The organism is Streptomyces aurantiacus (genome assembly GCF_027107535.1).
GTDB lineage: Bacteria > Actinomycetota > Actinomycetes > Streptomycetales > Streptomycetaceae > Streptomyces.
This window is the reverse complement of the sequence record NZ_CP114283.1, coordinates 910,864-968,534: the sequence shown is the minus strand read 5'-3', so window position 1 is coordinate 968,534 and position 57,671 is coordinate 910,864. Positions and strand designations below refer to the sequence as shown.

The window sequence follows — 57,671 nt, the reverse complement described above, 5'->3', positions numbered from 1 at the left end:
CTGGAGGTGGCTCAGCTTGCTGGTGATCTTCTGCGCTGCTTCGGGGTCGTCCCACAGGGACGGTGCCGCCGCCTGCTCCTCGAGCGCGGCGATGTCTGCCCTCAGCTTGTCGAGGTCCAGGACGGCCTCGATCGACTCCATGGTCGAGGAGAGGGACTTGAGCTCTTCGGATACATCGACGACTGCCACGCCCCCCAGCGTAACGGCTCCGCCAAGTGAGGTCGGCCGGAGAGCGGGGAGGCCTCTCGTACCGGCCGGTCTCCGGGGTGCCGCCCCCGGATTCCGGCTTCGCACCGGCCGACCCCGTCCTCGGACACCGGACGGGCCGCCCCTCAGGCGCTCAGGCGCTCGAGGAGCGGAAGCGCGGGGGCGGCGCCCCGAGTGTGTGACGGGAACGGGCAGGGGCGGCGGGGACGGCCCGTTCGCTCACGGTGCGGACGGTGCCGAGGTCTCCGTGTCCTGGGGGGTCGCGCCGGAGTCGTCCCCCGACGTGGCGAGCCAGGCGCCACCCCCTATGGCGGCGACGAGGGCGACCCCGGCCACCCCCAGCGTGATCCGCCTGCGCCGGGCGGAGGCCCGGTGCCGCGCGGACCCCGGGCGCGGCGCACCCGCGGCCCGCGGAGCCCGGGCCGTGCCCCGGGCTCCGCCCGCGAGCTCGTCCGGCCCCGGGACCCTCATCGACGTGTGCGTGTCACGGTTCGAGTCGGGCTTGGCGCCCGGCACCAGGGGAACGGCACCGCGCCGCACCCGCTCCCGCGGGGCCTCCGGCTCGGCCGGCGCGTCCTCGTAGGCGGCGTCCCCCTCGCCCTCCGGCTCGTCCACGTCCAGCGGCGGCATGCCCGTGAGCAGCGGCAGCTGCTCACGCAGCCGCTCGCCCAGCTCGGACGCCCGCAGCCGGGAGGCCGGTGCCTTGGCCAGACACTGCACGAGCAGCGCCCACAGTTCTTCGGGGATCCCGGGCAGCGGGACGACGGTCTCGGTGACGTGCCGGCGAAGGACCGCGCCGGGATGCCCGCCGCCGAACGGCGTGAATCCCGCGAGGAGTTCGTACAGCACCGTCGCCAGCGCGTAGATGTCGACGGCCGCCCGGGGAGGCAGCCCCTCGATGATCTCCGGCGCCAGGTAGTCCGGCGTACCGATGATCTTCGTCGCCCGGGTCCGCCGCGGTGAGTCGATGAGCTTGGCGACCCCGAAGTCCGTGAGCAGCGCGGGGTGCGCACCGCCGGGCCCGAGCGGCCCCTGCATGTCGAGGAGCACGTTCTCGGGTTTCACGTCCCGGTGCACGACGCCTGCCGCGTGCGCCGCGGCGAGGCCGTCCGCCACGTCCGCGACGATGGCGACGGCCGCCTCGGGCGCGAGCCGCCGCTCCCGGTCGAGCCGGGTCCGCAGGTCCGTGCCGCGGACGAGGTCCATGACGAGTGCGAGATCGGTGCCGTCGACCACGAGGTCCCGCACCGAGACGACGTGCGGATGGTCGAGGCCCAGCAGGGCCGTCCGCTCCTGCACGAAACGTCCCACCAGCTCCTGGTCGGACGCGAGGTCCTCACGCAGCAGCTTGATGGCGACGGGGCCCTCGGGTCCCTCGCCCAGCCACACCGTGCCGGCGCTGCCCCGCCCCAGGATCTGGTGCGCGGTGTACCGGCTGCCGATCTTCCGTACCAAGACTGCTCCTACGGGCGCGTGTTGGCGACAAAACTACGCGCCCGTAGCGCCAACCTTCACTTCGGCGACGGAAATCACCCCCCAGGTGTCGACAAATCCCCAGAACCGCAGTGCGGTTCTGGGGATTTCAGGGGATCAAAGTCCCAAAACACCTGGAACGGCCCGTCGCCGTCGAAGGGGCTACGCCCCGGAGCCTCCGCCCAGCTTCTCGACCCATCCGGAGACCGTGCCGAACCAGTCCGACAGCTGGGCCCAGTACCCCTTGGTCGTCCCGATCCAGCCCTGGAGCGGGCTCAGCTCCCAGACCAGCCATCCGGCGACGAACAGGATGACGATGCTGAACAGGCAACCCTTGAGGCAGCCGAGCCCGGGGATCCTCATCGGACTGCCGCCGCGCTGCCGGGGCGGCCGGGGCTCGCGCGGCGGACGCGGCGCGGGCTGCTGGGGCTGCTGCGGCGCCGGGGCGTACCGCTGCTGCTGGGGCTGGGGCGGCTGCGGGGCGTACCCCTGCGGCTGCTGTCCCTGGCCCTGGGGATAGCCGTATCCGGGCTGGTTCTGCGGCGGCCGCTGCTGAGGGCGCTGCTGCTGGGGCCGCTGGCGCGGCTGGGGCTGCTGCTGCGGCCGGGCGACCTGCCGCTGCGGGCGCCGCCTCAGCGGATCCTCGTTCGGGTCGACGTACGACTGCACCTGCGTCGCCTCGTTGCGGTCGCGGGCCGCGCGCAGCTGGTTCTGCCAGGGGTGCGGGTCCTCGGGGCCGCCGCCCGGCTGGTTCGGCGGCACCGGCGGCATCACCGCGGTCGGGTCGGCGGCGCCGCGGTGGGGCAGTACGGCGGTCGGGTCGGCGGCGCCCGCGCCCGTGTGGGGCAGGACGCTGGTCGCGCCGTTCGGGTCGTAGCCGGCGGCGCCCTGCGGAAGCACCTGGGTGGGGTCGGCGGCCCCGGGGATGCCCGGCACGGCGGCGGGCGCCGGATCGGGGGCGAGGAGAACACCCACGGCCTCGGCGGCGGCGATCTGCGCGGAGTTCGCGTGCACCCCGATGCCCTCGGCGACCGTACGGAGGCCGCGGGCGAGGTTCTCCGCGCTGGGCCGTTCGTCGGGGTTCTTGCGCAGACAGCGCTCGATGACGGTCCACAGCGGGTCCGGAACCGTGGAGGGCCTGCGCGGCTCGGCGCTCAGGTGCTGGTGGAGGACCTCCAGAGCGGACCCGCCACCGAACGGCGGACGCCCGGTGACCAGCTCGTACATCATGATTCCGGCGCCGTAGATGTCGACGGCGGAGGTCTGCGGGCGGCCCTCGGCGGACTCCGGCGCGACGTACGCGGGCGTGCCGACGAACTCGTGGGTGCGGGTCAGGCCCGGCGAATCGGCGAGACGGGCGATGCCGAAGTCCGTCAGCATCGGGTGCATCTGGCCGCCGTTCTGCTGGAGCAGGACGTTCGCCGGCTTCAGGTCGCGGTGCACGACACCGTCGGCGTGACTGGCGGCGAGCGCGTCGGCGACCTGGGCGGTGAGGAGGGCGGCGGCCACCGGCGAGAACGGGCCGTTCTCGCGCAGGTAGCGGTGCAGGTCGGGACCGTCGATCAGGTCCATGACCAGGGCCAGCAGATCACCCTCGACCACGAGGTCCCGTACGCGCACGATGTTCGGGTGGGTCAGGCGCAGCAGCACCGAGCGTTCCCGGAGGAACCGCATCACGATGTCCGCGTCGTTGGCGAGCTCCTCCTTGAGGACCTTGATCGCCACGGTCTCGCCGGGCTGACCGGCCACCGCCGCTTCCGCACCTGCGGTCTCCCGCTGGCGGGCCCGCCAGACGGTGCCCGTGGCGCCGCGCCCGAGTGGCTCCTCGAGCAGGTACTTGCTGCCTACCGGCCGCACGTCATGCGCTCCCTGCTGCTTGCTTGCCTGGTCCGTCCACCGTGGTACCGGTGGTTCCGCCCCACTCTAATGCCGCCGAACACGGCACCGGGCTGTCGTCGTGCTGCGGTTTCCTCCGCCTCGCCCACCCATGCATTACGTGGCGCTTTCCCGTATGTGTTCGATGAAAAGACGCTCGCTTCGGGTGGTTTGGTTGCCGGATCTTGACGTGACCGATCTCAACCGGGCATTGGTCAGGCACTTTTGCGGGCAGAGCCGACCAATCAAGATCACTTGCCTGCGGAGGACGGGCGTGTTGTCAGTAGCAGGTGCGAGGATGCTTTCCGTACTGGCCGACGTGCCCGTGCGCGGTGGGGGGATCTGCGGTGGGGGACCGTGGGACAGCTCCGTCGCGGGCACCCGCGACAGAAGGGACCGCTGACGGCGATGCAGATCCGGCTGACCGTCGTAGACCCGCTGGGCACACGCCCCGACGGGCGCCCCGCGTCCTGCGACGTGCTGGTCACAGCACCCGCCGGGACCGCGCTCGCGGCGGTGGCCTCCGGCCTCGCCTCGGCGGTCGGAGGCGAGGGCGCCGGGGTGTTGTACGCGGAGGCGGAGCGGCTCGACGCACAGCGCTGCACGCTGGGTGAGCCACCTCTCATGGACGGCGCCGTGCTGTCCCTGGGCTCCCCCGCGCAGCCAGGTCCCGATGTCGATCCCGCCGCCGCGCAGCTGCGCGTGGTCGCCGGGCCCGACGCCGGGGGCGTCCATCTGCTGCACGGCGGCCGGATCGACATCGGCCGCTCCGCCGACGCCGACGTGCCTCTGGACGACCCGGACGTCTCCCGTCTGCACTGCGCCGTGACCGTCGCGGCGGACGGCCACGTCTCGGTCGCGGACCTGGGCTCCACGAACGGCACGGTGCTGGACGGCAGGCGCGTGGGCGAGCGCCCGGTGCGGTTCGCGCCGGGGGCGCTGCTGAGGGTGGGCGAGTCGGCCCTGCGCCTCGCCCCGCCGGGCGAACCGGCCGACATCCGGGAGACCGCTCCGGACGGCGAGGGACACGTACGGGTGGTGGCGGCGCCGGAGGCCCCCGGGCGGGACCGGCCGACTCCGCAGCCCGCGCCCGGCCGACCGGGGACGGGAACAGGAACGGGAGAGCGTCAGGGGCAGGGCCGAGCGCCCGCCGCCTCCGGCGACACCGGGGCCGAGGCCTCCGCCGCGAGGGTGCCCCGCGCTCGGGACGGGGGCTCCTCCGGGGACTCCCGCTCCCCGGTCGCCCCACCTGCCGGGGAGACCCATCACGGATACGGCACGGCCGGGTGGGGCGCCGCCGAGGGCGGTGCCACCGAGGCCCAGGGGCACCTGCCCCCGGGGCCGCACATGGTGCCCGGCCAGAGCGGGGCACCCAGGATCGAGCGCGCCGACGACCCCAGAAGGCCGTCCGAGCGGACCACGGACGCCCGGCATCCCGTGGAGGGTCAGGGACTCGGCGAAGGCCAGGGACCCGGTGAGGGCAAGCGGAAGGGCACCCCTTTGCGAGGCACGCCCGTGACCCGCAGGCGCGGGCTCTCCGCGTGGGCCCGCCGGCTGGCGGGCGGCCGGAGCGAGGAGCCGGACCCCGAGGACGAGACGTACGAGGTGTACGAGGCACCGTCCGCCGAGCCCGTCGACCCCGGCGCACCCGAGCCCGAGCGGTGGCCCGATCCCGCCGCGCTGCTGCTGGCGGCGCTCGGTCCGGGGCCGCGGCTGTGGGAGCGCGGACCGGGACACCAGGAAACGCTCACCGTCCGGCTGGGCACGGCGGACCGGAGCGCGCCCGACGGCTCCGGGCTGCTGCCCGCCGTCCCGGTGACCACCGGACTGCGGGAGGTCGGGGCGCTCGGTCTGGCCGGGCCGCGCGAGCGCCTCTCGGGGCTCTCGCGCGCGGTGGTGGCCCAGCTCGCCGCGCTGCACTCCCCCGACTCGCTGGAGATCACCCTCCTCAGCACGGACCGCTCGCGCTCCCTGGAGGAGCGCACCGCCGAGTGGTCATGGCTCGGCTGGCTGCCCCACCTGCGCCCCACGCACGGCCAGGACTGCCGCCTCCTCCTCGCCTACGACCGCGAACAGGCGACGGCGCGTACGGAGGAGCTGATCCGCCGTCTGGAGGACCACCTGACGGAGACGGGACGCGCCGCCGAGCGGGGGCACGCCCGGCTCGGCGCCGGCTCACCGGACGACAGCGGGGCCTTCGCGTCCCGCCCGGGCAATCCGGACGGCGCCGACGCGGCCGCCCCCACCGACCCGTACGCCACCGGCCGGAGCGGCCGGGACGCCTCCGGCGCGCACGACCCCGGCACCCTCGCGCCCGCCGACGGAAGCCATCCCGCCGTACGCGACAGCAACGTCACCCACCTGGGGCTCCCCCGCAGCGGCACCCAGACCGGTGATCCGCGAGGCAGGAGCCGGCGGCCCTCCTGGGCGCGGTCGGACGACCCGGCGGACACCGAGTGGCCCGGTCCCCACACCGTCGTCGTGGTGGACGGCGACCCCGGCTCGGCCGGCGTGCGGGAAGCCGTGTCACGGCTCGCGTCCGAAGGTCCCCAGGTCGGCATCCATGTCATCTGTCTCGCCGAGACACCGGCCGCCTCACCCGCCTCGCCCGTGGCCGACACGTACGAGGCGGCCTGCGCGGTGTCGCCCGCGTTCCGGGACTGCGGAGCGGTCGCGCTGCTCAGCGGTGACGTGGCGACGGCCCTGCGCCTGCTGCGCGTGGCTCCCGGCCCCCAGACGCCCGGCGGGCCGGGCGGGCCCGTCGGCCACGGGACGGTCGCCGCGGTGGACGCCGTTTCCATGGCGTGGGCAGAGCGCTTCGCACGGGCCCTCGCGCCCTTGCGCACGGAGGCCTCGGCCGGCGAGCGGCACACACGCGTGTCCGCGCCGCTGCCCCAGTCCGCTCGGCTGCTGGACGAGCTGGGCCTGGCGAGGGCCACCCCCGCGTCGCTGATGGCGCGCTGGGCGGACGCGGCCGACGACGCGGAGGCGCTCGGCGGCCGGGCCACGGCCGTGCTCGGCGCCGGGCCGCGCGGCCCCGTCTGCGTGAACCTCACGGACGAGGGCCCGCACCTGCTGATCGAGGGCCCGTCCGGCAGCGGGCGTACGGAACTGCTGCGTTCCGTCGCCGCGTCGCTGGCCGCCGCGGAGCGGCCCGACCGGCTCGGCATCGTGCTGGTCGACGGCCGGGACGGCACGGGCACCGGCGGCGCCGCCGCACGCGGGGACGGGCTCCAGGTCTGCACGGACCTGCCGCACGTCACGACACACCTGGGCGCCCACGATCCCGTACGGATGCGGGAGTTCGCGCAGTCCCTGTCCGCCGAGCTGAAGCGGCGGGCCGAGCTGCTCGGACGTCTCGACTTCGCCGAGTGGCACGCGCGTCCGGAGAGGTCGGGCCGGGTCGTCGCCCAGCGTTCGGCGGGCTCCGCGGCCAGACAGGCCACGGGCACGGTCTCCGGCTCCGCCTCCGGCGCCGGAGATCTCGACACACCTCCCAGCTCCACCCTGCGGCTGCGGCCCGCCGCGGCCCGTTCCCGGCCGGACGCGGGCCCCCCGCTCCCCCGGCTCGTCGTGGTCGTCGACGATCTGGACGCCCTGCTCTCCCCCGCGCTGGGCTCCCCCGGGCGCCCGGCCGCCGGTTCCGTCGTACGGGCCCTCGAATCGGTCGCCCGGGACGGTGAGCGGCTCGGGGTCCACCTGGTTGCGGCGACCGGCGGCGGAGCCCGTACGGACGAGACGGAGCTGGCCCGGCGGGCCGGCCTCCGGGTCGTCCTGGAAACCCCCGGGTCCGGTCCGGAGGAGCCGTCGCCCGGGCGGGGCAGGCTCAGCGGACCGGCCAGTCGGTCGACGCCCTTCCAGGGCGGCCGCGTCACGGGCCGTATCCCGCGCACGGCGACGCTGCGTCCCACGGTCGTGCCGCTGGAGTGGGCCCGTATGGGTGATCCGCCCGCGCGGCGGCCCGTCCGCGAGCTGGGCAACGGGCCCACCGACCTGGCGCTGCTGGCCAGTGCCCTGGAGCGGGCCGCCCGCTCCGTCTCGGCGACGGAGGTGCCGTCGCTCCTGTGACCGCCGGGCCCTGTGCCCCCGCCGGCCGTCCAGGCTGGGAAGCAGGGGCGGGGCCCCGCTTCTCCGGGGCGCGGGGAACCGCGCGGCCGGCCCCACCCGCCGACAGCCGACAACTCGCCCCGTCGGCCCCAGCCCCACGTCACGACGCGGTTACGATCACGCCCTTGACACCGCAGGCGCCCTTGCCGCGTGCAAGCGCACGGGCGTAGACCAAGAGCGCACGGGACAGCGCCGAATCGTTCGACGAAGAACGGGGCAAGTCATGCGCAGCAGCACACTCCGTATCAACAGGCCTTACAGGAAGAGCGCAACCGCGAAGGCCGCGGCCGCCGTCGTCGCGGGGGCGATGGCGCTCACGCTCACGGCGTGCGGCGGTGACGACGACAAGGGCGACGAGGGAGGCGGGGGAAGCGAGACCGGCGCCGCCGCCAGTGTCGAGCTCCCCAAGCTCGACGGCCAGAAGCTGGAGGTCGCGGCCGTCTGGACCGGACCCGAGCAGGAGAACTTCACCAAGGTCCTGGACGAGTTCGAGAAGCGGACGGGCGCGGAGGTCAGCTTCGTACCGACCGGCAACAACACCTCCACCTTCCTGGGCACGAAGATCCAGGGCGGCAAGCCGCCGAACGTGGCGTTCCTGCCGCAGGTCGGCGTCCTCCAGCAGTTCGCCGACAAGGGCTGGGTCAAGCCCCTGGGCACCGAGGCACAGGCGCAGCTCGACAAGAACTTCTCCACGGGCTGGAAGGACCTGGGCGCCGTCGGGGGCAAGCAGTACGGCGTCTACGCGAAGGCCGCCAACAAGTCGCTGGTCTGGTACAACACGGCGGCGTTCGAGGCGGCGGGCATCACGGCCGAGCCCAAGACGTGGGACGAGTTCGTGCAGACCGCGCAGACCCTGTCGGACGCGGGTTCGCCCGCGGTCTCCATCGGCGGGCAGGACGGCTGGACCCTCACCGACTGGTTCGAGAACATCTACCTCTCGCAGGCGGGCCCGGAGAAGTACGACCAGCTGGCCAAGCACGAGATCAAGTGGACCGACCCCTCCGTGAAGGAGGCCCTGACCACGCTGGCGCAGCTGTGGGGCAAGGACGACCTGATCGCGGGCGGCAAGGCCGGCGCCCTGCGCACCGAGTTCCCCAAGTCGGTGACGAACACCTTCTCCGGTGACACCCCGGCCGCGATGGTCTACGAGGGCGACTTCGTCGCGGCGAACATCAACGCCGACACGAAGGCGAAGATCGGCACGGACGCCAAGGTCTTCCCGTTCCCGGCGGTCGGCGACGAGTCGCCGGTGGTCAGCGGTGGCGACGTGGCGGTGGCGCTGAAGGACGACAAGGGCTCGCAGGCCCTGCTGACGTTCCTGGCGTCGACCGACGCGGCCGAGATCTGGGCGGCGCAGGGCGGCTTCATCTCCCCCAACAAGGAGATGAACGCGGAGCGTTACAAGGACGACGTGACCCGGGACATCGCCAAGGCGCTGCTCGCCGCGGGTGACGACTTCCGCTTCGACATGTCCGACCAGGCCCCGGCCGCCTTCGGTGGCACCCAGGGCGCGGGCGAGTGGAAGGCGCTGCAGGACTTCCTGAAGACCCCCTCGGACGTCGAAGGCGCGCAGCAGGCTCTCGAGGCGGCTGCCGCCAAGGCGTACAAGAGCTGACGGCCGTTGATGTCGTCGCAGGTGGCGACGGCGGGGGGCGCGGCAGGTCCGGTGCCCCCCGCCGGCAAACGCAAGAGCGTGATCGGTACGCGGTGGTGGGTGGCGGGGCTGTTCCTGCTGCCCGCGGTCGTGCTGCTCGGCGCGCTCGTGGTCTACCCGATCGGGTACTCGGTCTGGCGCAGTCTGTACGACGCCGACGGCTCGGGCTTCGTGGGTCTCGGCAACTACGGTGACATCTTCTCGGACGACGCCACGTTCACCGCGGTCAAGAACACCGCGATCTGGGTCGCGGTGGCGCCCGCCCTGGTCACCGGGCTCGGCCTGATCTTCGCCGTGCTGACCGAACGGGTGCGCTGGTCGACGGCGTTCAAGCTCGTCATCTTCATGCCGATGGCGATCTCCATGCTCGCCGCGGGCATCATCTTCCGGCTCGTGTACGAGGCGGACCCCGACCAGGGCGTGGCGAACGCCGTGGTGGTGGGCGTGCACGACACCTTCGCCGAGTCGTCCGTGTATCCGAAGGCGCGCCCGTCCACCGAGAGCGGTCTCAAGGCGTCCGGCGAGGGCTCGTTCACCTCGACGGGCACGGTGAGCGCGGGCTCCCCGGCCCTGATCCCGCTGGTCGGCATCGCCCCGAACAAGGTGCCGGGCGACCCCGGGGACGCCCAGGCCGCCGAGGCCTCGGGCGACGGGGTGTCCGGCACGGTCTGGCTGGACTTCAAGCTGGGCGGCGGGGGCGAGAAGGGCGCCGTCGACGCGGGCGAGAAGGCCCTTCCCGGGATCAAGGTCGAGGCGGTCAAGGACGGCAAGGTCGTGGCCTCGGCGAAGGCGGGCGACGACGGTACGTTCACGCTGCCGGCGTCGGCGGACGGTGCCCGGCTCCGGTTGCCCTCCTCGAACTTCGCGGCGGCCTACAACGGCGTCGACTGGCTCGGCCCGTCCCTGGTCACTCCGGCCATCATCGGCGCGTACGCCTGGATGTGGGCCGGTTTCGCGATGGTGCTCATCGCGGCGGGCCTCGCCGGGGTGGACCGCAACCTGCTGGAGGCGGCCCGGGTCGACGGGGCCAACGAGTGGCAGGTGTTCCGCAGGGTCACGGTTCCCCTGCTCGCTCCGGTCCTCGTGGTCGTGCTGATCACGCTGATGATCAACGTGATGAAGATCTTCGACCTGATCTACATCATCGCCCCGCAGCCCACCCAGGACGAGGCCAACGTCCTTGCGCTGCAGCTCTACAACGCGTCCTTCGGCGGTGGCGGCGACCTGGGCCTCGGCAGCGCGATCGGCGTCGTACTGCTGCTGCTCGTCCTGCCCGTGATGATCGTCAACATCCGCCGACTGCGAAGGGAGCGCCGACGGTGACCGCACCCTCCGTACCTCTGAAGGAACCCCCCGTGGCAGTGGAGGAGTCCGGTCGGCCGCCGCGCTCGCTCGGCTCCAGGCTCGCGAGCGGCGCGGCCGGCGGCGTCATGCGGGTCTTCCTCATCCTGGTCGCGCTGCTCTGGGTCACACCGACGGTCGGACTGCTCGCCTCGTCGTTCCGTGACCCGACCGACATCGCCGCCTCCGGCTGGTGGGACGTCTTCAGCAAGCCGTCCCAGCTCACCACCGAGAGCTACTCGACGCTGCTCGGCAAGGAGGAGATCACCGACTCCCTGCTCAACACGATCTGGATCACTGTGCCGGCCACCACCCTGGTCATCGTGATCGGGGCCATGGCCGGATACGCCTTCGCCTGGATGGACTTCAAGGGCCGCGACTGGTGGTTCCTGGCCGTGGTGGCGCTGCTGGTGGTTCCGGTGCAGGTCGCCCTGATCCCGCTGTCCGATCTCTTCGGCGACATCGGGATCTTCGGCAGCATCGTCGGCGTCATCCTCTTCCACGTGGGCTTCGGCCTGCCGTTCGCGATCTTCCTGCTGCGCAACTTCTTCGCGGAGATCCCCCGTGAACTCCTGGAGGCGGCACGGCTCGACGGCGCGGGCGAGACCCGTCTGTTCATGACCGTGATCCTGCCGCTCGGCGGGCCGGCGATCGCCTCGCTGGGCATCTTCCAGTTCCTGTGGGTGTGGAACGACATGCTGGTGGCGCTGGTCTTCTCGGACTCCGGATCACGGCCGCTGACGGTCGCGCTGACCGAGCAGACCCGGCAGTTCTCCGGCAACATCGAGACGCTCGCACCCGGTGCGTTCATCTCGATGGTGATCCCACTGGCCGTGTTCTTCGCGTTCCAGCGGCAGTTCGTGTCCGGCGTGATGGCGGGGTCCGTGAAGTGACGTCCTGAGTGCACGCGTTGGGGGGCGGGCCGACACGGTCCCGCCCCCCTTCGCGTCGCTCCGGGGTCCCCCACATGCCGCATCCGGCGTAACCACGTAACCCCTTCGGCCGTTTCCGGGCAATATGGCCGCGCCGACCCATGGATGTCCCTTGCCCCGGTTCAGTGTCATTGTCCCCGCGTACCAGGTGCAGGCGTATCTGCACGAGTGCATGGCGTCGGTCCTCGAACAGTCCTTCACCGATCTCGAGTTGATCGCTGTCGACGACTGCTCACCGGATGCCTGCGGTGCGATCATCGACGAGTTCGCGGCCCGCGACGCGCGCGTGCGGGCCGTCCACCTCAAGGAGAACGTGGGTCTCGGCCGGGCCCGCAACGCAGGCATGCGGTACGCGACCGGCGACTATCTGATCTTCCTGGACGGCGACGACAGCCTCACCCCGCACGCGCTGCGGGAGATCGCCGACCGCGTCAAGGAGACCGGTGATCCGGACGTCCTGGTCTACGACTACGCGCGCACCTTCTGGTCGGGCGAGACGGTCCGCAACGTCCGGGCGGGCCAGCTCACCGAGGAGGGCCCGGCGCCGTTCCGTCTCGACGACAGGCCGGGACTGCTGAACGTCCTCATGGTCGTGTGGAACAAGGCGTACCGCCGGGAGTTCGTCGAGCGGGAGCGGTTCGCGTTCCCGCCCGGCTACTACGAGGACACTCCCTGGACGTTCCCGGTCCTGATGGCCGCCGAGACCATCGCGACGCTCGACCGCGTCTGTGTCCACTACCGGCAGCGGCGTCAGGGGAGCATTTTGGGCACGACCAGCAGCAGGCACTTCGACATCTTCGACCAGTACGACCGGGTCTTCGCCCATCTCGACGCGCACCCCGAACTGGCCCAGTGGCGTCCTGTCCTGTTCCGTCGCATGGTCGACCACCTGTCGGCCGTCTTCCTCAAGCGCGACCGGCTGCCGCGCGGCACCCGTGCCGCGTTCCTGCGCAAGGCCCGTGCGCACCACCGCCGTTACCGCGTGGGTGACGCGGGCCTCCCGTCCGGCAACCGGCTGCGGCACGCGCTGGTACGCCTCGGCAGTCATCGCGCGTTCCGCGCGCTGTGGACGGCGACGCGGCTCAAGCGGCGGGTCGCGCGGCTCACCGGGGCGCTGGCCCGCGGTGTCCGGACGGCCGCGCTCCGGCTGCACTACGGCGTCCAGCGCCGACTGCCCGTGCGGACCGACCACGCCGTGTTCGCCGGCTACGGGGGGCGGGGTCACGGCTGCAACCCGGGGGCGCTGGAGGCCGCGTTCCGTACGCTCGCGCCGGGGATGCGCACCGCGTGGATCGCGGACCCCGAGTTCCACCACACGATCCCGACGGGCACGCGCAGGCTGACGCCGGGCTCCGCCGCGTACTGGACGGCGCTCGCCCGGTCCAGGTACCTCGTCGACAACGTCGGCTTCGACCGCCGGCTGGTGAAGCGGCCCGGCCAGGTCATGATCCAGACGCAGCACGGCACGCCGCTCAAGCACATGGGCCTGGACCTCCAGGACCGCCCGGCGGCGGCGCGCGGCACGGACTTCGCCGAGGTGCTGCGCGGCGCCGACCAGTGGGACTACTGCCTGTCGGCCAACCGCCACTCCACGCTCGTCTGGGAGCGCGTCTTCCCGTCCGGCTACACGACGCTGGAGTACGGCCAGCCGCGCAACGACGTGTTCCAGAAGGCGACGCCGACGGACGTGGCCCGGCTGCGTGAGTCCCTCGGCATCCCCGAGGGCTCGGTGGCGGTCCTGTACGCGCCGACGCACCGCGACTACCTCCGCACCCAGCGCGCGGCGCTCGACCTGGAGCGGGTGCTGCGCCGGCTCGGCCCGCGCTTCGTCCTGCTGACCCGCGCCCACCCCGCGTACCGGGCCCCGCTGGCCCGCGGCGGCGGCCGGCTGATCGACGTGTCGGACCATCCGAGCGTCGAGTCGCTGTGCCTCGCCTCGGACGCACTGGTCACCGACTACTCGTCGCTGATGTTCGACTACGCCAATCTCGACCGGCCCATCGTGATCCACGCGGACGACTGGGAGGCGTACGAGGCGGCCCGGGGCACCTACTTCGATCTGCGCGCCTTCCCGCCCGGCGCGGTCGCGCGCAGCGAGGACGAGCTGATCGACATCTTCGCGACGGGCCACTGGCGCGGTTCGCGCTCCGCGCAGCTGCGAGCGGCGTTCCGGGAGCGCTTCTGCCCCTACGACGACGGGCGGGCCGCGGAGCGCGTCGTACGCCATGTCGTGCTCGGTGAGACGGCCGGACTGCCCGCGGTGGTGCCGCTGGAGGAGCGTCGTCCGGTGCCGTCGGCCGCGGACCGGAACACGCTCTCACCTCTCACCACCGTCCCGACATCCGGCGTTTCCGTTCCCGTCGTTGACAGACCCTGAAGCACTCCGGTCCCATCCCCAGGCACAGGAAATCCACAGACCCCGTTTTACGGAGTACTCATGACTTCCAGCACCACCGAACTGCCCCGTCCCAAGGCCCTGTCGGAGGTCAAGGGCTGGTTCCGTGCCGTCGACCAGCAGTTGTTCGACTGGTTTCTCTCCGGGCAGCTGGACCGCGCGCAGCAGGGCGACCTGCTCGAACTCGGCGCGTACATGGGCAAGAGCGCGATCTTCATGGCCTCGTACCGGCGCGACGAGGACGCCTTCACGGTGTGCGACCTCTTCGACTCGGAGGCTCAGGACGCGGCCAACCTGAAGGAGATGAACAAGTCGTACTCGACGCTCACCCGGCGTGCCTTCGAGGCCAACTTCTCGGCGTTCCACGAGAGGCTGCCCGAGGTCGTCCAGGCTCCGACGTCGGTGGTCGCCGACCGGGTCGCGGACAACAGCTGCCGTTTCGCGCACATCGACGCCTCGCACCTGTACGAGCACGTGCACGGGGACATCGAGGCCGTGCGGGACATCCTCCTGCCCGACGGCGTGGTCGTGCTGGACGACTACCGCGCCGAGCACTGCCCGGGTGTCGCCTGCGCCACCTGGGGGGCGGTGGCCACGCTCGGCCTGCACCCCATATGCGTGACCGGCACGAAGTTCTACGGCACCTGGGGCGATCCGGAGCCGCTGCGCGACGCGCTGCTGGAGTGGCTGGCGGCCCGTGACGACATGTGGCACGAGGTGCAGCAGGTCGCGGGGCACGGAATGATCCGCATCGACGGCAGGAAGGCGACCGAGCCGAAGCATCCGGTCTCCCGGTACGCGGCCGAGGAACCGCCCGCGTCCGCCGCGTCCGCCCGGCCGGCCGTGCCGGTCCAGCGTGCGGCGTCGTCCCGGCCCGCTCCCGCCCGTCCCGCCGCCCGCCCCCGCCGTGCCCGCAAGCTCGCCAAGGACCTGCTCCCGCCGATCGTCACGAGGGCGCTGGTGAGGCGCCGCCGCAAGGACTGACGCCGCCGGCGGCAGGAGCGTTCCTCCGGGGACGCGGGGCTTCGGCACACGCAGGTTCGCCGCGTGCGCGACCAGTCCGCTCCAAGCCGCACGTGCTGTCGTCCCGGCGGGGCCGGTCGCCCCGCCGGGACGGCAGCACCACCCAGCACAGACAGAAAGAGCACCACACCACATGCCCCGCTTCAGCATCATCGTCACCGTCCAGGACGTCGCGGGGCGGCTCCCCACGGCTCTCGACGCGGTCCTCGCCCAGTCCTTCACCGACTTCGAGCTGATCGCGGCCTGCGGGACCCCCGGTTCCCCGGCGGGCACGGTCGCCGCCGAGTACGCCGGGCGGGACCCCCGGGTCGTCCTCGTCACCGGTTCACGCGACGCGGGGCTGCGGGCGGCCGCGGGAACGTACCTGCTGTTTCTGGAGGCGGGGGACGCGCTGACGCCGGGGGCGCTCGCCGTGACGGACGCGCGGCTGCGGGAGGCCCGCGAGGCCGGGGGCGAGGCCGACGTACTGCGCCTCGGCCACGAACGCGTCCCGTGGTGGGAGGGCGAGCCCGAGCCGGAGCTGTTCGAGGACGCGGACCCCACCGACGTACGGCTGCCGGTGTGGGCCACGGCCTACCGCCGCGCCTTCCTCCGCGAGCACGGGCTCGCCTTCCCCGAGGGACGCCGAACGGACCTCGGCTGGGCCGGGCTGGTGGCGCTCGCGGCCGGGCGGACCGAGGTGCTGGACACGGTCTGCGTACGGCGTACCGAGCGCAGGCGGAGCGGTGGTACGCCGCCCCGCCTGCAGGCGGAGCTCCTCGACCAGGTCGAGCTGGTCCTGGACCGGGCCGCCGCACAGGGACTCCCCGAGGACCGGCTGCGCGCCCTCTTCGGGCAGCTCTTCGCCGAGGTCCTCGACTGCGCGGCCGGCAACCCCCGCGACAGGGCCTTCTTCCGCCGTACGGGCAGGCTCCACCGGCGCCACCGCCCGGCGGGTCACCGCACCCCGGGTGTGCGGAACCGGTTGCTCCGGCGCGGTGCGTCCACGGCGTTCCGCACGCTCGTGGCTCTCGGCGGACAGACGGCGCGGGCGCGGGCGTACGCGGCCCGCACCACGTCGCGGTGGCGCCGGGCCCTCACCTACGCGTGGCACCTGCGCAGGCCGCTGGACGAGAACCTCGCCGTCTTCGCCGCCTACTGGGGCCGCGGCTACGCCTGCAACCCGGCGGCCGTCCACCGCACGGCACGTGAACTCGCCCCGCACATCCGGTCGGTGTTCCTGGTGAAGGAGAGGGAACTGCCGCACATGCCCGAGGACGTGGAGAGCGTGGTGATCGGCAGCAGGCGGTACTGGCAGGTGATGGCCCGGGCGAAGTACACGTTCAACAACGTCAACTTCGAGACGGCCGTGCGCAAGCGGCCCGGCACCGTGCACGTCCAGACGCATCACGGGACGCCGCTGAAGCGGATGGGCGTCGACCAGATCGAGTACCGGGCCGTCGCGGCGGCCACGGGGAGCTTCGGCCGGCTGATGCAGCGCGTGGACCGCTGGGACCACTCCCTGTCCTCCAACGCGCACTCCACGGAGGTCTGGTCGGGTGCCTACCCCAGCGCCTTCACGCACCTGGAGTACGGCTATCCGCGCAACGACCGCTTCTACACGGCGGAACCCGGTGAGGTCGCCGCGATCCGCGAGCGGCTCGGCATCCCCGCGGACCGGGTGGCGCTGCTGTACGCGCCGACCTACCGGGACTATCCGCGTGACATCTCCGCGCAGTTCGACCTGGCGCGGTTCTGCGCGGAGCTCGGGGAGGAGTTCGTGGTGCTGTTGCGGGCGCACTACTTCCTCGACGGCAACGCCGATCTGCGACAGGCCGTGGCGGACGGGCGGTTGATCGACGTGACGTCGCTGCGGGAGACCGAGGACGTCTGTCTGGCCTCGGACGCGCTGATCACGGACTACTCGTCCATCATGTTCGACTACGCCAACCTCGACCGGCCGATCGTCACGTACGCCGACGACTGGGACGTCTACCGGGACACCCGGGGCGTCTACTTCGACCTGCTCGCCGAGCCTCCGGGCCATGTCGCCCGTACCCAGGACGAGTTGCTCCGGGTCCTCACGTCGGGAGAGTGGGCGGACGAGCGGTCCGCCGGGCTGCGGGCCCGCTTCCGTGAGCGGTTCTGCGCGTTCGACGACGGGCGGGCCGCCGAACGGGTCGTACGGCGGGTGCTGCTCGGGCAGCCCGAGGAGGAGCTGCCGCCGCTGATCCCGCTGCGGGAGCGCCTGCCCGTGCCGGCCGCGGCCGTGTCGCGCCCCCGTACGCCGGCGCACTGATGCCGTCACGTCCTCCGACAGCCACAGACCAGCAAGTTCCCGGACCTGGAAGTGCCATGCCCCGCTTCAGCATCGTCGTGCCCGTCCACAACGTGCAGGGCTACCTGCGCACCTGTCTGGAGTCGGTCCTCGGCCAGTCGTACGGCGACCTCGAGCTGATCGTCGTCGACGACCGCTCCCCGGACGGGAGTCCGGCGATCATCGACGAGTTCGCGGCCCGCGACGAGCGGGTCGTGCCGGTCCATCTCCCCGTCAACGGCGGTATCGGCCCGGCCCGCAACCACGGCGCGAAGCTGGCGCGGGGCGAGTACCTGCTGTTCCTCGACAGCGACGACAGCTACACACCGGGCACGCTGCGGGCGATCGCCGAGCGCATCGACGCGACCTCCCGGCCGGACATCGTCCTGTTCGACTACGCGCGCACGCACTGGTACGGCGCGGTGAAGCGCAACCGGGACGCGGCGGTGTTCGAGGCGCCGGGACCGGAGGTGTTCACGGTCGCCGAACGCCCCGACCTGCTCGACCTGTTCACGGTCGTCTGGAACAAGGCGTACCGCCTCGACTTCTTCCGCGAGGGCGGCTTCGCCTTCCCCACCGGCTTCTACGAGGACGCGGTGATCGTCTACCAGACGCTGTGGACGGCCCGCACGATCACGCTCGTCGACCGGGTCTGCGTGTACTACCGGCAGCGCCGCCAGGGCAACGCGATGCGCACGCCGAGCCGGGAGCACTTCGAGGTGTTCGCCCAGTACGAGCGGCTGTTCCGGTTCGTCGAGGAACGGCCGGAGCTGGAGCGGTGGCGTGGTTTCCTCTACGACCACATGGCGGACCACTACCTGTTCATCCTCCGCCAGCAGGACCGCGTACCGCCGGCGTCCCGGCCCGAGTTCCACCGGCGGGCGGCGCAGGACCTGCGGGTGTACCGCCCGAGCGGTCACCGGCTCGGCGCGCACATCCCGCGGACGTCCTTCACGCTCCTCGCCCGGGCCCCCTACGCCCTCTACGGGCTGCACCGCGCCGCCGCCGTGAAGCGTGCCGGACTGCGCAGGCGTTACCGGGTGTGGCGCCGACGGCTGCGCAGGGTGCTGCTCGCGCTGCACCGGCGCCTGGTCCTGCGGCGGGGGCTCGACCCGAACCTGGCGGTGTACTCGGCCTTCTCGCACCGGGGTGTCCTCGGCGACCCGGCGGCGATCCACCGCAAGGCCCGGGAGATCGCCCCGCACATCCGGGGCGTGTGGGTGGTCGGGAAGGAGTACGTGGACACGCTGCCGCCGGATGTCGAGCACGTCCTGCCGGGCAGCCGGGCGTACCGCAGGGTGACGGCGCGCGCCACGTACCTGGTCAACAACGTCAACTGGGCGAACGACCTGGTGAAACGCGAGGGCGCCGTCCACATCCAGACCCACCAGGGCACCCCGCTGAAGTCGATGGGCGCGGATCTGCTGAAGTACCCCGGTGCGCGGCGCGGTTTCAGTGTCCCGAAGATGCTGCTGCGGGCCGACCGCTGGGACTACAGCCTGGCCGCCGACGCGTACTCGGAGCAGGTCTGGGACCGCGCCTACCCCTGCGACTTCACGTCCCTGCCCTCGGGCAGCCCGCGCAACGACTGCCTGGTCGTGCCGGAGCAGGGCCGGCGGGAGTCCGTACGCGGGCGGCTGGGCGTCCCGGACGACAGCACCCTGATCCTGTACGCGCCGACCAACCGCGACCACCGCCAGGGCGGTTACGCGCCGACCTGCGACCTGGAGCGGCTGGTGGCCGGCCTGCCCGGCGACCACGTCCTGGCGGTCCGGCTGCATCCGTCGCTGGCCCAGCACCACGAACGCGGTCTCGGGCTGCGGGACCTGGCCGGGCGCGGTCTCGTGCTGGACGTCACGGACGAGCCGCGGGTGGAGGATCTGCTGCTCGCCTCCGACGCGCTCATCACCGACTACTCGTCGCTGGTGTTCGACTACGCGCACCTCGACCGGCCGATCGTCCTGCACACCTACGACCTGGACACGTATCTCGCCGGGCGCGGCACGTACTTCGACGTCACCGAGCGGCCGCCGGGCCATGTCACCCGTGACGAGGACGAGCTGGCGCGGCTGTTCGCGTCGGGCGCGTGGCGGGACGAGGAGTCGGCACGGCTGCGGGCGGACTTCCGTTCGCGGTTCGGCGGGTACGACGACGGGCGGGCCGCGGAGCGGGTCGTACGGACGTTGATGCTGGGCGAGGACATGGCGCTGCCCAGGGTTCCCGCGCCCGGCGCCCCGAGCGACGCCCTGACCCGCTCATGAGGGCTCGCCCCGCCGCGTGGGTGCTGTTCCTCGCCGCGCTGTTCGGCTGCCTCCAGCTCGCCAACGTCACCGGGCGCGACTCGCCCGACAGCCGCAACTACCTGTCGTACGCGCTGAGTCTGGGCGGCGCGGACAAGACGGAGGCGGCGGGGCGGAGCATCGCGTACCTGTGCGCGAGCCGGGGCGAGACGGCCTCCCGGAACCACAGTGTGGACGTCCGGCGCTTCCGTGCTCCCGATCCGGGGCCGAAGGTGCGGGCGCAGTGCCGGGGCTACTACGAGTGGAAGGTGGGGCGGCGCCTCGACGCGGGGCAGACGTCCGGCTGGACCGCGCCGTTCATGAGCGAGCGGTTCATGCGGATCTTCGAGGTGCGGCCCGGGTACCCGCTGCTGCTCATGCCGTTCGTGACCCTGCTCGGGGTGACGTGGGGGCTGTGGGCGGCGGGGGTGTGCGTCGCGGCGGCCGGCGGCGTGCTGGTGTTCCTCGTCCTGCGGACGGTGGGCGCTCCGGTGGGTGCCGCGCTGACCGGGCAGGCGCTGTACTACGTGCTGCCGACGGGTGCGACCGCGATGCGGCCCATGGCCGAGGGCACCATGATGGCGCTGACCCTGGCGGTGCTGTGGGGGTGCGCGCTGGTGCTGCGCGGGCGGTCCGGCGGGGCTCCGGTGGCGGTGTCGCTGGCGCTGCTCTTCACGGTGAAGCACTCGCAGGCGCTGTTCCTGTCGGTGTGTCTCGCCGGGGCGCTCTGCCTGGTCGGCCTCCACCGCAGGAGGGCGGGACGGCCGGCGGGGGACGCCGTGCGGACGCTGCTCAAGGTGACTCTGGGGGCGGCCGTGGGGACGGTCCTGCTCGCCCGGCTGCTGCGCTATCCGTCGGAGTCGGACAGTCTCCAGGACCTTCTGACCGATCACTTCGTCCGGCCCGACCGGGAGCGCCCCTGGCGGGAGTTCCTCCATCTGGAGGTCAACTTCTGGACGGAGTGGCTGCGGCGGCAGCTGGCCGAACCGCTGTTCCTGGTACTGGTCGCGGCCGGCGGGTGGGGCGCGCTTCGGCAGCGGCCCGCCTTCGGGGTGCTGCTTCTCGGCGCCGCGGGGACCGGGGTGCTGAGCATCGCCGCGCATCCCGACATCGCCATCGACCGGCTGATGGTGATGGTGTGGCTGGTGCCGGTGGTGGGGCTGCCGCTGCTCCTGGCGGAGCACGTCGGCGGGCGGACGCCGGAGCGGGCCCCTGCCCTCGCCCTTCCCGCCCCCACCGGGGGCTCCGCCCTCGCAGCCCCGCTCCTCAGGCGGCGCCGAGGCTGAGCATCCGCGGACGGGCCGACACCTTCCGGCCCGTCCGGCGCCCGAGGGCGAGAAGAACTACTCGACGACGATCTCGACCGGGATGTTGCCGCGGGTCGCGTTGGAGTAGGGGCACACCTGGTGTGCCTGGTCGACCAGCTTGCGACCGGTCTCGACGTCCACCGACTCGGGCAGCTCCACCCGCAGCGTGACGGCGAGGGCGAAGCCCTCCCCCTGCTTGCCGATGCCGACCTCGGCGGTCACGGCGGCCTCGCTGACGTCGACCTTCGCCGCACGCCCCACCAGTCCGAGCGCACTGGCGAAACAGGCGGAGTAACCGGCGGCGAACAGCTGCTCGGGGTTCGTGCCCTGACCGTTGCCGCCCATCTCCGCCGGTATGCCCAGCTGCAGGTCGAGCCGCCCGTCGGAGCTGTAGGCCCGGCCCTCGCGGCCGTGGGTGGCGGTGGCGACTGCGGTGTAGAGCGCGTCCATGGAAACCATCCCTCTCAAAGTCGAAGTCGTGTCGGCGGGCCTTGGTCCGGCCCCCCGCACGACCCCAAGTAGAGCACACAATTAAATTGTGCACAACTAAATGGCGCGCTGGAGGTACTCTGGAGACATGACCACGACGCCCGCATCCGACCCCGCCGTCTGCGGCCCGGCGACCGCATCCTCCGGCCCCGCCGCGAGCGGCTCCGTACGCGATGAGGACTTCCTCCGCCTCGACCAGCAGATCTGCTTCTCCCTGAACGCCGCCTCGCGCGCCTTCGGCGGTGTGTACCGCGTCGTCCTCAAGGACCTGGGGCTCACCTACCCCCAGTACCTGGTCATGCTCGTGCTGTGGGAGCACGGCGAATTGCCCGTGAAGCAGGTGGGCGAGCACCTGCGGCTCGACTCCGGGACGCTGTCGCCCCTGCTGAAGCGGCTGGAGGCGGCCGGTCTCGTACGGCGCGAGCGCAGCGCCCGGGACGAGCGGTCCGTGGTGGTCGGCCTCACGGACGAGGGCGCGGCCCTGCGCGAGCAGGCCCTGCGCGTGCCGCGCCGGATCGCCGCCGCGACCGGCTTCGACCTGGCCGAGATCCTCGAACTGCGGACCCGCCTCGACAAGCTCACGGGCGCGCTGGACTCGGCGGACCTGGAGGAGACGCCGGGCTGCGGGTGATCACGTCGCCGGGTGGCCGTGACCTCGCCCGCGCGTCTCACGTGGCCGGGGGCCGGCGCACGTACAGCCGCAGGACCGACCCCTTGCGCACGAACTCCGCGCGCGGCACGAACTCCTCGCCCACCACGGCGAGTTTGACCTGCTCGGCCGGCTCCGCCGGATGCCAGGACGGCCTCAGGGCGTAGGGCTCGGCGACCACCCACAGGCGGTCGAGCCCGTCGAGTCTGCGGCGCAGTTCGCCGGGGCCGGTCTCGCGCCCGTAGAGGGTTCCGGAGACGGGCCCGGGCTCCCGCAGCGCGACGTCCCGCGTGCCCTGGAAGCCCTTCGGGTACGCCACCGCCGCGCGCCTGCCGATCGCCGGGAGGAAGAGCACGGGGTCGCCGGGGCTCATCCGCTGGGCGGCCGCGGCGGAGACGGCGGCGAGGTTGTCGGGGCGACGGTCGGGGTCCCGGTCCTCACGCAGGACGGAAACCTGCGACACGAAGGCGAGAACGACGGCCACCACACCGAGGAGCGCGGCGCCGTACCGCGCCCGGAAGGCCCGCGGGAGGGCCGGGGCCGCGTCTCGTGCGGGGGCCGTGCGGTCGTCTCGTGCGGGGCCCGGGGCGGCACCCTCGGCGTCGGCCGGGGCCCGCAGGTGCCGTGCCGGGAGGCGCAGGCGGGCAGCCGCGCCGAGCAGGCGGTCCGCTCCCGCCGCCGCCAGGAGTGGCGCCCCCGCGAGCGCGTACAGCACGTACCGGTCGTCGTAGAGCGGCCAGTGGCGCGACACCGCGAGGAGGGTCGCGGGCGGGAGGAGCAGCAGCGGGAGGGCGACCGCGGGGAGGGAGAGTTCGCCGCGGCGGGTGAGCGGGGCGCGCAGGGCGAGGGCGAGGGCGATCAGCAGCAGGTACGGGCCGAGGACCGGCTGGGTCGGCCCCGTGAAGGCGCGCAGGAGGCTCTCGACCGTGTCGCCGCCGGGCGGTCTGAGCCAGGCGACCTGACCCGCCTGGCCGCTGGAGACCAGCGCGAGCGGGAGCAGCACGAGGAGCACGGCCCCGGCGGCGCGTGCCCAGCCCCGCCACACGCGGCGGGGCATCCGCGCGAGGGCCAGCGTGGCGGCGTGCGCGAGCAGGATCAGGACGGCCAGCTCGTGGAGCAGGACGGTGACGGCGACGGCCCCTCCGTACGCGCACCAGGCGGGCACGCGCGCGCGTGGCCCGCCGCTGCCGGCAGCGTGCACCGCCCGCACGAGCAGCAGGGTCGACCCCGCGGCCCCGGCGGCGACCAGGGCGTACGACCGGCCCTCCTGCGCGAAGTGCCCGACCATGGGTGTCACCGCGTACAGCAGACCCGCCCACAGTCCGACCCTCGGGCGGGCGAGCCGTGTCCCCAGGGCCGCGACGAGACCCGCCGTCACGGCGGCCGCGCAGAGCGACGGGAGGCGCAGGGCGATTTCGTCGGCGTGGACGGCGAGCACGGGGTGCATGAGGAGGTAGTAGAGGCCGTGCACCGCGTCCACGGAGTGCAGCAGATGCCAGATCTGCGGCAGCGAGCGCCGCGCCACCTGGAAGGTGACCGCCTCGTCGCGCCACATCCCCCCGCGGTCGATCCCCCACAGACCGATCCCGAACATGACGAGCACGGGCACGAGCACGGCGACGGCGGAGGCGGAGGCGACCGTGAAGGGAGCGGACGGACCGGAGGAAGCGGAGGAGGCGGAGGAGGCGGGCGCGGGGGCGGAGGCTGGAACGACGACCTGCGGACACTTGACGGCCATGCACCCGATTTTGTGCTATTAGCAAACCTTTGTTAGTGATTGACTCGTCATCAGACGCTATAGGCATCAGTGCGGCTTACGATCCCCTCGATGAAGCCCTGGATGAAGCTCCGGACCGCCTCCCGGACGATGCCCCGCCTGCTCCCCCTCGCCGCCGCCTGGACGGCCACCCGCGTCCTGATGCTGTGGCTGCTCCTCCAGGACGGCCGAGCCCCTCTCGGCGTCGGCGGCGTCGCGCGCGAGGTGCACGACCTGTACGCCCGCTGGTACGGCGTCCTCGCCGACGGCACGTTCCCGGCGGGCGACCGGCTGTGGCAGTACCCGCCGGGCGCGGGCCCCGTCCTGCTGTCCCCGGGGCTGCTGCCGGGGCTGACGTACTTCCAGGCGTTCGTGGTCCTCACCCTGGCCACCGACCTCCTGGTCACCGTCGCCCTCACGCGCGCGGGGACCCGCACGGGCCGCAGCCTGCGCGGCGCGGCGCTGTGGACCGCGGTCCTGCCGCTCCTTCTGCACATCCCCCTCGCCCGCTACGACGTACAGGTCACCGCCCTCGCGGTCATCTCCCTGTTGACGCTGTCGCGCTCCACGCGCGCGTGCGGGGTGTTCGCCGCGCTGGGCGCCCTCGTGAAGGTGTGGCCCGCGCTGGCCCTGATCGGCACCCCCAGGGGGCGTACGACGAAGGAGGCCTGGACGTCGGCCGCGGTGACCGCGGGCGTGCTGCTGCTCGCTCTCGCCACCCTCTTCCGCGACCCCTTCGACTTCCTGCGCCAGCAGGGCGGCCGGGGCGTGCAGATCGAGTCGCTCGGCGGCACGGTCCTGTCCTTCGCGCGCCACGCGGGCTGGCCGGGGCGCGTGGGCTACCGGTACGGCGCGATGGAGTTCACCGGACCGTACGTCACCTCGATCGCCGCGGCCTCGCTCGCGCTCACCGTCGTCGCCTTCGGCGGCCTGCTGCTGTGGCGGCTGCGCGCGCGGCGCTGGACGCCGGCGACCCCGTACGACGCCGCGCTCAGCGCCGTGCTCCTGTTCACCGTGACGAGCCGGGTGATCAGCCCCCAGTACATGGTGTGGCTGATCGGCCTGGCCGCCGTGTGCCTGACCTCCCGGCACACCACCCAGCGTCCGGTGGCCGCGCTGATCACGGCCGCCACCGCGGTCAGCGCCCTCGCGTACCCCGTCCTGTACGACGACGTCGTGGCCTGCACCTGGACGGGCTCCACGCTGATGCTCGTCCGCAACGGCCTGCTGGTGACGGCCGCCGCGCTCTCCTTCCACCGCCTGTGGACGGCCGCGGCCCCGCCCGCCGCCATTCGGCCCGAGGGCACGGAACCCTCGCACAATTCCCACCATCTTCCCCATGAGACAGTAAGCGCCTCTTAACGGAAAATTACTCTCAGTACCTACTATTCCGCCCCATGGAAGCCATGCGAGCCGTGCCAGCCGGACCCTCCCGCCAGTCGCAGGTGTGCGTCGTCGTCATCGGGTACGACGACGCCGCCCACGTGACGGAGGCGGTGCGCTCGGCGCTCGCGCAGGGAGCCTCGGTCCGCGAGGTGATCGCCGTGGACGACTGCTCGGCCGACGGGAGCGCGGACCTCCTGGACCGCCTCGCGCTCGACGAGCCGCGCCTCAGGGTCGTCCGCCGCAAGGTCAACAGCGGCGGCTGCGGCAGCCCGCGCAACGACGGGATCGACGCCACCACCGCTCCGTACGTGATGTTCCTGGACAGCGACGACGTGCTGCCGCCCGGCGCGGTGGACGCGCTTCTGGACGCGGCCGCCGGGCGGGGAGCCGAGGTCGCGGCCGGCCTGTGCGTGCGCCGCGAACTGCCGTCCGGCCGTGAGGTCCCCTGGCAGCCCGAGCTGTACGCCAGGACCGCCCTGGTGACCGTCCCGTCGCGGCGCACCCGTCTCGTCCACGACACGCTGTGCGTCAACAAGCTGTACCGCACCGCCTTCCTGCGCGAGCACGGCATCCGCTTCCCCGAGGGGCGCTTCCCGTACGAGGACTTCGTCTTCACCGCGCGCGTGCTCGCCGCCGGTCCGCGCATGGCGCTGATTCCGGACAGGGTGTACGTCTGGCACGTGCGCCGCAGCGCCGAGCGGCTGTCGATCTCGCTGGACAGGTCGGGCGTGGACAACTGGCGGGCCAGGATCACCGCGCACGCCCTGGCGTACGACACCCTCCTGGGCGCCGGTGAGAAGCGGCTGGCCCGGGCGTCGCGGGCGAGGTTCCTCGACCATGCGCTGCGGATGTACGCGCGCGAGCTGGATCTGCGCGGCCCCGGGTACCGGCGTGAGTGGTGGGCCCTCACACGCGCCTACCTGGCGACGTTCGACGCGGGTGACTTCGCGCTCGCCCCGGCGCCCGGGAGGGTGATCGCGCAGGTGGTGCTGGCCTCCGAGAAGCCGTGCGACCTGACCCGGGTGAAGGAGGTCGCGGCCCGCCCGGCCCGGCTGCGGCCGCCGTACGCGCGGGCCGCGGACGGGACGCCGGTCTGGTCGGCCGGTCTGCCGCGCGTCACGCTGGAACACCTGCTGTTCCGGCCTGTGCACCTCCTTCCTGTGGCGGTCGACGCGGAACTGCGGCCACGCGCGCGTGGCACCCGGCTGCGACTGCGTCTGCACGAGCTGTACGGGCGGATGGCGGACGCGGCGCCCGCGTCCGTCGAAGCCGAGTTCGTGAGCCGGCGGGACGGGACGGCCGGGCTCGCCCTCACCGCGGAGTTCCTGCCGGACGCCACCGGTCCCGCCGACGAAGGCTCCGGTCCCGGTCCCGGTTCCTGGACGGCCGAGACGCCGGTCGACCTCGCGGCGCTCGGCTCCGGCACCTGGGACCTGCGGCTGCGCCTGCGCTTCCACGACGGCACGGTCCGTGAGACCACCGCGCACGCGAGCGCGGGCCCGGGGCTGCTGCGCCGGTCGGTCGTGCCGAGCGGCCGGCACGGCGTGCTGCTCCTCCAGCCGTACGCGACCCGTGCGGGCTCGCTCGCCCTGCGGATCGCGCCGGGCCTGCGGGGCGTGGCGGCCGTGCTGGGCCGCAGGGTGAGGCGTTTGCTTCACTGATACGACCACCGGCACGCGCACGCGTGCCGGGCGCCTTCCGGGACGCGCCCGCGTACACGAACCGGTACGCGACCACCGATCCGCAATCCGCATCCACATCCGCATCACGAGGACATACGAGGGGACGGGCGTAGATGACCTGGCTGATCACCGGCGGCGCCGGATACATCGGGGCGCACGTCGTCCGCGCGATGACCGAGGCGGGCGAACGGGCCGTGGTGTACGACGACCTGTCCACCGGGATCGCCGAGCGCGTCCCGGACGGGGTGCCGCTCGTCGTCGGTTCGACCCTGGACGGGGAGCGGGTGGCCCGGGCGATCGGGGACCACGCAGTCACCGGTGTCGTGCACCTGGCGGCGAAGAAGCAGGTGGGCGAGTCGGTGGAACTGCCGCTGCACTACTACCGCGAGAACGTCGAGGGGCTGCGGGTGCTGCTCCGGGCGGTCACGGCCGCTGCGGTGCCGTCCTTCGTGTTCTCGTCCTCCGCGGCGGTGTACGGCATGCCGTCCGCCGCGCGAGAAGGGGCCCTCGTGACCGAGGAGACGCCCTGTGTGCCGATGAGCCCGTACGGCGAGACCAAGCTCGCCGGCGAGTGGCTGGTCCGTGCCACGGGCCGCGCGCACGGCCTGTCGACGGCCTCCCTGCGCTACTTCAACGTGGCGGGGGCGGCGGCCCCGGAACTGGCCGACGTGGGCGTCTTCAACCTCGTGCCGATGGTCTTCGAGAAGCTCACGGCGGGCGAGCCCCCGCGGATCTTCGGCGACGACTACGCGACCCCGGACGGCACGTGCGTGCGCGACTACATCCACGTCGTCGACCTGGCGGAGGCCCATGTGGCGGCCGCCCGCCGTCTCGCCGCGGCCCCCGGCACCGACCTGACCCTGAACATCGGCCGTGGCGAGGGAGTCTCGGTCCGCCGGATGATCGACCGGATCAACGAGATCACCGGCCACACCCTCGCGCCGATGGTCGCTCCCCGCCGGCCCGGTGACCCCGCCCGGGTGGTCGCGGGCGCCGACCGCATCGCCGCGGAGCTCGCCTGGAAGGCGAAGTACGGCCTCGACGACATGATCACGTCGGCCTGGGAGGGCTGGGTGCGGCTGCATCCGCAGGCCCGGCGGCAGGACTAGTCAGGAGCCCGTACAGGCTCCCGAAAACGCACTCGCCGCGGGCCGGACGTGGTCCTGGGCCGCGGCGAGAGTGCTCGGACGGGTCCCGTCAGAGCTTGTCCATACGGGTGTAGGGGCTGACGATACGGGCCTGGCGGGAGCCGAAGTCGACGAGCATCGCGATGCCCTCCTCGACGCCGACAATCCTGCCCAGGCCGAACTGGTCGTGCGTCACACGGTCGCCGAGGGCGAAGTGCTTGGCGACCGGGACAACCGGAGCTTTGAAGGGACTGGTGGACAGGTGGCGCCGGGGCGCGGATGGCTTCGTCATCGTGATTCCAGTATGCGCCCCCGAAGGCCCTGAGGGTGAGGCGTGGATGACAACGATCCGGACGCTACAGGGGCACGGCGCCCTCCGAGAGGTGCCCGGAGCTGGGCGCCGACCCCGTCGCCCGCACGTGGAGCACCGGTCCGCGCCCGCCTACAAAGCCTTGAGCGCCGCCACCGTGGCCCGCGTCAGACTCTCCAGATGTCCCTTGGGCAGCTTCGGTCCGCGGATCACCACCGCACGCCAGTAGAGCGGTCCGGAGATCACGTCGAGGGCCAGTTCACCGTCGATCCCCGGCCGGACCTCGCCGCGGGCCTGAGCGGCGGCGACGATGCCGCTCGCGACGCTTTCCTGGCCCTCCCGCAGCGCCTTCCGCATGGCCTCCGCGATCTCCGGGTTACGGGCGGCCTCGGCCTGGAGATCGGGGATGACCTGCGAGGCGACAGGGTGACGCAGGGCGCGTGAGGTGACCTCGTACAGCAGCCGCAGGTCGCCCTCCAGGGTGCCGGTGTCGGGCGCGGGCAGTCCCTGTACGGCGACGGCGGAGACCAGGTCGAGCACCAGGTGCAGCTTGGACCGCCACCGGCGGTAGACCGCGGTCTTGCCGACACCCGCGCGGCGCGCGATCCCCTCGATGGACATCCGCGCGTACCCGACGGACGCGAGCTCCTCGAAGACGGCCGTCCTGATGGCCTCCGTGACGTCCTCCCGGAGCACCGCCGCCCCGGCGGGCGCCCTGCGGCGCGGCTGCTGCGGGTTCTCGGCGGCTCCGTCGGCGTTCGTCATGCGGAACAGCATAGGGGCGTCACGACGAGACGGTTGCGTTCCGACGTGAAACCGGCCTACGCTCACGTTGCGACGATACGGTCCCGTCCCGACGTAAAGTCGAGCCCATCCCCAGGTAAAGACACTCCCTCCTCCCTCCCGCCCCCGAGCGAAAGCAGCGGATGTGAGTCAGGTCCTCGACACACCTCCCCCGGCTCCGGCCCCGCCCGACGACCCCGCGGTACTCGCCGCCCGGTACGGCCTCACGATCAGCGGCGCCCGGCCCTCCCTGCCCGCCTACGTCCGCAGCCTGTGGGCACACCGGCACTTCATCACCGCGTTCGCGACGGCCAAGCTCACCGCCCAGTACAGCCAGGCGAAGCTCGGCCAGGTCTGGCAGGTGGCCACTCCCCTGCTGAACGCGGCGGTCTACTACTTCATCTTCGGCGTCCTCATGGGCACGAGCCGGGGCGTGCCGGACTACGTCCCGTTCCTGGTCACGGGCGTCTTCGTGTGGACGTTCACCCAGAGCTCGATCATGGCGGGCACCCGGGCGATCTCCGGCAGCCTCGGCCTCGTCCGCGCCCTGCACTTCCCGCGCGCCGCGCTTCCGGTGTCGTACGCGCTGCAGCAGCTTCAGCAGCTGCTGTTCTCGATGGCCGCGCTGATCGTGATCCTGCTCTGCTTCGGCGTGCCCCTCAGTGCCTCCTGGCTGCTGGCCCTGCCGACGCTGGCACTTCAGTTCGTGTTCAACGCGGGCGTGGCGATGGTCATGGCCCGACTGGGCTCGAAGACCCCGGACATCGCCCAGCTGATGCCGTTCGTGCTGCGGACCTGGATGTACGTCTCGGGCGTGATGTGGAGCATCGACCGGGTGCTCAGCGGCCACCAGGGCATGCCGCACGTCGTGCTGCTGGCCCTGGAGTGCAACCCGGCCGCCGTCTACATCGACCTCATGCGGTTCGCGCTGATCGACACGTTCCACGCGGGCCAGCTGCCCCACCACGTGTGGGCGCTCGCGGTCGGCTGGGCGCTGCTCGCCGGCGTCGGCGGGTTCATCTACTTCTGGAAGGCTGAGGAGACGTACGGCCGTGGCTGAGCAGAGCGTGTTCACCGAGATCAGGGGTTCCGGCGAGACCGACGGGCCCGGCAGGACCCCCGGGAACCCCAGGACCCCCGGGGCCGCCGGAAGCACCGAGCGACCGGCAGGGGCCGATCGGCCGACGGTGAGCGACAGGATTCCCACCGTCGTCGCCGACCGCGTCGACATCGTCTACCGCGTCAACGGCACCGGGGCGGGGCGCGGCAGCGCCACCGCCGCGCTCAACCGCATCCTGCGCGGGAAGAAGACCGAACAGGCCGCGGGGGTGCGCAAGGTGCACGCCGTGCGATCCGTTTCGTTCACCGCGTACCGGGGCGAGGCGATCGGGCTGATCGGTACGAACGGATCGGGCAAGTCCACCCTGCTCAAGGCCGTCGCCGGGCTGCTGCCCGTCGAGCGCGGCCGGATCTTCACCGACGGGCAGCCCTCGCTGCTCGGGGTCAACGCGGCGCTGATGAACGACCTGACCGGCGAGCGCAACGTCCTGCTCGGCGGGCTCGCGATGGGAATGTCCCGGGAGCAGGTGCGGGAGCGGTACCAGGAGATCGTCGACTTCTCCGGCATCAACGAGAAGGGCGACTTCATCACCCTGCCCATGCGGACGTACTCGTCCGGCATGGCCGCACGGCTCCGGTTCTCCATCGCCGCCGCCAAGGACCATGACGTGCTGATGATCGACGAGGCCCTCGCCACCGGGGACCGCTCCTTCCAGAAGCGCTCCGAGGCCCGGATCCGGGAGCTGCGCAAGCACGCGGGCACGGTGTTCCTCGTGAGCCACAACAACAAGTCGATCCGGGACACGTGCGACCGGGTGCTGTGGCTGGAGCGGGGGGAGCTGCGGATGGACGGGGACACGGAGGACGTCCTGAAGGAGTACGAGGCCTTCACCGGGGGTGGGGGGAAGAAGGGGTAGGAGTCGGAAGGGCGCTTGTCGGCTGCGGGCGGGTGAGGGCCGGGCGCGCGGTTCCCCGCGCCTCTTCGGCGCGGCGCCGGTCTCAGCGTTCCAGGAACGCGAACAGGTCCTCCCACCTGCGCACGATCTCGGTCGTCGTGTAGCGCTGGATGTTGACGCGGGCCGCCTCGCCCATCCTGTCCCGCAGTTCCTTGTCGGACATCAACGTGTCGAGGCGGCGGGCCAGTTCGCCGGTGTTGCCGAGGGTGGCGAGCAGGCCGTCCTCGCCGTCCCGGACGATCTCGTGGACACCCGGCGCGCAGTCGAAGGCGGCGCAGGGCACGGCGGTCGCCATGGCCTCCATCAGCGCGAGGGGGAAGCCCTCACCGCGGGAGGACTGGACGAAGACGGAGCCGCCGCGCAGCGCGCCCGGGACGTCGCCCGTACGGCCCATCCAGTCGACGGAGTCGTCCAGGCCCAGAGCCGTGCACTGCTTCTTCAGGATCTCCTCGTCCTCGCCGGAGCCGTAGATCCGCAGGCGCCAGTCGGGGTGGCGCGGCGCGACCTCCGCCCAGGTGTCGAGGAGCATGTCGATGCCCTTCTGGTCGTGCAGCCGGCCGATGCTGACGACCACCTTCCCGGTGCGCGGCGACGGCACCTCGGGCATGAAGGGCAGCGGGTTCGGCAGGTACGAGGCGTTGTTCATGCCCTGCCCGATCCACAGGTCGGCGTCCTCGCGGGTGAGCGCCAGCATGCGGTCGACGTCCGCGTAGTACCTGCGCACCCGCCCGAAGCGCGAGGACGCCCTGGAGTACACGAAGGACTCGTGGCTCATCCCGATCACGGTCAGCCCGTGCGTGTCGGCCCGGGCGACCCACTCCATGGCCCACACCTGCGTGACGATCACGACCGCGCCGGGCCGTGCCGTCCGGAACAGTGCCGTCAGCTTCGCGGCCTCCGCACGGATGCTCGCCTCACGTGCCCGGCCCGCCCGCGGCGGCTGTCCGGCGTACAGCGTCGTCGTCGGGTACGGCACCTCGCCGAGTTCCTGTGCGACGCCGGGCGGGGTGATGCCGACGACATGGACGCGGTGCCCGCGTCCGGTGAGGAGCCGGGCCATCTGGTGCGACCAGCTGGTCACTCCGCCGAGCTCGTCGACGCTGTTGGAGACGAAGAAGACGTCCCGCTGCGGATCCGCGTTCACGAGTGTCATCCACGCCTCCACCGGAAGAAGAACTGGTCGACGATGCTCTGGGCGGCCGTCCCCTTGTCGTACTCGCCGAACTCCGCCACGAAGCCCTCCCGGGCCTCCGCGTACTTGGCGGTCTGCTCGTCGAGGGAGGCGAGGGCGGTACGCAGTTCCCCCTCGGTGCGCACGACCGGTCCCGGCGCCCGTTCGAGCAGGTCGAAGTAGGTTCCGCGGCCCTCGTGCACGTACTCCTCGTAGTCGTACGCGAAGAAGAACATCGGCCGGCCGAGGAGCGCGTAGTCGAACATCACGGACGAGTAGTCGGTGATGAGCCCGTCGGCGAGCGCGAGCAGCGGGGTCACGTCGTGGTGGGCCGACACGTCGACGACGCGCCCGCGCACGGACGGCGGGAGCACCACGTGGTTGAGGTAGTGCGAGCGCACCAGCAGGACGTACCGGTCGCCGAACTCGTCGGCGAACCGCTCCACATCGAAGGGCAGTTCGAACCGCCGTTGTCCCCTCCCCTGCCGGCGGAAGGTGGGCGCGTACAGCAGGACCTCCCGGTCGTCGGGGATCCCCAGCTCGGCGGCGAGCGGGCCTCGTTCGCGACGGCCCGTCTCCCTCTCCCTGACCCTGGCCCGCACGAGCGCGTCGTTGCGGGGGTAGCCCACCCGCAGCAGTGTTCTCTCCTTCAGGCGGAACGCCCGGGCGAGGGTGCGCACATCGTGCTCGGAGCGGATCAGGAACCGGTCGAAGCGGTCGAGGGTGCGCTGCTGTTCCGCCTGCTCGGGCCGGGGCCTGAGCTTCCACTCCGGCTCGTCGAAGCCCATCCGCTTGAGCGCCGAACCGTGCCAGGTCTGGATGTACGTGGTCTCCGGGCGCTTGGTGAGCTTCAGCGGATAGCTCTGGTTGTCGACCCAGAACTCGGCCCGCGCCAGCGCCTTCAGATAGGGCAGCGACCAGCGGCGTACGAGCGTGGCGTCGGGCGGAAAGCCCTCGGGGCTGCCCGTGTACGACCACACGGCCTCGAAGTCGAGACCCTGGCGCCGCATCTCCTCGTAGACGGCCTTCGGGCTGTCGCTGTACTGCCGGCCCAGGTGGCTCTCGAAGACGACCAGGCCCTTCTTCACGGGGAGGCGGCTGAAGACCTCGTGGTAGAGCCGGATCTTGGTGTCACCGGAGGTGAGCCTCGCGCGCGCCTTCCTGGCCTTCCGGTACCCGGACTTGGCGAGCCTGCCGGGCGCCCCCCGCACCCCCCGCCCGACGAGCGCGTCCACCTTCTCGCGGGTGACGACCCGGAAGGAGAGGTGGCCGCGGGAGGAGACCTCGGGTGCGATGCGGTCGGCGACCAGCCGGGTGAGCCGGGGCCTGACGGGCGACGCCCCGACGGCCAGGCCGGGCTCCGAGGCGGTGAGGCGGGTGGTGGTGCGCACGCCGTCGACGTCGAGGTGCAGCCGTACGTCCCACACGGCGTCCACGACGCCCACCGGCCGCAGCCCTCGCGCGAGGCCGGCCGACGCCTCCCAGGCGACGAACTCGCCCTCGTGCCGCAGTACGGCCACGGGAAAGCGGAAGGTCTGGAAGCGCACACCCCTGCGGCGGGCGCCGAACTCCAGCTCGCCGGTGAGCCGGGCGCCGGGCGCGATGACGCCGAGAGGGTTGGTGATGCGCCCTGCCAGCCGGACCGTGCCCGCGGCCTCCTCGTATCCGGTCAGGACGTTGCGCAGGAACATCCTCTCGACGGGCCTGGTGTGATGGCCGAGGTCGGTGACGTCGAGCACGTGCCGGGCGAAGTCGTCGTCGAGGTGCTCGGCACACCAGTAGACGCGGCCGTCCCGCTCGACGAGGGGGGACGAGATCTTGTCGCGGTTGGTGAGCGTGTCCACGGCCGGCAGGAGGTTGTCCCAGTCGCTCTCCTGCAACAGGTAGGCGCAGATGGCGTGGATGGGCTCCACCTCGTCGAACGCGGCACGGTCGACGGACTCCAGATAGCCGCGGGCGACGGCGGCGAACTCCTCCCGGTAGGAGGCGTCCCGGAAGGGCAGGTCACGCAGGTGCAGCACCAGGTCGTGCTTCAGGAACTTGACGTCCTTGTGGAACTTGAGCTCCGGCAGTCCCTTGTCGGCGAGGAGCTGGTCGACCCGCCGGTGGATCTCCATCCGGTGCGTGAAGTTCGCGATCTCGGCGCGCCGGTTGCTGATCGACTTGGTCGTGGCCCTGTCGGTGACGTTCCAGTCGTAGACGCGGTTCGGGATGAGGGTGATCCGGCGGGCGGCGGCGTAGGCCTGCGCGGAGAACAACAGGTCCTCGTAGTGGATGCCGACCGGGAACGTGAGCTTCTGCTCGACCAGGAACTCCCTGCGATAGCACTTGTTCGTCGACAGGGTGTCGAAGACCAGCAGGTCGGGCAGCTCGGAGACCGACTCCAGGGTGCGGGTGCGCGTGTAGAGCCAGGGGTACCACTTGACCTCCTTGCGGCTCCGCGAGTCCACGTGGACCCGCACACACAGACCGGAGACGAGGTCGGCGCCGGTCGTCTCGGCCGCTTCCAGCATGTTCCGGCAGGCGTTGCGCTCCAGTACGTCGTCGCTGTCGAGGAAGAGGACGTACCTCCCCCGGGCCCGGCCGATCCCGTGGTTGCGGGGCGCGCCGCAGCCTCCGCTGTTCTCGTCCAGCCGGAAGGCCCGCACACGCCCGGGATTCCGAGCGGCCAGCCCTCGCGCCACCTCGTACGAGCCGTCCGTGCTCCGGTCGTCCACGATCACGATCTCGACGTTCCGCAGGGTCTGCGCCAGCACGGAGCTCACGGCAGCGGGGAGCCGTGCCTCGTCGTTGTAGACGATCACGACGACGGATACGTCCGGTACCTGAACCAGATCCTCGTTCACCCTGTTTATCCTAAGTGCCCATTGTCGGACCCTGTACGGGATGTAGGCCGGTTGGGTGCCACTCAGGTAGATGTCGGACGAGCTGCGCAGGTTGCCGCGCTTTCAGCCCGAAAGGGCGTCGGGGCGGCGAAAAGGGGCGCCCCGACCCACAGGACGCCCCTTCTCACATCGCGGCAGGCTACGAGTGCGTCCGCAGCATCGTCCGCATGGTCCTCATCGCCACGGACAGGTTCGCCAGGTCGAAGGACTCGGACCCCCGGATCTCCTCCAGCGTCGTCCGCGCACGCGCGAGGATCGCCACGTTGCGCTCCTCCCACGCCTTGAACCGCTGCTCGGGCGTGGACGTCCCGTTGCCCACGGCCAGTACGTCCGCGGTGAGCGCCGCGTGCGCCGCGTAGAGGTCCTCCCGGATGGACGCCCGGGCCATGGACTGCCAGCGGTCCGCCCGCGGCAGCTCGATGATCCGGTCCATGAGCTGGGTGATCCGCAGCCGGTCACCGAGGTCGTAGTAGACCTCCGCGACGTCCATCGGCTCCCTGCCCATCCGGTCACCGACCGCGACGATGTCGAGCGTCGGGAAGGCGGACGAGAACCCGGCCACCCGCTGCGCCAGCGCGTCGGGCACCCCGGCCCCGGACAGCTCGTCGTAGATCTGCTGGTACCACTCCAGGTCCGCGCCCCGCAGCAGGTTGGGCAGCTCGCCCCAGACCTGCGTGACCCGGTCACGGAAGAAGTCGATCGTCTCGGCGAGCTGGACCGGCTGCGGCCGGTTGTTGAGCAGCCACCGCGTACCGCGCTCGACGAGCCGGCGCGAGTGCAGCCGGATCCGGGTCTGGACACCCGCGTCGACCGTGTTGTCCAGCGCCTCGACCGCGTCCCACACGGAGCTGAAGTTGAAGATCGCGCGGGCCGCGGTCTGCGCCCTGACGATCTCCTCCAGCGACGCCCCGGTCTCCTCGCGCAACCGGTGCAGGAAGCTCGTACCACCGGCGTTGACCGTGTCGTTGACCAGCACGGTCGTGACGATCTCGCGGCGCAGCGGGTGGTTGTCGATCTGCTCGGCGAACTGCCGGCCCAGCGCGGTCGGGAAGTACGCGTGGAGCAGGCTCCGCAGATACGCGTCGTCGGGCAGCGACGTGTGCAGCAGCTCGTCGGCGACCGTGATCTTCGTGTACGCGAGGAGGACGGCCGTCTCCGGCTGGGTCAGGCCGTGCCCGTTGCTCAGCCGCTCCCGGATCTGCCGCTCGGTGGGCATGAACTCCAGCGCCCGGTCGAGGTGGCCCGCGCGCACCAGGTGCCTCAGGTAGCGGTGCTGGGCGTGGAGCATGCTCGGCGACTGGGCCAGCGCGTTGGCGAGCGCCGTGTTCTGCGCGTAGTTGTTGCGCAGGACCAGTGAGCCGACCTCGTCGGTCATCTCGGCGAGCAGCTTGTTGCGCTGCTTGACGGTCATGTCGCCGTCCGCCACCACCGCGTTGAGCAGGATCTTGATGTTCACCTCGTGGTCGGAGGTGTCCACGCCCGCGCTGTTGTCGATGGCGTCGGTGTTGACCTTGCCGCCGGCCTGCGCGAACTCGATGCGGCCGAGCTGGGTGAGGCCGAGGTTGCCGCCCTCACCGACGACCTTGGCCCGCAGGTCCGCTCCGTCCACGCGGATGGCGTCGTTGGCCTTGTCGCCGACATCCGCGTGCGTCTCGGTGGAGGCCTTCACGTACGTACCGATGCCGCCGTTCCACAGCAGGTCCACCGGTGCCCCGAGGATGGCCCGCATCAGGTCGGCGGGGGTCATCTTGGCGATGTTCCCCTCGATGCCCAGGGCCTCGCGGATGTGGCTGTTGAGCTGAATGGCCTTCGCCGTACGGGGGAAGATGCCGCCGCCCTGCGACAGCAGCTCCTTGTCGTAGTCGGCCCAGGAGGAACGCGGCAGCTCGAAGAGCCGGCGGCGCTCGGCGTACGACGTCTCCGCGTCCGGGCGCGGGTCGATGAAGATGTGCCGGTGGTCGAAGGCGGCGACCAGGCGGATGTGCTCGGAGAGCAGCATTCCGTTGCCGAACACGTCACCGCTCATGTCGCCCACGCCGACGACCGTGAAGTCCTGGGTCTGCGTGTTGACGCCCAGCTCCCGGAAGTGCCGCTCGACGGACTCCCAGGCGCCGCGGGCGGTGATGCCCATCTTCTTGTGGTCGTAGCCGGCCGAGCCGCCCGAGGCGAAGGCGTCCCCGAGCCAGAAGTTGTACGACTCGGCGACCCCGTTGGCGATGTCCGAGAACGTCGCCGTGCCCTTGTCGGCGGCGACCACCAGGTAGGTGTCGTCCTCGTCGTGCCGTACGACGTCGGCGGGCGGCACGACCTCGCCGGCCACCATGTTGTCGGTGATGTCGAGCAGCGCCGAGATGAAGGTCTTGTAGCTGCGCACGCCCTCGGTCATCCAGGCATCGCGGTCCACGGCCGGGTCCGGCAGCTGCTTGGCGACGAAGCCGCCCTTGGCGCCGACGGGCACGATGACGGTGTTCTTGACCATCTGCGCCTTGACGAGCCCGAGGATCTCCGTGCGGAAGTCCTCACGCCGGTCGGACCAGCGCAGACCACCGCGCGCGACCTTGCCGAAGCGCAGGTGCACGCCCTCGACCCGCGGCGAGTACACCCAGATCTCGAACGCCGGACGCGGCGCCGGAAGGTCCGGGATGGCCTGGGGGTCGAACTTCATGGAGACGTAGTCGTGCGGCACACCGCCGCCCGCCTCCTGGAAGAAGTTCGTGCGCAGGGTCGCCTTGATGACGGTGAGGAAGGAACGGAGGATCCGGTCCTCGTCGAGGCTGGCCACCTGGTCGAGAGCGGCGTCCAGCTCCTCCAGGAGGGCGTCGGTCAGTTCCGTGCCCGCCCGCTGCCGGTCCGGCGACATGCGGGCCTCGAAGAGCGAGACGAGCAGCCGGGTGGTGTGGACGTTGCTGCGGAGGGTGTCCTCCATGTAGTCCTGGCTGAACGTCGAGCCTGCCTGGCGCAGGTACTTGGCGTAGGCGCGCAGCACCATCGCCTGCCGCCAGTTCAGCCCGGCGCTCAGGACGAGGGAGTTGAAGCCGTCGTTCTCCGCGTGCCCGGTCCAGGTCGCCGCGAAGGCCTCCTGGAACCGCTCGCGTCCGTCGTCTCCGAGGTGGTCGCCGGCGCCGCTGCCCGACTTGGGCAGCCGCAGACCGAAGTCGTAGATCCACGCGGACGCACGGTCCGAGCAGCGCAGCTCGTACGGACGCTCGTCGGTGACCTCGACGCCCAGGCGGGTGAGGACCGGCAGGACGGCGGAGAGGGAGACCGACTCCCCGGTGCGGTAGATCTTGAAGCGGCGCTCGCCGGGGGCGGCGCCGACCGGCTCGTACAGGCTGAGGTCGAAGTTCTTGCCGTCGCCGAGCTGTTCCAGACGGACCAGGTCGGCGACCGCGGTGCGCGGGTTGTGGTCGGCCTTGTAGCCCTCGGGGATGACGTGCCCGTACCGGCGCATCAGCTCGGCGGCGCGCTCCTCACCGCACTCCGCGTTCAGTGCCTCGGCGAAGCCGTCGGCCCAGGAGCGGGCGGCCTCGACGAGCCGCGCCTCGATGCGCTCCTTGTCGGTGTCGCTGAGCTGCGGCAGCTCGGTGCCCTGCGGGACCCGGACCACGAAGTGCAGCCGGGAGAGGATCGACTCGGTGTTCCAGGCGGTGAAGTCGACGCTGATGCCGCCCAGTTCCTCCTTGAGGATGTCGATGATCCGCAGGCGCACACCGGTGGTGTAGCGGTCGCGCGGCAGGTAGACGAGCGCCGAGTAGTAGCGCCCGTACTCGTCCTGGCGCAGGTAGAGGCGCAGCCGCCGCCGCTCCTGGAGGTAGAGCACGGAGGTGACGATCGACCGCAGCTCGTCGGGCGGGGTCTGGAAGAGCTCGTCGCGCGGGTACGTCTCCAGGATCTGGAGGAGGTCACGGCCGTCGTGGCTGTTGGGCAGGAACCCCGCGCCGCGCAGCACCTCGGCCACCTTGCGGCGCACGACGGGCACCCGGCGGACGGACTCGGTGTAGGCGGCGGAGGAGAACAGACCGAGGAAGCGCCGCTCCCCGACGACGTTGCCGTCGGCGTCGAACTTCTTCACGCCGACGTAGTCGAGGTAGGACGGCCGGTGCACGGTGGCGCGGCTGTTCGCCTTGGTCAGGACGAGGAGCTTGTGCTCGCGGGCCTTCGCGCGGGCGTCGGCGGGCAGCCGCTCGAAGGACGGGCTGACCGGGTGGCTCTCGTCGTCGCCGTGCTGCGGGTCGGAGCGCAGGATGCCGAGCCCGGTCCCGGGGACGGCGCCGAGCGAGTCGTCGTCGTGCAGCTCGTACTCGCGGTACCCCAGGAAGGTGAAGTGGTCGTCCGCGAGCCAGCGCAGCAGTTCGCGGGCCTCCTCCACCTCCTGGTCGCGCATGTCGTCGGCGGTGGGCTCCTTGGGCAGTTCCTCGGCGATGCGCAGCGCCGAGTCGCGCATCTTCTCCCAGTCCTCGACGGCCTCGCGGACGTCGGACAGGACGCGCAGCAGGTCCGCGGTGATCTGCTTCAGGTCGGCGCGGTCGGTCTCCCGGTCGATCTCTACGTGGATCCAGGACTCGACGAAGGCGTCGTGGGGGAGGTCGCCGGCGGGCCGGTCCCCGAGAACCTCGATGAGCTTGCCGGTGAGATCGCGCCTCACCACGACCTGCGGGTGGATGACGACGTGGATCCCGCGCCCCTGTCGGGACAGCTCGTTGGTGACGGAGTCGACGAGGAAGGGCATGTCGTCGGTCACCACCTCGACGACGGAATGGCTGCAGGTCCAGCCGTTCTCCTCGACGGTCGGGGTGTGGACTCTCACGTTGGCCGTGCCCTGTGGGCGGTTCTCGGCCAGCCGGTAGTGGGAGAAGGCGGCTCCGAAGACGTCGACCGGGTCGCGGTCGGTGAGGTCCTCCGGGGCGGTGTGCAGGTAGTAGCGCTGGAGGAACGCGAGCAGTGTGTCCCGGTCCGGGGTGCTCTCGTCCGTCTTCCCGGTCGGTAGGTGCCCCCCGACCGGGCTGTTCTCAGCTACCCGGGCGGCCCTTTCGAGCAGCTCGGCCTTTGCTTCGTCCAGCTTGGTCTGCATTGTCCTCTGGCTCCTGTCGCGCGCCGTTGCGTGACGTCGTAGAACGTGAAGTGACGTAGCGCCGCGACGCGGGGTGTCCGGTCTGATCCGACGCTATGCCGCGATGAGAGATGAGCGGGGCGTTATCGGCCATTCTCGGCGGCTCCGGAGGCTGTGACGCTGCTCTCGGTGCGCGTACCGCGGCTGCCCGCTCGGGAAGACCAGCGACCGCCCGGTCACGGATGTCGTCCGTGCGGTCCGGGCGCAGGGCAGGGGCGACGATGCCCCCGCGACGTATCGCGCTGATCACGGGACAAGGCTATCGCCCCCGAAGGGGGCCCCGTCATGAGCCGTATGTGTACAAAAGAGGGGTCACCTTTTTGACACTCTGCACAGTTCGCTCCGGCGGAGGCTGTGCAGGGTACGGCTCCGCACACGAATCCGCGGCTGCCCGCGACGGCCGGCCACGTGCATCGGCAAGGGGCCGCGAACCGCCGGCTCGGAAAATCGACTCAGGCGCCGTCCACCCAGGGGCGCGGGGAACTGCGCGACCAGCCACCGCCGACCCTCACCCGAGTCCTCCGCGTCCTGTTCCCCCTGGAAGCGTGCGCTTCCGTGCGCCCGGGGCTGCGCGCCGTCGGGGCGATGCAGGGACGGCGGGGGCACGGGCTCACGCTCGGTCCGTGCTGGGCCCGGCCAGGGCCTCGCTCACGCCGCCAGCCACTCGGCCACCGTCACGGCTTCCTCCAGGGTGTCCACCACGGGCACGCCGACCCCTTCGAGACTGGCCCGGCTGTGCGACCCGCCGGTGTAGAGCACGGCCTTCGCTCCCACGTGCCGCGCCGCGATCGCGTCGTCCGCCGCGTCCCCGATCACCACCGTGCGGGCCGGCTCCACTCCCGTCAGCGCTCTCACATGGCGCACCATGTGCTCGGCCTTGCTGCCGCCGGACGGCCCGGTCCGCCCGTCGACCCGCAGGAAATGCGGCTCGATACCGAACCCGCGCACCAGCGGGACGAGTTCGTCGTGCCCGTACATGCTCAGGATCGACTGGCTCCGGCCGGCCGATGCCCACTCGGCGAGCAGTCCCGGCACCCCGTCGGTGAGCCCGCACGCCACCCGGTGCTCCGCGTAGTACCGGTGGAAGATCACGTCCATGGCCTCCCACTCCTCGTCCGACGGCAGCCGCCCGGTCAGCCGCTCGTAGAACTTCGGTACGGGTACGCAGTACAGCTCCCGGTACCTCTCCAGCGTGATCGGCGGCATGCCCATCTCGGCGAACGCCGCGTTTGTCGCGCCGATGATTGCCGTGTTGTCGTGGAACAGCGTCCCGTTCCAGTCCCAGACGATGTGTGTCGCTCCGTGCATCCCCATATCCAAAAAGTACCCGGCCCCACCGACAACACCTCCGGGAAGCCCCGAGCCCGCCGTCCGTGCGCCTGCCTCGCGAAACGCGCCCCCTGAACGCGTCAGCCGCCGAGCCCCAGCAGGTTCGGGATCTCCTGCGTGGCGAACCACAGCAGCTCGTGGTCCTCGGCCCCGTCCACGACGAACTGCCCGTCGTCGTCACCGCGGTCCGCGGCGCCCAGCGCGTCGGCGGCCGCCGTCACGTCCGTCTCCGCGTCGTCCGCGTCGACGTGCACGGCCGCGGCCCTGGCGAGCGCCACGGCTCCGCCGACCCGCACCTCACCGAGCGACGCGGGGTCGAGCCCCCGGTCGGGATCGGCGACCGCGGCCCCGTCCGGCACGTCGACGGCGACGACGACCCGCCGGCGCGGGGCCCCGGGATCGAGAGCGACCAGCCGCAGGGAGGCGAGCGCGGCCCGGCTCAGCGCCGCGTACTCCAGTTCCTCGATATCGTCGGAGAGATACCACTCGCGCAACGCGGGCGTGACGGCGTACGCGTCGAAGGGTCCCGAGCCGAGCTCACCCGTCTTGTACGCCTCGGCGAGACCGGAGAGGGTCAGAGGGACGTAGACGCGCATGGCTGGCCGCTTTCGTTAGGGGAATCCGCGGTCGTTCTGCTGAGCGGATCCCGGGGACGAAGGATTCCGGCGGGGCAGGTTTCGCGCCGCCCGGGAAGGTCTTCAGGATACGTGCGGGCGTCCTCTTTCGAGTCCGCGCCCACCCTCCCGCGGCGTCCACCACGGACCCCGCCCGTCACCCGGTGGTCCCCGGTCCCGCCATGCCTCCCGACCTTCCCCGTCACCCTGATAGGTGAACATTTCAGGTCCCCCGACGCGGGCTCGGCTTTCTTGCGGCTGCCCGCCCCGGCCTCGTACAAGATCCCCAACGGAAAGTTACCGACCGGTATCAGCCGGTCCGACCGAATGGGGCTCCGTCGTGAACAAGGTGATGACCAGGACCAGGCGCACCCCGGGCTCCCGGCCGCCCGTCCGCCACGACACCCGCCGCCCCGGCGGAACCACACCGCGCACGACGCCGGGCACAGGCGCACCCGGCACGACACGGAGCCGCACCGGCTCCGCCGCGGGCCCGGACGGCACCGATCTGACGGGCACTGCCGGGAGCGGCCCCGCTTCCGGCGCCACGGGGCCCGCGTACGCGCCCCGTACGGCACGGTCCGGCGCCCGCTCGCAGACCACGTCACCACCAGCCCTGGGCACGTCCCGGACAGCACAGGGCGACGACTCGTCGCGGCCCGCGCCGGTCGGAGGCGGCACGCGGACCGTACGGGGCGGCGGTTCCCCACGGACCGCACCGCGTGACGGATCCCCGCGGACCTCCCCTGGCAGCGGCGCCGGACGGCCCGCCCCGGGCGGCGTCGTCTCGCGGACCGCGTCGGGCAGGGTGCCCCGGACCTCGCCGGTCGGCGGCCCGCCGTCGGCCGTCCCGGCCGCAAGCCCGTCGCCGGCGGCGGCTTCCCCCGCCCTCACCGACTGTCCGCCCAGGACGCCGCCCCCGCAGCCCCGTCCCACCGACCTCTTCGCCGACCGCCTCGTCGCCGTGCTGAGCGGCCGGCGCCCGGTCCACTGCATGCTGCGGCACACGGTGGGCCGTGCCTACGACGAACTGGCCTGGCTCGCCGAACGCGGTCCCCTCCGCACCCGCGGCACGCGTCCGGTCGTCCGGGACATCGGCTACTACGTGCCCCGCGCGGGCGCCGTCGAGGCCTTCGCCCGGATCGGCGCCGGCGACCAGGTCCGCGCCATGGCGTTCCGTCTGGAGCAGGGTGCGGACCTCCGCTGGCGCTGTACGGCGGTGGAGCTGGGCGGCGCCCGCATGCCCCGCCCGGACGAGGACTGACCTTCACACCCCGCCCCGGCGGGCGCCCTGTCAGGAGCGCGGGGAACCGCGCGCCCAGCCCTCACCGGCCCGCAGCCGACAACATCGCCTCTTCCTGCCGCGCATTCCCTCGGACTGCAGCCCGCGCATTCCGCAGCAGGGGCCGGGAGCCCCGCGGGCGGGCGGCGACAGGGCGCGGGCGGGGCCAACGCGAAGGGCCGGGCACAGAAGTGCCCGGCCCTTCAAGCGTTCGCCCCGAGGAGCGAACCGTCACTTCTTGCGGCGACGGCCGCCCTTCTGCTGCTTACGGCGCTCCGCGCGCGTGAGGCCGTCGGACTCGGACCGCACGGGCTCGTCGTCGTTGGTGAAGTCGCCCTCGACGATGCCGCCCTCACCGTCCACCGTCGGCGCGGAGAAGTGCAGCCGGTCCGGCCGCTGCGGAGCGTCGAGCCCCTTGGCCCGGATCTCCGGACGCCCGCCACCGGCGGGTACGGAGTCCTCCTTGGTGAGCGACGGCTTCGAGTCCTCGACCGGGACCTCCTCGACCTGCTGCTCGACCTGGACCTCCAGGTTGAACAGGTAGCCGACGGACTCCTCCTTGATGCCGTCCATCATGGCGGTGAACATGTCGAAGCCCTCACGCTGGTACTCGACCAGCGGGTCCTTCTGGGCCATCGCGCGCAGGCCGATGCCCTCCTGGAGGTAGTCCATCTCGTAGAGGTGCTCGCGCCACTTGCGGTCCAGGACCGACAGGACGACCCGGCGCTCCAGCTCACGCATGATCTCGGAGCCGAGCTGCTCCTCACGGGCCGCGTACTGCTCGTGGATGTCGTCCTTGACGGACTCGGAGATGAACTCGGCGGTGAGGCCCGCGCGGTCGCCCGCGGCCTCCTCCAGCTCCTCGATGGTGACCTTCACCGGGTAGAGCTGCTTGAAGGCGCCCCACAGCCGGTCGACGTCCCACTCCTCGGCGAAGCCCTCGGCGGTCTCCGCGTCGATGTACGCGTCGATCGTGTCGTCCATGAAGTGCTGGATCTGCTCCTGCAGGTCCTCGCCCTCGAGGACGCGGCGGCGCTCGCCGTAGATGACCTCGCGCTGCCGGTTGAGGACCTCGTCGTACTTGAGGACGTTCTTGCGGGTCTCGAAGTTCTGCGTCTCGACCTGCGACTGGGCGGAGGCGATGGCACGGGTGACCATCTTGTTCTCGATCGGCACGTCGTCCGGGACGTTCGCCATCGACATGACGCGCTCGACCATCTGGGCCTTGAACAGCCGCATCAGGTCGTCGCCCAGGGAGAGGTAGAAGCGGGACTCGCCCGGGTCGCCCTGACGGCCGGAGCGGCCGCGCAGCTGGTTGTCGATGCGGCGCGACTCGTGCCGCTCGGTGCCCAGCACGTAGAGCCCGCCGAGGTCCTTGACCTCCTCGAACTCCGCCTGCACCGCCTTCGCGGCCCTCTCCAGGGCGGCGGGCAGCGCCGCGGCCCACTCCTCGATGTGCTCCTCGGGGTCGAGGCCGCGCTGGCGCAGCTCGGCCTCGGCGAGGTCGTCGGGGTTGCCGCCGAGCTTGATGTCCGTACCTCGGCCGGCCATGTTCGTGGCGACGGTGACGGCGCCCCTGCGGCCGGCCTGGGCGATGATCGGTGCCTCACGGTCGTGCTGCTTGGCGTTCAGCACCTCGTGCTGGATGCCGCGCTTGCTGAGCTGCTGCGAGAGGTACTCGGACTTCTCGACCGAGGTGGTGCCGACCAGGATCGGCTGGCCCTTCTCGTGCTTCTCGGCGATGTCGTCGACGACCGCCTCGAACTTCGCGACCTCGGTGCGGTAGATCAGGTCGGACTGGTCCTTGCGGACCATCGGCCGGTTGGTCGGGATCGGGACGACGCCGAGCTTGTAGATCTGGTGGAACTCGGCCGCCTCGGTCATCGCCGTACCGGTCATGCCGGAGAGGCCGGGGACTTCCTTGCCGCTCTGGTCGTGGCGCTTGTAGAGGCGGAAGAAGTTCTGGAGGGTGATCGTGGCGAGCGTCTGGTTCTCGTCCTTGATGTCCACCCCTTCCTTCGCCTCGATCGCCTGGTGCATGCCCTCGTTGTAACGGCGGCCGGCGAGGATACGGCCGGTGTGCTCGTCGACGATCATGACTTCGCCGTCGATGACGACGTAGTCCTTGTCCTTCTTGAAGAGCTCCTTGGCCTTGATGGCGTTGTTCAAGTAGCCCACCAGAGGCGTGTTCACCGACTCGTAGAGGTTGTCGATGCCCAGCCAGTCCTCGACCTTGGCGACACCGGACTCGTGGATGGCGACGGTGCGCTTCTTCTCGTCGACCTCGTAGTCGCCGGTCTCCTCGATGCCCTTGAGGGTGTTGCCCGCCTCGCCCTTCTTCAGGCGCGTGACGAGCTTCGCGAAGTCGCCGTACCACTTGGTGGCCTGGTCGGCGGGGCCGGAGATGATCAGCGGCGTACGGGCCTCGTCGACGAGGATCGAGTCGACCTCGTCGACGATCGCGAAGTTGTGGCCGCGCTGCACCAACTCGTCCTGGGACCACGCCATGTTGTCGCGCAGGTAGTCGAAGCCGAATTCGTTGTTCGTGCCGTACGTGATGTCGCAGGCGTACTGCTCGCGGCGCTGGGCCGGCGTCATGTTGGCGAGGATGCAGCCGACACTCAGGCCCAGGAACTTGTGGACGCGGCCCATCATCTCGGAGTCGCGATCGGCCAGGTAGTCGTTGACCGTGATGAGGTGGACGCCCTGTCCGGAGAGGGCGTTCAGATACGCGGGCAGCGTGCCGACCAGGGTCTTGCCCTCACCGGTCTTCATCTCCGCGACGTAGCCGAGGTGGAGGGCGGCGCCGCCCATCATCTGCACGTCGTAGTGACGCTGGCCGAGGACGCGCTTGGCGGCTTCGCGGACGGTCGCGAACGCCTCGGGCAGGAGGTCGTCGAGGCTTTCGCCATCGGTGTAGCGCTGCTTGTACTCATCGGTCAGGGCTCGCAGCTCGGCGTCGGAGAGGTCAACGAAGTCCTCTTCGATGGAGTTGACCTGGTCCGCGATGCGGTGCAGCTTGCGCAGGATCTTTCCTTCGCCTGCACGCATGATCTTCGAGAGGACGGACACGGGGGTTTGTCTCCTTGCCGGTCGGGCCTGGGACGGTCGGTTTCAATGACGGATTCAAATCACAGCTTGAGCAACGGCCATCGTAAGCGAGGACCCCACTGCACAGGGAGGTCTGCATGTGACAGCCATCAGGACAACGGGCGGGGGCTGCGGAAGGTGCCGCGCTGTCGCTACGAAAGGTAATGACGGCCTCACTCAGAGCGAAAGTGATGGCTTCCTTGTCGATGCCCGAGCAGAATCGGCCGATGGACCCCGTCACACTGACCTCCGAACGGCTCCTGCTGCGCACGGTGGGACCGCACGACACCGACGCAGTGTTCGACGCCGTCCAGGATCCGGACATCCAGCGCTGGACCACGATCCCGTCGCCCTATCTGCGCGAGCACGCCACGGCCTTCACCGAGCAGATGGCGCCCGACGGTTGGGCGGACTGCTCGATGTTCACCTTCGGTGTCTTCCGGCCCGTCGGCGGTGAACTCGCCGGCATGCTCGCCATCACGATGCGCTCCCTGGGAGTCGGCGAGATCGGCTTCTGGGCGACGAAGGAGCACCGGGGCCACGGCTACATCACCGAGGCCGCGCTCACGGCCTCCCGCTGGGCGTTCACACAGCGGGCCGTCGACCGCGTCGAGTGGCGTGCCGAGGTGGGCAACCGGGGTTCCCGCGCGGTCGCCGAGCGCGCGGGCTTCACCGTCGAGGGGATCCTGCGCTCCGGCGTCAACAACAAGGGCGTACGCCGTGACTGCTGGGTCGGTTCCCTGCTCCCGTCGGATCTGGGGCTGCCCTCGTCGGCGCCGTACCTTCCCGTTCCGCGGGAGACCTGATCATCCGTCCTGACGTGACGGCCCAGGTCCGGGCCGGCTGTCAGTGGCACCGCCTATCGTGCGGACCATGACGAGTCTGCCGCGCCCGACCACCGAACTCACCGCCGACGAGGCCCGTCGGATCGCCCTGCGCGCCCAGGGTTTCCTGGGTGCCCCCGACCGCAGGGGCGGCGTCCGTGGCGTTCTGCGGCATCTGGGCGCGGTCCAGCTCGACACCATCTCCGTCCTGGCCCGCTCGCACGAACTCGTCCCGTACGCGCGGCTCGGCGCCGTGGGCCGCAGGACGGTCGACGAGGCGTACTGGACCCCGGCGCCCGACGGCACGGCCCCGGCGCGGCCCCACGCCTTCGAGTACTGGTCGCACGCGGCCTGCATCCTCCCCGTCGAGGAGTGGCCTCACTTCGCCTTCCGGCGCCGTGCCTACCGCGCCCGCCCGCATTGGCACCACGCGCTGCCGGACGGCACGTACGACCAGGTCATCAAGCAGCTGCGGACCGAAGGACCGCTCACCGCAACCGACTTGGGCGGCGCGAAGAGGACCAGCGACTGGTGGGACTGGTCAGGCACCAAGGTCGCCGTCGAGCGCGCGCTGATGTACGGCGAGGTGGTGTGCACGGAGCGCCGCGGCTGGAAGCGGGTGTACGACCTCGCCGAGCGGGCGATCCCGGACGCGCTGCTCCACGACGAGCTGGACGACACGGAGTGCCTGCGCCGCCTCGTCCGGCTCGCGGGCCGCTCCCTCGGTGTCGGTACGCGCGCGGACATCGCCGACTACCACCGCCTCAAGGGCGAGCAGGTCGACGCGGTGATCGCGGAGTCGGGCCTGGTCCCGGTCACGGTGGAGGGCTGGGCCAAGCCGGCCTGGGCGGATCCCGAGGCACTGGAGACGGCCCCGCGCGGCCGCCACCGCACCACGCTCCTGTCGCCGTTCGACTCGCTGATCTGGGAGCGGGCGCGCACGGAGCGCATCTTCGGCTTCACCCACCGCCTGGAGGCCTACGTCCCCAAACCCAAGCGGGTGTATGGCTACTTCGCCATGCCGGTGCTGGCGGGCGGCCGTCTGGTCGGCCGGGTGGACCCGGCTCGCGAGGGCGCCACCCTGGTGGCCAAGCAGGTCACCGTCGACAGCCCCAGGTCGGTACCGGCCGTGGCCCAGGCCCTGACCGAGGCGGCAAGCTGGGTGGACTGCACGAACGTGCGGGTGGAGCGTGCGAACACTCCGGAACTGCGCGACGCCCTGACTGCGGAGCTCAAGCGGACGCTCGGCTGATCCGCGTAGCGCTTCGGGGGCGCGGGGCCGTGACCTCGCGCGGCTCCGCCGCTCGGGCGCCGTCGGCCGCATCCGGCCCGCAGCCTCGCACCGGCCGGTTTCGCGGAGCGCCCCTCACCGGATCTCGAGGATCTTCTCCCGCATCGCGTACACCACGGCCTCCATCCTGGAGTGCAGCTGCAGTTTCTCCAGGATGTTCCGTACGTGGTTCTTCACGGTGTTCTCGGAGATGAACAACTCCTTGGCGATGTCCCGGTTGTTCATCCCGGTCGCGACGAGCTTGAGAACCTCCAGCTCGCGCTCCGTCAGCCGGGGTGCCGGCACCAGGCGCCGCTCGTCCGTGCGCTGGATCATCGACTTGAACTCGGTGAGCAGCTTCGACGCCATGGACGGGCTGATCTGCGACTGCCCGTCGGCCACGGCGCGAATGGCCGTGGCCACCTCGTCCGTGGAGATCTCCTTGAGGAGATAGCCGGTGGCCCCCGCCTTGATCGCGTCGTAGAGGTCGGCTTCCTCGTCGCTGATCGTCAGCATGATGATCTTCGCGCTGGGTGCGACCTCCTTGATGGAGGTGCACGCCTCGATCCCGCCGCGCTTCGGCATGCGTACGTCCATGAGGACGATGTCCGGCAGCAGGTCGGCGGCCTTGTCGACGGCCTCCGCGCCGTCGCCCGCCTCCCCTACGACCTGGATGTCCTCCTCTGCGGCGAGCACGATCTCCAGGCCGCGGCGGAAGAGGGCGTGGTCATCCACGACAAGGACCCGGATGGGCTCCTTGCGTGGCGAGCCCGAGTCCGGGCCCATGCCGACGACGCCGTCGCCGGCATCTTCGTCACGCATCGGTCCGAAGCTGTCCGCCATGGTTCCTCCCCCTGAAGGCCGTGGCCTGCGTTCCTGTGCCGTCGCCAACCCGGGGCGACAGCGCACCGGTTGAGGCCGGTACGGCCATGATTTCATGCCCGGACGACAACGGGACGACAGAGCGGGGCGCGAAGGGGTCGCACACCGGTGCCCCTGGGGGCGCACAGGCGCTCCAGGGGCACCGGTGGGGGTCCTCCCGGCCGAAGGGCCGGGGGAGCTCGCCGGGCGCGGTCAGCCGCCCAGCACCCCGCCCGCCGGGGAATGCTCCGCCTGAGCGACCATCGGGTCCGTGCTGAGGTGGATGACGCCGTAGTCGTACGCGTGCCGCCGGTAGACGACACTCGGTTCCTTGGTCTCGGAGTCGATGAACAAGTAGAAGTCGTGCCCGACCAGTTCCATCTCGTAGAGCGCCTGGTCGAGCGTCATCGGGGACGCGACGTGGGTCTTCTCGCGGACGACGAGGGGGCCGTCACCCTTCACCTCGAGCGGGCCGATCCTCTTGGTCGGCACCGCCTCGGGTTCTTCGTCGTGGACGACGCTGCCGTTGCCGTCGAGTGTCGCCGCGTCCGGGACATGGTCGGCCACCTCCGCAGCCGAGATCCGGCGGGCGCCACGGCGTGTGTACCGCTTGTCGTGCTGCTTGCGCAGCCGCGCTTCCAGCTTGTCCGCCGCCAGGTCCAGCGCCGCGTACGGGTCGCTTGCCGCTGCCTCCGCCCGGATCACCGGGCCGCGGGAGTGAAGTGTGATCTCCACTCGGTCGGAGCGGTCGGCCTGCCGGGGGTTCAGCTCCTTGGACACCTCGACGTCCAGGCTGATCACCTTGCCATCGAGCTTCTGGATCTTCTCCAGCTTCAGCTTCTCGGCCACGTGCTTGCGGAACCGCTCGGGCACCTCGGTCTTGCGGCCCTTGACGACGATGTCCACGCAGAACTCCGTTCCCGGATTGCTCCGCATCGACGGCGGAGCATCTCCCTTTTGCACCAGGCTCCAGCGCGTCCCGGAGCCTCGGACTCGGTGACTTCCACCTCCTCCTCCCCCGTGGGCAAGATCTCCACCCCACTGCCACGGGTGATTGCGGAAAACCCACGGCGCGGCATTCCGATTAGCAAGGGACAGCGTCCGCCATTCCCTCACAACCGAACATATCTCGCCTGGACGGATGTCGTCACCCTCTACCGCCGCGTACCTCCATTCAGGTGAATGGAACCTCTCACTACCTGCAACGACGCAAGTTCCCTGTCAGTTCCGGTTTATTTCGAAAGAAGCTGGAGATGCGGCGACCACCGCCGCGCCGATCCCACCTTCCGCACTGTTCACGTCACTCTTTTCCCTGACCGCTTCTGCTCGGCCTACACCTGTCATCGCCGTCCGTGCCGCTTCTTCTCCCGTCGTTCCGGGTGTTACCCGGCCGTAGAAACCCTCGCCTTCGGGCAGAGCGGCTCTCAGCGCCCGTGCCGCCTCCGCCAAGGACGCCCCTGTCGTCATCAGGTCGTCGACGAGCACGATCCGCCCTCCGTCCGCCAGCAGCCGCGCGCCGCCCGGGGCGACCTCCAGGGCTCCGGCGAGATTGTCCAGCCGCTGCCGCGAGTTGAGCCCCGACTGGTCGGCCACGGCACGCCGCTGCCGCAGTACGGCGAGCACCCGCGTCGGCGTCCCGCCGCGCCGCAGCTCAGCCGCCGCTGCGAGCGCGATCCGCCGCGCAGGATCGTGTCCCCGCGCACGCACCGCCCACCTCGCCGACGGCACCGGCACGAGCAGCAACGCCGCCCGGGAGCCGCCCGTCCCCGCCCGTCCAACGGATCCGAGTCCTGCTCGCACAGCCCCCGCCAGCGCCGCTCCCAGCGGCACCGCGAGCGTCAACGCCCCCCGTTCCTTGTGAGCGAGGAGCGCCGCGCGCACCTCGTCCTCGTACGGAGCCGCCGCGTACACCACCGGCAGCCCCGGCGGCTCCGGCTCCGGTCGCACCCGGCTCGGTACGTCCCCCGTCAGGGCGGCACGGCACTCCGGGCAGAGCACCGCGCGAGGCCTTCCACAGCCTCCGCACTCGGCCGGCAGCACCAGGTCCGTGAGGTCCTGCCACCACCCCCGCATGCCCACCACTGTGCCAACGCCCGGACACCCCGGCCAGCCCTGTGGACAACTACCTGTGGACAACTCCCCACAGACGTCGGTGCGTTGTCCCCCACACGAGCGACGAACGTCCCGAGGTGCCGAGCCGGCCGCAATCGCGGCCGGCAGAGCACCACCGGGCCGGGCGGAGCGCGGAGTTCTCCCGGACGGAGCGGGGTTCACCCCGGATAGACCGGCGCCGTCCCCGTCTTGACGACCGTCTGCCACTGGGAACCGGTCGAGAGCCGCACGATCCCGTCCTCCGAGTGCGCCACCAGCGGCAGCCGTTCGTTCTCGGAGGCTGCGATCTCCTTCACGCCGGTGAGCGCGGAGGGTGCCGGGCCGACCGGAGTGGACCCGTCGACCTGGACGTACTGGATCTGCTGCACGCCGCGGGCCTCGCGCCCGACCACGACCAGGCGGCTGTCACCGGCCCAGGACATGGCCGTGGTCTCCTCCAACTGCGGTGCCACGGTCCGCAGTTCGTGGATGCCGACGGCGCTCTTCCCGTTCTCCCGCGTCCGCTCGATCCGCGCCATGAGCAGGGTCGTCCGCTTGTCGTTCCGCACGATCAGCGCGATCCGCACCCCGTCCGCGGCCACCCGCACCGCCTCGATCCGCCCGTCGAGGCCGGGCGTCGAGACGACCAGAGGGTCGCCCGCCCCCTTCGACAGCAGGAGCAGCCGGGAGTTCTTCGGGTCACGGTCGGCCACCCACAGGTCACCACTCGTGTCCCAACTGGGCGTCGTCAGCCCGTCGTCCTCCGACGTGGCCTTGCTGCGCAGCACGGGGTCCCCCAGCGAACCGCCCGACGCCAGCGACCCGACGTACATCGAGCGCCCGTCGAGCGACACCCCGGCCGCGGTGTCCTCGTCCCGCGAGACCGCGGCGGCGCGCAACGCCTTGTCGCCGTCACCGAGCGCGCCCGGTACCGGCTCGGGTTCCTGCTCGCTGCTGGCTCCCGGTATCCGCACCAGCCGCTTCTCGCCGTCGATGAAGTACTCGTACGGGGCGCTCTTCGCCGGACCGCGCGTGACGTAGGTCTCGGCCCGGGCCGCGTCGGTCACGCACGACTGTGTGCCGTCCGAACGCTGGAGCTCCACCTCGTCGACGCCCGTGGGCGTCAGGTCCTGGAGCGTGAACAGGATCTGGGCGGCCATCTCCGTGCACTTGGCCTGCCCCACCCGGTCGGCCTTGGCGTTCAGCGGTACCGTCAGCCGGTTCTGGTCGTCGGGCGTCAGCGACTTGACGCCCTTCTTCAGCGCCGTACCGGTGGGGAAGCTCGACCTGACCACCGGCTTGAGCCAGCTCGTCGGCCCCTTCAGGACCGAGCGGACCATCTGTGTCACCGGGTCCACCTGCTCCCGTACGTAGACGGGGTCGGCGACCGCCGCGAGCTGCCCGCCGGTCCCGCCGGCCGTGTTCGAAGCGAAGTAGTACTTACTGACGGACTCGTAGTTGCGCCGGAAGTCGGACATCCCCATCACCACGCCCGACGGCAGCGAGGCGATGCGCCACTGCTTGGTGCCGTCCGCCTCCTTCTGTTCCGTGAGGTGCACGAGCTTGTCGTACGCCCCCTCGGCGGGCTCGTAGGCGAACTGCGAGTCCACCGTGGCGACCTTGCGACCGATCAGCGAGTAGGTGTAGTCGCCGGTCGCCTCCCTGCTGTTGGTGCGGTCCGCCACGGGGTTCGGCCCGTCCGCGAGCACCGTCGTCGACTCGTTCGGGTGCCACTCCTGCGACGCCTTCTCGGTCAGATACTTGCGGGCCGTCTCGAAGTGTGGGTCGTCGCTGGTCAGCGCTTCGAGGAAGCCCTGGACGATCTCGTCGGGCTGCGCGTTCTCCCGCGGCGGTATGGCGAAGACCCGGACCTGCGCGTCCGGCCGCTGGGAGGCCTCGACATCACGCAGGTCCCCTCCGTCCGGCATCGACGCGCACCCTGCCAGCAGTACCGTGCCGCAGGCGGCGTACACCGCCACGCGCGCCGGACGCCCACGGCCGCTCCCATCGCGGTCAGCGCCCACGAGAACCCTCCCCATGCTTCAACTGGTCCGGCCGCTCGCCGGTTCCCCGGCCGTCCTCGGACGGGGCCTCTTCGGGCGCCGCGGCCGGGCCCCGTGCGTCAGTGGACGGCCTCGGCACCACCCGCGCGCCGTTGCCGGGCAGCGCCGCCGGATCCACCGCGCCCGCCACTCCGGGGGCACGGGCCGGCATCGGCGGCACCGCCCGCTCGCTGACGGGCTGCGCCGGTACCGTCGCCAGCTTCTGCGAGCCGTCGAGGGGCAGGCCCGCGTCGTTCAGCCCGCGGTTGCGCCGTGAGTCCTTGGGCTCCAGTGGTATCGGCGAGCCCCGCAGCGGCTCGTCGGCCGTCCGCGGCAGCGTCAGCCGGAACTGCGAGCCGCCGCCCGGTTCGCCCCACGCCTGCAGCCAGCCGCCGTGCAGCCGCGCGTCCTCCAGGGCGATGGACAGGCCGAGGCCCGTACCGCCGGTGGTACGCGCGCGGGCCGGGTCGGCCCGCCAGAAGCGGCTGAACACCCGGGTCGCCTCGCCGGGCTTGAGCCCCACTCCGTAGTCACGCACCGCGACCGCGACCGCGCCCCCCGCCGCCGCGAGCTTGACCACCACGTCGTTGCCCTCGCCGTGCTCCACGGCGTTGACCACGAGGTTGCGCAGCACCCGCTCCACCCGCCGGGCGTCCGCCTCGGCGATCACCGGCTGCACGTCCCCGACGACCCGTATGTGGGTGCCCTTGCGCTCGGCGAGCGGCTCGGCCCCGCTGACGACCCTCCGTACGACTTCCCGCAGGTCTATCGGCTCGGCCTCCAGCGCCGCCGCGCCCGCGTCGAACCGGCTGATCTCCAGCAGGTCGGCGAGCAGCGTCTCGAAACGGTCCAGCTGGTCGGCGAGCAGCTCCGCCGACCGGGCGGTCACCGGGTCGAAGTCCACGCGCGCGTCATGGATGACGTCCGCGGCCATCCGCACGGTCGTCAAGGGCGTACGCAGCTCGTGCGACACGTCGGACACGAACCGCCGCTGCATCCGTGACAGGTCCTCCAGCTGCTGGATCTTCAGCTGCAGGTTCTGCGCCATCTTGTTGAAGGCCTCACCGAGACGCGCGATGTCGTCCTCGCCGGTGACCTTCATACGTTCCTGGAGGCGCCCGGCGGACAGCCGCTCGGCGATCCCCGCCGCCATCCGCACGGGCGTGACGACCTGGCGCACCACGAGCCAGGCGATCGCCCCGAGCAGGACCACGACGAACAGCCCCGCCGTCGCAAGCGTGCCCTTGACGAGGCTGAGCGACTTCTCCTCCTGCGTGAGCGGGAAGAGGTAGTACAGCTGGAACGGGTCGTTCTTGGGGTCGTTGACCTGGGTGCCGATGATCAGCGCCGGCTGCGACTTCTGGCCGTTGGTGTAGACGATGCGCGTGTAGCTCTGGGCCGCGCCCGTGCCGCCGTCGACCCGTTCCCGCAGGTCCTGGGGCACGCTGAGGCTCGGGTCGACATAGCCCGAGGCACGCGGTCCGAGGCCCCTGCTGCTGTTGTCCGCGGAGGTGGTGCTGAGGGTCACGACACTGAACGCCCCCTGGCCGCCGCTGGAGAGCGACTCGACGAGGGTGCTCATCCAGACGCTGACGTTCTGGACGGGGTTGTCGTCCGCTCCGGAGCGGTTGTCCCCGCCCGCGCCCGCCGCGCTGTCGGCCTCCTGTTTGGCGACCGTGAACCCGCCCGTGGCCTGGCTCTGCGAGGCCTTCACCTTGGCGTCCAGCAGGCCGTTGCGCACCTGTCCGATCACGACGAAACCCAGCAGCAGGACGACGCCCAGCGACATGAGCAGGGTCGTGACGACGACCTTGAGCTGGATGTTGCGCCGCCACAGCCGCATGACAGGCAGCAGCGGACGGCGCACCCAGCGCATGAACAGCCGAAGGACCGGGCTGCCCTGGACACCGCCCTGGAGCAGCCCGCCCTGGACGAACCGCCCCCAGAGGGAGCCCGTCATCTTCCGGCCGACAGGCCGCCCCGGCCGGACTCCCGGCTCACCGGGCGCCGAAGCGGCACTGTCCCGGGACATGTCAGCTCGGTCCGGCCTTGTAACCGACGCCACGGACGGTCACCACGATCTCCGGCCGCTCCGGGTCCTTCTCGACCTTGGAGCGCAGCCGCTGCACATGGACGTTCACCAGACGGGTGTCCGCCGCGTGCCGGTAGCCCCACACCTGCTCCAGGAGCACCTCACGCGTGAACACCTGCCACGGCTTACGGGCCAGTGCCACGAGCAGGTCGAACTCCAGCGGAGTCAGCGCGATGGACGCCCCGTCCCGCTTCACAGAGTGACCGGCCACGTCGATGACCAGATCGCCGATCGCGAGCTGCTCGGGCGCCGGCTCCTCCGACCTGCGGAGCCTGGCCCGGATCCGGGCCACCAGTTCCTTCGGTTTGAACGGCTTCACAATGTAGTCGTCGGCGCCCGACTCGAGGCCCACCACGACATCGACGGTGTCGCTCTTCGCGGTGAGCATCACGATCGGTACCCCGGACTCCGCCCTGATCAGGCGGCACACCTCGATACCGTCCCGGCCGGGAAGCATCAGGTCCAGGAGCACCAGGTCGGGCTTGCTCTCACGGAAAGCGGCCAGCGCCTTGTCGCCGTCGGCTACGAAAGACGGCTCAAAACCTTCACCACGCAACACAATGCCGAGCATCTCGGCCAGTGCGGTGTCGTCATCGACGACAAGGACTCGTCCCTTCATAAACGACATCATCCCATTAACTAAATCGTTACCTGGCGTGACCTGTCACACAGCTCTGCGAGCGCCTCGGCCGTCACGGGCGACACGACGCCCGCCTCGGTGACGATCGCCGTCACCAACTCGGGCGGCGTCACGTCGAACGCCGGGTTGTACGCCTGGGTCCCCAGGGGTGCCACCGGTATCCCGCCTCCCGCTTCGACTCCCGCCACCGGCACCTGCGGTGCTGTGATCTCCGTCACTTCATGACTGGCACGCTGCTCGACCTCGATCGATGCTCCGTTCGGAGTGTCCGGATCCACCGTCGTCACCGGCGCCACCACGATGAACGGCACATGGTGGTATCTGGCCAGCACCGCGAGCGGATAGCTCCCCACCTTGTTCGCCACCGAACCGTCGGCGGCGATCCGGTCCGCTCCGATGAGCACCGCGTCCACCTCTCCCGCCGAGAACAGTGACCCGGCAGCGTTGTCCGTGAGCAAGGTGTACGCCATTCCGGCGCGCGCCGCCTCCCACGACGTCAGGCGAGCACCCTGCAGCAACGGACGCGTCTCGTCCACCCAGAGCCTGCGCAGCCGCCCCGCGCGGTGCGCAGCGAGCACCACCGCGAACGCCGTGCCCTCCCCGCCGGACACCAGCGCCCCGGTGTTGCAGTGCGTGAGAATCCGGTGGTTGCCCCCGGGCAGCAGCTCGTCCAGCAGCGCCAGCCCCTGCTCGGCCATACGTGCGCTGGCCTCGGCGTCCTCCCGGTGGAGCGCCCGCGCGGCGGCCAGCGCGGCCTCGGCGGCCCGCTTCTGGTCGCCGCCGCCCCGCAGGACGGCGAGGTGTGCCGCCTGAGCCCGGCGCACCCCGTGCGAGAGGTTCACCGCGGTGGGCCGGGCGCTCGCGAGGGAGGCCGCGGCCTCGTCCACGTCGAACCCCCGCGCGGCGGCGAGCGCGACCCCGTACGCCCCCGCGATGCCGAGCAGCGGTGCCCCGCGCACGGCGAGCGTGCGGATCGCCTCCACCAGCGCGGGCGCGTCCGTACACACCAGCTCGACCTCTTCGGCGGGCAGCCGCGTCTGGTCGAGGAGGACCAGCACGGGGCCCTCAGGCGGCTCGTCCCACCGAATCGCGGGTATCTCGAAGGGCCGGTTGTCCTCGCGGGATTGCGCGTACTGATCAGCCATCCGTCCAGTCTGCCCCGTACGGACCGGACAATTGAAGGTGTGCAGCCCATACGGCGGCCGGTCACTTCCCGGGCACACCGTGGCACGATGGCAGCCAACCTGCCGCCGCGACCGCGGACGGGCACCGTGAAGGAGCGAC

The 57,671-nt window shown here is 71.6% G+C and carries 38 protein-coding genes (1 of these 38 running past the window's edge); 18 read left to right on the top strand and 20 right to left on the bottom strand.

Annotated features, from left to right (window positions below; genetic code table 11):
* The 3 genes from prfB to O1Q96_RS06020 form a co-directional block, all read right to left on the bottom strand.
* On the bottom strand, positions 1–189 hold the 5' portion of the coding sequence (prfB, locus tag O1Q96_RS06030; RefSeq protein WP_269247177.1) for a peptide chain release factor 2. 918 nt of this gene lie to the left of the window's left edge; only the first 189 of its 1,107 coding nucleotides appear in the window; its start codon is at positions 187–189; the stop codon falls past the left edge of the window.
* A gap of 237 nt (positions 190–426) precedes the next feature.
* Entirely contained in the window at positions 427–1,662 is a 1,236-nt protein-coding gene (locus O1Q96_RS06025) for a protein kinase domain-containing protein (protein ID WP_269247176.1), read from the bottom strand.
* Positions 1,663–1,842: 180 nt separating this feature from the next.
* Positions 1,843–3,537, bottom strand: a complete 1,695-nt coding sequence (locus tag O1Q96_RS06020; RefSeq protein WP_269247175.1) for a serine/threonine-protein kinase — start codon at positions 3,535–3,537, stop codon at positions 1,843–1,845.
* 426 nt (positions 3,538–3,963) lie between these two features.
* Between O1Q96_RS06020 and O1Q96_RS06015 the strand changes: the two genes are divergently transcribed.
* The 9 genes from O1Q96_RS06015 to O1Q96_RS05975 all read left to right on the top strand — a co-directional run bounded on the left by O1Q96_RS06015 (position 3,964) and on the right by O1Q96_RS05975 (position 20,868).
* Positions 3,964–7,623, top strand: coding sequence for an FHA domain-containing protein (locus tag O1Q96_RS06015; RefSeq protein WP_269253498.1), 3,660 nt, complete (start codon positions 3,964–3,966; stop codon positions 7,621–7,623).
* A gap of 262 nt (positions 7,624–7,885) precedes the next feature.
* Positions 7,886–9,277 carry an ABC transporter substrate-binding protein gene (locus O1Q96_RS06010; RefSeq protein WP_269247174.1) on the top strand — a complete coding sequence of 464 codons (1,392 nt, stop codon included), beginning with the start codon at positions 7,886–7,888 and terminating at the stop codon, positions 9,275–9,277.
* A gap of 9 nt (positions 9,278–9,286) precedes the next feature.
* Complete coding sequence (locus O1Q96_RS06005) at positions 9,287–10,639, top strand: carbohydrate ABC transporter permease (protein ID WP_269247173.1); 1,353 nt, start codon at positions 9,287–9,289, stop codon at positions 10,637–10,639.
* A gap of 107 nt (positions 10,640–10,746) precedes the next feature.
* A complete protein-coding gene (locus tag O1Q96_RS06000) occupies positions 10,747–11,550 on the top strand; it encodes a carbohydrate ABC transporter permease (protein ID WP_269253497.1) in 804 nt (267 codons plus the stop codon).
* 151 nt (positions 11,551–11,701) lie between these two features.
* A complete protein-coding gene (locus O1Q96_RS05995) occupies positions 11,702–13,966 on the top strand; it encodes a bifunctional glycosyltransferase/CDP-glycerol:glycerophosphate glycerophosphotransferase (protein ID WP_269247172.1) in 2,265 nt (754 codons plus the stop codon).
* 60 nt (positions 13,967–14,026) lie between these two features.
* Positions 14,027–14,968, top strand: coding sequence for a class I SAM-dependent methyltransferase (locus O1Q96_RS05990; protein ID WP_269247171.1), 942 nt, complete (start codon positions 14,027–14,029; stop codon positions 14,966–14,968).
* 172 nt (positions 14,969–15,140) lie between these two features.
* Positions 15,141–17,285, top strand: a complete 2,145-nt coding sequence (locus O1Q96_RS05985; protein WP_269247170.1) for a bifunctional glycosyltransferase/CDP-glycerol:glycerophosphate glycerophosphotransferase — start codon at positions 15,141–15,143, stop codon at positions 17,283–17,285.
* A 56-nt stretch (positions 17,286–17,341) separates the two neighbouring features.
* Entirely contained in the window at positions 17,342–19,564 is a 2,223-nt protein-coding gene (locus tag O1Q96_RS05980; RefSeq protein WP_269247169.1) for a bifunctional glycosyltransferase/CDP-glycerol:glycerophosphate glycerophosphotransferase, read from the top strand.
* Positions 19,561–20,868 (top strand): hypothetical protein, encoded by a 1,308-nt coding sequence (locus tag O1Q96_RS05975; RefSeq protein WP_269247168.1) that lies wholly within the window; start codon positions 19,561–19,563, stop codon positions 20,866–20,868. Before O1Q96_RS05980 ends, O1Q96_RS05975 begins: the two co-directional genes overlap by 4 nt.
* Before the next feature lie 57 nt (positions 20,869–20,925).
* On the opposite strand, the gene O1Q96_RS05970 is transcribed toward O1Q96_RS05975, so the two are convergent.
* Entirely contained in the window at positions 20,926–21,339 is a 414-nt protein-coding gene (locus O1Q96_RS05970; RefSeq protein ID WP_269253496.1) for an organic hydroperoxide resistance protein, read from the bottom strand.
* Positions 21,340–21,466: 127 nt separating this feature from the next.
* Between O1Q96_RS05970 and O1Q96_RS05965 the strand changes: the two genes are divergently transcribed.
* Positions 21,467–22,009, top strand: coding sequence for a MarR family winged helix-turn-helix transcriptional regulator (locus tag O1Q96_RS05965; protein WP_269247167.1), 543 nt, complete (start codon positions 21,467–21,469; stop codon positions 22,007–22,009).
* A 37-nt stretch (positions 22,010–22,046) separates the two neighbouring features.
* On the opposite strand, the gene O1Q96_RS05960 is transcribed toward O1Q96_RS05965, so the two are convergent.
* Positions 22,047–23,765: a glycosyltransferase family 39 protein gene (locus tag O1Q96_RS05960; RefSeq protein ID WP_331276029.1), complete on the bottom strand. Its 1,719-nt coding sequence runs from the start codon at positions 23,763–23,765 to the stop codon at positions 22,047–22,049.
* Between the two features lie 90 nt (positions 23,766–23,855).
* Between O1Q96_RS05960 and O1Q96_RS05955 the strand changes: the two genes are divergently transcribed.
* The 3 genes from O1Q96_RS05955 to galE all read left to right on the top strand — a co-directional run bounded on the left by O1Q96_RS05955 (position 23,856) and on the right by galE (position 27,960).
* The gene (locus O1Q96_RS05955; RefSeq protein WP_269247166.1) at positions 23,856–25,145 is read left to right on the top strand and encodes a glycosyltransferase family 87 protein; all 1,290 of its coding nucleotides are present in this window, start codon (positions 23,856–23,858) and stop codon (positions 25,143–25,145) included.
* Between the two features lie 44 nt (positions 25,146–25,189).
* Entirely contained in the window at positions 25,190–26,830 is a 1,641-nt protein-coding gene (locus O1Q96_RS05950; RefSeq protein ID WP_419587039.1) for a glycosyltransferase, read from the top strand.
* Positions 26,831–26,964: 134 nt separating this feature from the next.
* Positions 26,965–27,960: a UDP-glucose 4-epimerase GalE gene (gene galE, locus O1Q96_RS05945; RefSeq protein WP_269247164.1), complete on the top strand. Its 996-nt coding sequence runs from the start codon at positions 26,965–26,967 to the stop codon at positions 27,958–27,960.
* Between the two features lie 88 nt (positions 27,961–28,048).
* Here galE and O1Q96_RS05940 read toward each other — a convergent pair whose 3' ends face one another.
* A complete protein-coding gene (locus O1Q96_RS05940) occupies positions 28,049–28,270 on the bottom strand; it encodes a hypothetical protein (protein ID WP_055517933.1) in 222 nt (73 codons plus the stop codon).
* Between the two features lie 150 nt (positions 28,271–28,420).
* A complete protein-coding gene (locus O1Q96_RS05935; RefSeq protein ID WP_269247163.1) occupies positions 28,421–29,065 on the bottom strand; it encodes a TetR/AcrR family transcriptional regulator in 645 nt (214 codons plus the stop codon).
* 151 nt (positions 29,066–29,216) lie between these two features.
* Here O1Q96_RS05935 and O1Q96_RS05930 point away from each other — a divergent pair, with 151 nt between their 5' ends.
* Both O1Q96_RS05930 and O1Q96_RS05925 read left to right on the top strand, forming a co-directional pair.
* Positions 29,217–30,131 carry an ABC transporter permease gene (locus tag O1Q96_RS05930; RefSeq protein ID WP_269247162.1) on the top strand — a complete coding sequence of 305 codons (915 nt, stop codon included), beginning with the start codon at positions 29,217–29,219 and terminating at the stop codon, positions 30,129–30,131.
* 127 nt (positions 30,132–30,258) lie between these two features.
* Positions 30,259–31,047: an ABC transporter ATP-binding protein gene (locus O1Q96_RS05925; RefSeq protein WP_269253494.1), complete on the top strand. Its 789-nt coding sequence runs from the start codon at positions 30,259–30,261 to the stop codon at positions 31,045–31,047.
* An 82-nt stretch (positions 31,048–31,129) separates the two neighbouring features.
* Here O1Q96_RS05925 and O1Q96_RS05920 read toward each other — a convergent pair whose 3' ends face one another.
* From O1Q96_RS05920 to O1Q96_RS05900, 5 genes are all read right to left on the bottom strand, one after another.
* Positions 31,130–32,239, bottom strand: coding sequence for a glycosyltransferase (locus O1Q96_RS05920; RefSeq protein WP_269247161.1), 1,110 nt, complete (start codon positions 32,237–32,239; stop codon positions 31,130–31,132).
* Positions 32,236–35,103, bottom strand: a complete 2,868-nt coding sequence (locus O1Q96_RS05915) for a bifunctional glycosyltransferase/CDP-glycerol:glycerophosphate glycerophosphotransferase (RefSeq protein WP_269247160.1) — start codon at positions 35,101–35,103, stop codon at positions 32,236–32,238. The genes O1Q96_RS05920 and O1Q96_RS05915 overlap by 4 nt, the downstream gene beginning before the upstream one ends.
* 178 nt (positions 35,104–35,281) lie before the next feature.
* Positions 35,282–40,213 carry an NAD-glutamate dehydrogenase gene (locus O1Q96_RS05910; protein WP_269247159.1) on the bottom strand — a complete coding sequence of 1,644 codons (4,932 nt, stop codon included), beginning with the start codon at positions 40,211–40,213 and terminating at the stop codon, positions 35,282–35,284.
* Between the two features lie 687 nt (positions 40,214–40,900).
* Positions 40,901–41,566 (bottom strand): HAD family hydrolase, encoded by a 666-nt coding sequence (locus O1Q96_RS05905; protein WP_269247158.1) that lies wholly within the window; start codon positions 41,564–41,566, stop codon positions 40,901–40,903.
* 95 nt (positions 41,567–41,661) lie between these two features.
* Complete coding sequence (locus O1Q96_RS05900) at positions 41,662–42,177, bottom strand: DUF6912 family protein (protein ID WP_269247157.1); 516 nt, start codon at positions 42,175–42,177, stop codon at positions 41,662–41,664.
* A 370-nt stretch (positions 42,178–42,547) separates the two neighbouring features.
* Here O1Q96_RS05900 and O1Q96_RS05895 point away from each other — a divergent pair, with 370 nt between their 5' ends.
* Positions 42,548–43,459 (top strand): Rv3235 family protein, encoded by a 912-nt coding sequence (locus O1Q96_RS05895; protein ID WP_331276028.1) that lies wholly within the window; start codon positions 42,548–42,550, stop codon positions 43,457–43,459.
* 249 nt (positions 43,460–43,708) lie between these two features.
* Here the strand turns inward: O1Q96_RS05895 and secA are convergent, their stop codons facing one another.
* Positions 43,709–46,549 (bottom strand): preprotein translocase subunit SecA, encoded by a 2,841-nt coding sequence (gene secA, locus O1Q96_RS05890; RefSeq protein ID WP_269247156.1) that lies wholly within the window; start codon positions 46,547–46,549, stop codon positions 43,709–43,711.
* Positions 46,550–46,794: 245 nt separating this feature from the next.
* On the opposite strand from secA, the gene O1Q96_RS05885 reads away from it, so the two are divergent.
* Positions 46,795–47,373: a GNAT family N-acetyltransferase gene (locus O1Q96_RS05885; RefSeq protein WP_269247155.1), complete on the top strand. Its 579-nt coding sequence runs from the start codon at positions 46,795–46,797 to the stop codon at positions 47,371–47,373.
* Between the two features lie 67 nt (positions 47,374–47,440).
* Entirely contained in the window at positions 47,441–48,643 is a 1,203-nt protein-coding gene (locus O1Q96_RS05880) for a winged helix-turn-helix domain-containing protein (RefSeq protein WP_269247154.1), read from the top strand.
* Positions 48,644–48,757: 114 nt separating this feature from the next.
* On the opposite strand, the gene O1Q96_RS05875 is transcribed toward O1Q96_RS05880, so the two are convergent.
* The 7 genes from O1Q96_RS05875 to mtnA form a co-directional block, all read right to left on the bottom strand.
* Positions 48,758–49,504 carry a response regulator gene (locus O1Q96_RS05875; RefSeq protein ID WP_217453395.1) on the bottom strand — a complete coding sequence of 249 codons (747 nt, stop codon included), beginning with the start codon at positions 49,502–49,504 and terminating at the stop codon, positions 48,758–48,760.
* A 231-nt stretch (positions 49,505–49,735) separates the two neighbouring features.
* Positions 49,736–50,428 carry a ribosome hibernation-promoting factor, HPF/YfiA family gene (gene hpf, locus O1Q96_RS05870; RefSeq protein ID WP_419587038.1) on the bottom strand — a complete coding sequence of 231 codons (693 nt, stop codon included), beginning with the start codon at positions 50,426–50,428 and terminating at the stop codon, positions 49,736–49,738.
* 315 nt (positions 50,429–50,743) lie between these two features.
* Positions 50,744–51,595 carry a ComF family protein gene (locus O1Q96_RS05865; protein ID WP_269247152.1) on the bottom strand — a complete coding sequence of 284 codons (852 nt, stop codon included), beginning with the start codon at positions 51,593–51,595 and terminating at the stop codon, positions 50,744–50,746.
* A gap of 197 nt (positions 51,596–51,792) precedes the next feature.
* Positions 51,793–53,652, bottom strand: coding sequence for an LpqB family beta-propeller domain-containing protein (locus O1Q96_RS05860; protein WP_483409975.1), 1,860 nt, complete (start codon positions 53,650–53,652; stop codon positions 51,793–51,795).
* A complete protein-coding gene (mtrB, locus tag O1Q96_RS05855) occupies positions 53,627–55,687 on the bottom strand; it encodes an MtrAB system histidine kinase MtrB (RefSeq protein WP_269247150.1) in 2,061 nt (686 codons plus the stop codon). The genes O1Q96_RS05860 and mtrB overlap by 26 nt, the downstream gene beginning before the upstream one ends.
* 1 nt (position 55,688) lies before the next feature.
* Positions 55,689–56,378 carry a two-component system response regulator MtrA gene (gene mtrA, locus O1Q96_RS05850; RefSeq protein WP_188114266.1) on the bottom strand — a complete coding sequence of 230 codons (690 nt, stop codon included), beginning with the start codon at positions 56,376–56,378 and terminating at the stop codon, positions 55,689–55,691.
* A gap of 8 nt (positions 56,379–56,386) precedes the next feature.
* On the bottom strand, positions 56,387–57,532 hold the full coding sequence (gene mtnA / locus O1Q96_RS05845) for an S-methyl-5-thioribose-1-phosphate isomerase (RefSeq protein ID WP_269247149.1): 1,146 nt from the start codon (positions 57,530–57,532) through the stop codon (positions 56,387–56,389).
* Positions 57,533–57,671: the final 139 nt, after the last annotated feature.

Coding starts and splice junctions, on each gene's coding strand:
- galE (WP_269247164.1), top strand. CDS start 26,965: ATGACCTGGCTGATCACCGGCGGCGCCGGATACATCGGGGCGCACGTC.
- O1Q96_RS05955 (WP_269247166.1), top strand. CDS start 23,856: ATGAAGCCCTGGATGAAGCTCCGGACCGCCTCCCGGACGATGCCCCGC.
- O1Q96_RS06005 (WP_269247173.1), top strand. CDS start 9,287: ATGTCGTCGCAGGTGGCGACGGCGGGGGGCGCGGCAGGTCCGGTGCCC.
- O1Q96_RS05980 (WP_269247169.1), top strand. CDS start 17,342: ATGCCCCGCTTCAGCATCGTCGTGCCCGTCCACAACGTGCAGGGCTAC.
- O1Q96_RS05885 (WP_269247155.1), top strand. CDS start 46,795: ATGGACCCCGTCACACTGACCTCCGAACGGCTCCTGCTGCGCACGGTG.
- O1Q96_RS05905 (WP_269247158.1), bottom strand. CDS start 41,566: ATGGGGATGCACGGAGCGACACACATCGTCTGGGACTGGAACGGGACG.
- O1Q96_RS05970 (WP_269253496.1), bottom strand. CDS start 21,339: ATGGACGCGCTCTACACCGCAGTCGCCACCGCCACCCACGGCCGCGAG.
- O1Q96_RS05935 (WP_269247163.1), bottom strand. CDS start 29,065: ATGCTGTTCCGCATGACGAACGCCGACGGAGCCGCCGAGAACCCGCAG.
- O1Q96_RS05940 (WP_055517933.1), bottom strand. CDS start 28,270: ATGACGAAGCCATCCGCGCCCCGGCGCCACCTGTCCACCAGTCCCTTC.
- O1Q96_RS05950 (WP_419587039.1), top strand. CDS start 25,190: ATGCGAGCCGTGCCAGCCGGACCCTCCCGCCAGTCGCAGGTGTGCGTC.
- O1Q96_RS05920 (WP_269247161.1), bottom strand. CDS start 32,239: ATGACACTCGTGAACGCGGATCCGCAGCGGGACGTCTTCTTCGTCTCC.
- mtrB (WP_269247150.1), bottom strand. CDS start 55,687: ATGTCCCGGGACAGTGCCGCTTCGGCGCCCGGTGAGCCGGGAGTCCGG.
- O1Q96_RS05975 (WP_269247168.1), top strand. CDS start 19,561: ATGAGGGCTCGCCCCGCCGCGTGGGTGCTGTTCCTCGCCGCGCTGTTC.
- O1Q96_RS05985 (WP_269247170.1), top strand. CDS start 15,141: ATGCCCCGCTTCAGCATCATCGTCACCGTCCAGGACGTCGCGGGGCGG.
- O1Q96_RS06015 (WP_269253498.1), top strand. CDS start 3,964: ATGCAGATCCGGCTGACCGTCGTAGACCCGCTGGGCACACGCCCCGAC.
- O1Q96_RS05965 (WP_269247167.1), top strand. CDS start 21,467: ATGACCACGACGCCCGCATCCGACCCCGCCGTCTGCGGCCCGGCGACC.
- mtrA (WP_188114266.1), bottom strand. CDS start 56,378: ATGATGTCGTTTATGAAGGGACGAGTCCTTGTCGTCGATGACGACACC.
- O1Q96_RS05910 (WP_269247159.1), bottom strand. CDS start 40,213: ATGCAGACCAAGCTGGACGAAGCAAAGGCCGAGCTGCTCGAAAGGGCC.
- O1Q96_RS05895 (WP_331276028.1), top strand. CDS start 42,548: ATGACCAGGACCAGGCGCACCCCGGGCTCCCGGCCGCCCGTCCGCCAC.
- O1Q96_RS05860 (WP_483409975.1), bottom strand. CDS start 53,652: ATGGGGAGGGTTCTCGTGGGCGCTGACCGCGATGGGAGCGGCCGTGGG.
- O1Q96_RS06010 (WP_269247174.1), top strand. CDS start 7,886: ATGCGCAGCAGCACACTCCGTATCAACAGGCCTTACAGGAAGAGCGCA.
- O1Q96_RS05990 (WP_269247171.1), top strand. CDS start 14,027: ATGACTTCCAGCACCACCGAACTGCCCCGTCCCAAGGCCCTGTCGGAG.
- mtnA (WP_269247149.1), bottom strand. CDS start 57,532: ATGGCTGATCAGTACGCGCAATCCCGCGAGGACAACCGGCCCTTCGAG.
- O1Q96_RS05865 (WP_269247152.1), bottom strand. CDS start 51,595: ATGCGGGGGTGGTGGCAGGACCTCACGGACCTGGTGCTGCCGGCCGAG.
- O1Q96_RS05880 (WP_269247154.1), top strand. CDS start 47,441: ATGACGAGTCTGCCGCGCCCGACCACCGAACTCACCGCCGACGAGGCC.
- O1Q96_RS05875 (WP_217453395.1), bottom strand. CDS start 49,504: ATGGCGGACAGCTTCGGACCGATGCGTGACGAAGATGCCGGCGACGGC.
- O1Q96_RS05960 (WP_331276029.1), bottom strand. CDS start 23,765: ATGGCCGTCAAGTGTCCGCAGGTCGTCGTTCCAGCCTCCGCCCCCGCG.
- O1Q96_RS05900 (WP_269247157.1), bottom strand. CDS start 42,177: ATGCGCGTCTACGTCCCTCTGACCCTCTCCGGTCTCGCCGAGGCGTAC.
- O1Q96_RS06000 (WP_269253497.1), top strand. CDS start 10,747: ATGCGGGTCTTCCTCATCCTGGTCGCGCTGCTCTGGGTCACACCGACG.